39 protein-coding genes and 10 pseudogenes (1 of these 49 running past the window's edge) are annotated in these 57,671 nt (G+C 68.3%); 18 read left to right on the forward strand and 31 right to left on the reverse strand.

What is annotated here, in order from left to right; genetic code table 11:
* The 3 genes and pseudogenes from OHB49_RS00005 to OHB49_RS00015 form a co-directional block, all read right to left on the reverse strand.
* Nucleotides 1-505, reverse strand: a pseudogene (locus OHB49_RS00005) (sigma-70 family RNA polymerase sigma factor); the annotation flags it as partial.
* Nucleotides 502-747 (reverse strand): hypothetical protein, encoded by a 246-nt coding sequence (locus tag OHB49_RS00010; RefSeq protein WP_329156832.1) that lies wholly within the window; start codon nucleotides 745-747, stop codon nucleotides 502-504. The pseudogene OHB49_RS00005 and the gene OHB49_RS00010, both read right to left, overlap by 4 nt.
* A 600-nt stretch (nucleotides 748-1,347) precedes the next feature.
* Nucleotides 1,348-1,845 (reverse strand): hypothetical protein, encoded by a 498-nt coding sequence (locus tag OHB49_RS00015; RefSeq protein ID WP_329156834.1) that lies wholly within the window; start codon nucleotides 1,843-1,845, stop codon nucleotides 1,348-1,350.
* Nucleotides 1,846-1,947: 102 nt separating this feature from the next.
* Here OHB49_RS00015 and OHB49_RS00020 point away from each other — a divergent pair.
* Nucleotides 1,948-2,130 (forward strand): annotated as a pseudogene (locus OHB49_RS00020) (telomere-protecting terminal protein Tpg); the annotation flags it as partial.
* Nucleotides 2,131-2,300: 170 nt separating this feature from the next.
* Here OHB49_RS00020 and OHB49_RS00025 read toward each other — a convergent pair.
* The 6 genes from OHB49_RS00025 to OHB49_RS00050 all read right to left on the reverse strand — a co-directional run bounded on the left by OHB49_RS00025 (nucleotide 2,301) and on the right by OHB49_RS00050 (nucleotide 8,315).
* Nucleotides 2,301-2,813, reverse strand: coding sequence for a DoxX family protein (locus OHB49_RS00025; RefSeq protein WP_329156836.1), 513 nt, complete (start codon nucleotides 2,811-2,813; stop codon nucleotides 2,301-2,303).
* A 53-nt stretch (nucleotides 2,814-2,866) separates the two neighbouring features.
* Nucleotides 2,867-4,765 carry an amidohydrolase gene (locus tag OHB49_RS00030; RefSeq protein WP_329156838.1) on the reverse strand — a complete coding sequence of 633 codons (1,899 nt, stop codon included), beginning with the start codon at nucleotides 4,763-4,765 and terminating at the stop codon, nucleotides 2,867-2,869.
* A 39-nt stretch (nucleotides 4,766-4,804) separates the two neighbouring features.
* On the reverse strand, nucleotides 4,805-5,455 hold the full coding sequence (locus OHB49_RS00035) for a YoaK family protein (protein ID WP_329156840.1): 651 nt from the start codon (nucleotides 5,453-5,455) through the stop codon (nucleotides 4,805-4,807).
* Between the two features lie 698 nt (nucleotides 5,456-6,153).
* Nucleotides 6,154-6,825 carry a hydrolase gene (locus OHB49_RS00040; RefSeq protein ID WP_443079459.1) on the reverse strand — a complete coding sequence of 224 codons (672 nt, stop codon included), beginning with the start codon at nucleotides 6,823-6,825 and terminating at the stop codon, nucleotides 6,154-6,156.
* Between the two features lie 413 nt (nucleotides 6,826-7,238).
* On the reverse strand, nucleotides 7,239-7,739 hold the full coding sequence (locus tag OHB49_RS00045) for a transposase (RefSeq protein WP_329156842.1): 501 nt from the start codon (nucleotides 7,737-7,739) through the stop codon (nucleotides 7,239-7,241).
* A gap of 15 nt (nucleotides 7,740-7,754) precedes the next feature.
* Entirely contained in the window at nucleotides 7,755-8,315 is a 561-nt protein-coding gene (locus OHB49_RS00050; protein WP_329166278.1) for an IS110 family transposase, read from the reverse strand.
* 501 nt (nucleotides 8,316-8,816) lie between these two features.
* Between OHB49_RS00050 and OHB49_RS00055 the strand changes: the two genes are divergently transcribed.
* A complete protein-coding gene (locus OHB49_RS00055; protein ID WP_329156844.1) occupies nucleotides 8,817-10,019 on the forward strand; it encodes an IS110 family transposase in 1,203 nt (400 codons plus the stop codon).
* A gap of 39 nt (nucleotides 10,020-10,058) precedes the next feature.
* Here OHB49_RS00055 and OHB49_RS00060 read toward each other — a convergent pair.
* From OHB49_RS00060 to OHB49_RS00095, 8 genes and pseudogenes are all read right to left on the reverse strand, one after another.
* Nucleotides 10,059-10,424 (reverse strand): annotated as a pseudogene (locus OHB49_RS00060) (IS701 family transposase); the annotation flags it as partial.
* A gap of 322 nt (nucleotides 10,425-10,746) precedes the next feature.
* Nucleotides 10,747-11,127, reverse strand: a complete 381-nt coding sequence (locus OHB49_RS00065; protein ID WP_329156846.1) for an LLM class flavin-dependent oxidoreductase — start codon at nucleotides 11,125-11,127, stop codon at nucleotides 10,747-10,749.
* A 69-nt stretch (nucleotides 11,128-11,196) separates the two neighbouring features.
* Entirely contained in the window at nucleotides 11,197-11,514 is a 318-nt protein-coding gene (locus tag OHB49_RS00070; protein WP_329156848.1) for a pentapeptide repeat-containing protein, read from the reverse strand.
* A gap of 281 nt (nucleotides 11,515-11,795) precedes the next feature.
* Complete coding sequence (locus OHB49_RS00075) at nucleotides 11,796-12,251, reverse strand: hypothetical protein (RefSeq protein ID WP_329156850.1); 456 nt, start codon at nucleotides 12,249-12,251, stop codon at nucleotides 11,796-11,798.
* 176 nt (nucleotides 12,252-12,427) lie between these two features.
* A pseudogene (locus OHB49_RS00080) lies at nucleotides 12,428-12,586 on the reverse strand (ISAzo13-like element transposase-related protein); the annotation flags it as partial.
* Between the two features lie 612 nt (nucleotides 12,587-13,198).
* The gene (locus OHB49_RS00085) at nucleotides 13,199-14,359 is read right to left on the reverse strand and encodes an aromatic acid exporter family protein (RefSeq protein ID WP_329156852.1); all 1,161 of its coding nucleotides are present in this window, start codon (nucleotides 14,357-14,359) and stop codon (nucleotides 13,199-13,201) included.
* 176 nt (nucleotides 14,360-14,535) lie between these two features.
* Nucleotides 14,536-14,952, reverse strand: coding sequence for an SsgA family sporulation/cell division regulator (locus OHB49_RS00090; protein WP_329156854.1), 417 nt, complete (start codon nucleotides 14,950-14,952; stop codon nucleotides 14,536-14,538).
* Between the two features lie 84 nt (nucleotides 14,953-15,036).
* Nucleotides 15,037-15,465, reverse strand: a complete 429-nt coding sequence (locus tag OHB49_RS00095; protein ID WP_329156855.1) for a hypothetical protein — start codon at nucleotides 15,463-15,465, stop codon at nucleotides 15,037-15,039.
* A gap of 1,109 nt (nucleotides 15,466-16,574) precedes the next feature.
* Between OHB49_RS00095 and OHB49_RS00100 the strand changes: the two genes are divergently transcribed.
* A complete protein-coding gene (locus tag OHB49_RS00100) occupies nucleotides 16,575-18,824 on the forward strand; it encodes a DUF262 domain-containing protein (protein WP_329156856.1) in 2,250 nt (749 codons plus the stop codon).
* A gap of 100 nt (nucleotides 18,825-18,924) precedes the next feature.
* Here OHB49_RS00100 and OHB49_RS00105 read toward each other — a convergent pair.
* A pseudogene (locus tag OHB49_RS00105) lies at nucleotides 18,925-19,326 on the reverse strand (telomere-associated protein Tap); the annotation flags it as partial.
* Between the two features lie 516 nt (nucleotides 19,327-19,842).
* Here OHB49_RS00105 and OHB49_RS00110 point away from each other — a divergent pair.
* Nucleotides 19,843-20,823: a S1 family peptidase gene (locus tag OHB49_RS00110; RefSeq protein ID WP_329156858.1), complete on the forward strand. Its 981-nt coding sequence runs from the start codon at nucleotides 19,843-19,845 to the stop codon at nucleotides 20,821-20,823.
* Between the two features lie 1,161 nt (nucleotides 20,824-21,984).
* Here the strand turns inward: OHB49_RS00110 and OHB49_RS00115 are convergent.
* Both OHB49_RS00115 and OHB49_RS00120 read right to left on the reverse strand, forming a co-directional pair.
* A complete protein-coding gene (locus tag OHB49_RS00115) occupies nucleotides 21,985-22,353 on the reverse strand; it encodes a hypothetical protein (protein WP_329166279.1) in 369 nt (122 codons plus the stop codon).
* Nucleotides 22,354-22,361: 8 nt separating this feature from the next.
* A complete protein-coding gene (locus OHB49_RS00120) occupies nucleotides 22,362-22,619 on the reverse strand; it encodes a hypothetical protein (protein ID WP_329156860.1) in 258 nt (85 codons plus the stop codon).
* Between the two features lie 115 nt (nucleotides 22,620-22,734).
* On the opposite strand from OHB49_RS00120, the gene OHB49_RS00125 reads away from it, so the two are divergent.
* Together OHB49_RS00125 and OHB49_RS00130 are read left to right on the forward strand one after the other, a co-directional pair.
* Nucleotides 22,735-22,953 carry a hypothetical protein gene (locus OHB49_RS00125; RefSeq protein ID WP_329156861.1) on the forward strand — a complete coding sequence of 73 codons (219 nt, stop codon included), beginning with the start codon at nucleotides 22,735-22,737 and terminating at the stop codon, nucleotides 22,951-22,953.
* Between the two features lie 511 nt (nucleotides 22,954-23,464).
* Nucleotides 23,465-24,010: an SMI1/KNR4 family protein gene (locus OHB49_RS00130; RefSeq protein ID WP_329156862.1), complete on the forward strand. Its 546-nt coding sequence runs from the start codon at nucleotides 23,465-23,467 to the stop codon at nucleotides 24,008-24,010.
* Nucleotides 24,011-24,023: 13 nt separating this feature from the next.
* Here the strand turns inward: OHB49_RS00130 and OHB49_RS00135 are convergent, their stop codons facing one another.
* The 3 genes from OHB49_RS00135 to OHB49_RS00145 form a co-directional block, all read right to left on the reverse strand.
* Nucleotides 24,024-25,262, reverse strand: a complete 1,239-nt coding sequence (locus OHB49_RS00135) for an IS110 family transposase (RefSeq protein WP_329156864.1) — start codon at nucleotides 25,260-25,262, stop codon at nucleotides 24,024-24,026.
* Nucleotides 25,263-25,716: 454 nt separating this feature from the next.
* Nucleotides 25,717-26,646, reverse strand: coding sequence for a transposase family protein (locus OHB49_RS00140; protein ID WP_329156865.1), 930 nt, complete (start codon nucleotides 26,644-26,646; stop codon nucleotides 25,717-25,719).
* Between the two features lie 468 nt (nucleotides 26,647-27,114).
* The gene (locus OHB49_RS00145; RefSeq protein WP_329156868.1) at nucleotides 27,115-27,342 is read right to left on the reverse strand and encodes a hypothetical protein; all 228 of its coding nucleotides are present in this window, start codon (nucleotides 27,340-27,342) and stop codon (nucleotides 27,115-27,117) included.
* On the opposite strand from OHB49_RS00145, the pseudogene OHB49_RS00150 reads away from it, so the two are divergent.
* Nucleotides 27,343-27,705: pseudogene (locus tag OHB49_RS00150) on the forward strand (cyclase family protein); the annotation flags it as partial. It abuts the gene before it with no gap.
* A 211-nt stretch (nucleotides 27,706-27,916) separates the two neighbouring features.
* Here OHB49_RS00150 and OHB49_RS45640 read toward each other — a convergent pair.
* A pseudogene (locus tag OHB49_RS45640) lies at nucleotides 27,917-28,024 on the reverse strand (alpha/beta hydrolase); the annotation flags it as partial.
* 230 nt (nucleotides 28,025-28,254) lie between these two features.
* Here OHB49_RS45640 and OHB49_RS00160 point away from each other — a divergent pair.
* Entirely contained in the window at nucleotides 28,255-30,225 is a 1,971-nt protein-coding gene (locus OHB49_RS00160) for a discoidin domain-containing protein (RefSeq protein WP_329156870.1), read from the forward strand.
* A 392-nt stretch (nucleotides 30,226-30,617) separates the two neighbouring features.
* Here the strand turns inward: OHB49_RS00160 and OHB49_RS00165 are convergent.
* From OHB49_RS00165 to OHB49_RS00175, 3 genes and pseudogenes are all read right to left on the reverse strand, one after another.
* A pseudogene (locus OHB49_RS00165) lies at nucleotides 30,618-31,029 on the reverse strand (dimethylarginine dimethylaminohydrolase family protein); the annotation flags it as partial.
* A gap of 507 nt (nucleotides 31,030-31,536) precedes the next feature.
* On the reverse strand, nucleotides 31,537-34,521 hold the full coding sequence (locus OHB49_RS00170) for a CARDB domain-containing protein (protein ID WP_329156872.1): 2,985 nt from the start codon (nucleotides 34,519-34,521) through the stop codon (nucleotides 31,537-31,539).
* Nucleotides 34,522-35,598: 1,077 nt separating this feature from the next.
* Complete coding sequence (locus OHB49_RS00175; RefSeq protein WP_329156873.1) at nucleotides 35,599-36,051, reverse strand: SsgA family sporulation/cell division regulator; 453 nt, start codon at nucleotides 36,049-36,051, stop codon at nucleotides 35,599-35,601.
* 804 nt (nucleotides 36,052-36,855) lie between these two features.
* On the opposite strand from OHB49_RS00175, the gene OHB49_RS00180 reads away from it, so the two are divergent.
* The 7 genes from OHB49_RS00180 (at nucleotide 36,856) to OHB49_RS00210 (ending at nucleotide 46,184) form a co-directional block, all read left to right on the forward strand.
* Nucleotides 36,856-37,545: an alpha/beta hydrolase gene (locus OHB49_RS00180; protein WP_329156875.1), complete on the forward strand. Its 690-nt coding sequence runs from the start codon at nucleotides 36,856-36,858 to the stop codon at nucleotides 37,543-37,545.
* Nucleotides 37,546-37,812: 267 nt separating this feature from the next.
* A complete protein-coding gene (locus OHB49_RS00185) occupies nucleotides 37,813-38,658 on the forward strand; it encodes an alpha/beta fold hydrolase (RefSeq protein WP_329156877.1) in 846 nt (281 codons plus the stop codon).
* Nucleotides 38,659-39,510: 852 nt separating this feature from the next.
* Nucleotides 39,511-39,744 carry a hypothetical protein gene (locus tag OHB49_RS00190; protein ID WP_329156878.1) on the forward strand — a complete coding sequence of 78 codons (234 nt, stop codon included), beginning with the start codon at nucleotides 39,511-39,513 and terminating at the stop codon, nucleotides 39,742-39,744.
* A 345-nt stretch (nucleotides 39,745-40,089) separates the two neighbouring features.
* Complete coding sequence (locus tag OHB49_RS00195) at nucleotides 40,090-41,454, forward strand: cytochrome ubiquinol oxidase subunit I (RefSeq protein ID WP_329156880.1); 1,365 nt, start codon at nucleotides 40,090-40,092, stop codon at nucleotides 41,452-41,454.
* Nucleotides 41,447-42,748, forward strand: coding sequence for a cytochrome d ubiquinol oxidase subunit II (locus OHB49_RS00200; RefSeq protein ID WP_329156882.1), 1,302 nt, complete (start codon nucleotides 41,447-41,449; stop codon nucleotides 42,746-42,748). Before OHB49_RS00195 ends, OHB49_RS00200 begins: the two co-directional genes overlap by 8 nt.
* Nucleotides 42,745-44,523 (forward strand): ABC transporter ATP-binding protein/permease, encoded by a 1,779-nt coding sequence (locus OHB49_RS00205; RefSeq protein WP_329156883.1) that lies wholly within the window; start codon nucleotides 42,745-42,747, stop codon nucleotides 44,521-44,523. Before OHB49_RS00200 ends, OHB49_RS00205 begins: the two co-directional genes overlap by 4 nt.
* Complete coding sequence (locus tag OHB49_RS00210; RefSeq protein WP_329156884.1) at nucleotides 44,520-46,184, forward strand: ATP-binding cassette domain-containing protein; 1,665 nt, start codon at nucleotides 44,520-44,522, stop codon at nucleotides 46,182-46,184. The genes OHB49_RS00205 and OHB49_RS00210 overlap by 4 nt, the downstream gene beginning before the upstream one ends.
* 269 nt (nucleotides 46,185-46,453) lie before the next feature.
* Here OHB49_RS00210 and OHB49_RS00215 read toward each other — a convergent pair whose 3' ends face one another.
* The 3 genes and pseudogenes from OHB49_RS00215 to OHB49_RS00225 all read right to left on the reverse strand — a co-directional run.
* The gene (locus OHB49_RS00215) at nucleotides 46,454-50,164 is read right to left on the reverse strand and encodes a S8 family serine peptidase (RefSeq protein ID WP_329156886.1); all 3,711 of its coding nucleotides are present in this window, start codon (nucleotides 50,162-50,164) and stop codon (nucleotides 46,454-46,456) included.
* Between the two features lie 199 nt (nucleotides 50,165-50,363).
* Nucleotides 50,364-50,886 (reverse strand): annotated as a pseudogene (locus tag OHB49_RS00220) (IS5 family transposase); the annotation flags it as partial.
* A pseudogene (locus OHB49_RS00225) lies at nucleotides 50,886-51,266 on the reverse strand (transposase); the annotation flags it as partial. The pseudogenes OHB49_RS00220 and OHB49_RS00225, both read right to left, overlap by 1 nt.
* A gap of 165 nt (nucleotides 51,267-51,431) precedes the next feature.
* Between OHB49_RS00225 and istA the strand changes: the two are divergent.
* The 3 genes from istA (at nucleotide 51,432) to OHB49_RS00240 (ending at nucleotide 54,771) form a co-directional block, all read left to right on the forward strand.
* Nucleotides 51,432-53,075 carry an IS21 family transposase gene (istA, locus tag OHB49_RS00230; RefSeq protein WP_443079460.1) on the forward strand — a complete coding sequence of 548 codons (1,644 nt, stop codon included), beginning with the start codon at nucleotides 51,432-51,434 and terminating at the stop codon, nucleotides 53,073-53,075.
* Nucleotides 53,072-53,869: an IS21-like element helper ATPase IstB gene (gene istB, locus OHB49_RS00235; RefSeq protein ID WP_329156888.1), complete on the forward strand. Its 798-nt coding sequence runs from the start codon at nucleotides 53,072-53,074 to the stop codon at nucleotides 53,867-53,869. The genes istA and istB overlap by 4 nt, the downstream gene beginning before the upstream one ends.
* 155 nt (nucleotides 53,870-54,024) lie before the next feature.
* Nucleotides 54,025-54,771, forward strand: a complete 747-nt coding sequence (locus OHB49_RS00240) for a class I SAM-dependent methyltransferase (protein WP_329156890.1) — start codon at nucleotides 54,025-54,027, stop codon at nucleotides 54,769-54,771.
* Nucleotides 54,772-55,113: 342 nt separating this feature from the next.
* Here OHB49_RS00240 and OHB49_RS00245 read toward each other — a convergent pair whose 3' ends face one another.
* On the reverse strand, nucleotides 55,114-57,671 hold the 3' portion of the coding sequence (locus OHB49_RS00245) for a S8 family serine peptidase (RefSeq protein WP_329156892.1). 1,315 nt of this gene lie beyond the right edge of the window; 2,558 of the gene's 3,873 nt are visible here — the last part of the coding sequence; its start codon lies off the right edge, out of view; the stop codon is at nucleotides 55,114-55,116.

A 57,671-nucleotide genomic window follows, 5' to 3' on the forward strand; every position in this document is an offset into this window, starting at 1 on the left:
AGAGAATGTCGAAGGTGTTGGAGACGGCGGTGTCGCGCTGGTCGTCGTCGAGGAAGACCTGCGCGTAGAAGAGGTAGTCGTTGTCCACGATCTCGCGGAACGCACGGTGGTCCAGGGGTGGCACCTGAGACGTTGTCACCGAGGCCTTGTCGCTGCACCGTTCAATCCAGTCGCTCGACTTCTGGGCCTCGAACGCTGCCTGCCGCCACAGCCGGTACAGGGGCCATCCGGGCATCTGTAGCTGGAGGGCCAGGCTGAGGATGATCTCCCATCGCGGGTAGAGCCCGGTTCCTCGTAGCAGCTCGGAGAGCTTCGACTTGGCGAGCGGGACCCTGGTGCTGAGGTCGCTGAGGGTCAGTCCGCTCGTCAGGTAGCTGTAGCGCAGCTGCTCCAGCCAGGCGCGGTGGATGTTGCCCACGCCGTCGGCGATCGGTCCGAGTTTGCGCCCGGGCCGCAGGGGCGCCGGCTTGGCGGGAGGTGCCGGCGGCTCGATGGGGGTCGTCACGGGGCGCTGCCCTCCTTGTCGGGCACCGCGTCCACGCCGTTCTTCGAGGGCGGCCCGGCCTGGGCACGGGTGGCGCGAATGATCTGCTGCACGACGAGCCCGAGCACGGGGGCCAGGGCGGCGATCGCGGCGGCCTGGCCCATCGCCGTCATCACGAGGCTCCAGGCGAGAACCGTCGCCGTGATGATCACTATCTGCTTGAGTCCCATGCGCAACTCCTTGGTGTCGGCCTGGTGCTCCATGGCCCATCCGGAAGCCGTGGAGCTCCCCGGGTCGCGGGTGCCGAATCCGCTCCCCGGGGAAGGGCAACCAGCTTGAACCGAACGAGAGTTGTTACGCCACGTGATCACGGAATCACGGAACAATGACAGTCGCAGATCGCACCCTGGGCGCACGGAGATGACCGATCCGGTTCGGAGAAAGCGCAACCGCAGCGCCTACGGGTAGAAGTTCCGGGTTTTCCTTGCAATCCCCCGGCAGACCCCCGTCAATGGACGCATGACACCTTCGGTGTCGGCCTTCCCATCCGGAAGGGCTCGCTCCCGTGCCGAGAATGATGGGGAGCGAGCGTGACCGCTCTCGCCTGGCCGGTGTTGGAGGCCAGGCGAGAGCGGACCAGTCCCCACGCGAGGACGACACGACCGTAGCTGAGGGCACTGACACTCAGCCCCGCCCGGCACCGACCTGCCGGTCCAGCGCGTAGGCGGCCCGCTCCCCCGGCGGGTGCCCCTGACCACGAACGGCGCCGAGGCCAGCTCCTCCACCCCACGCGAAGGCCCAGGGCCCCGACCGCTGCCACAACTCATGGGGCGTGGCCGGAGCGTTGCGCCCCGACCACGCCCTCAGCTGGTGGTTGTCTTACGGGTGGCCCGCAGGCGTGCGGTAAGGATCGGATCCGCAGTATCGGGCGGATCAGCGTTGGTCGCCCTCACCTGCTCCGGCACTCCCCCGGCCGGGCCGTAGGGATCGTCACGTACCACGGCGGCGCGCAGGGCGGCCAGTACCGATGCGCGGGAGGGATGGCCCGGGGTGGCAGCGGTACCGGTGATGACCTTGGTGGCGGTGTCGATGAACCAGGTGATCCATGGGCGCACCAGGTCGCCGTCGGCGTCGACCAGCAGCGGGGCCTGGACGTGGTCGCTCTCCCAGGCGTAGTTACGCCATGACGCCGGCCGCTTGCCGAACACGTCGTGGGCGCGTGCTGCCTCTGGTCCGGTGGTGTGCCCGGCGCGCTCTCCTGCGGTCAGGTCCCGGCGCAGCGTGCGCAGGAACGTCGACAGAGACGGGACCGGATCCAGCAGCGGCACCTGCGACAGGGCTGCCCCACCTGGAACAGCCACGAGGTTCGGTGGGACAGGCTGGGCAGTGCCGGACGCTTGCGCGCGCATGCTCCCGGCTTCGGCCTCTGCGCGCTCCATGAGCTGGCGGTGGACTGCGGAGGCGTTGCCGTGCCGCCCACCTACGCCGCCCGCCTCTTCGAAGCCCGCGATCACGCGCCCGACCAGCAGCTGCAGGAGATCGCCGCCGAAGGACTCCAAGAGACGTACTTCAAGGACGGCGGCCGCCGTGCCGCCGGGCTCCTGGTTGAGTACACCGACCTGGAACACATCGAGTTCGACCTGTAAGGCCACGAGCTCCACTGCTGTGCGGGTTCGAGAGGAGTCGCCTGGTACCCCGCTTGGCCTTTCATGTTGCGCGCTTCGAACGATGCCCGGGACGACGGACGATGTTGGATCGTCGCGCCGTCCCGCTGACGGGCAAAGTTGCTCCGCTTTGTGACACTGGCCTCGCCGTGTCAGCGGCTAGCGGAAACCGGCCACTTGGTGGACGGTGATCCAAGGAGCGCCCGGGTGAGCAGGCCGCCACTCACTCCCAGGACGACGGCAGCGGCGGTCCACCAGGGGTGCCAGTCAGCAATCCCGAGGGCGTGGTCGACCGACCAGCGGCCAGGTCCGGTGAGGGACAGCACGGCGGGGATGACCACCAGGACGAGGGGGTACTCGTAGCCGTCGTTCTGCACCCACAGACCATTGCGCCGCTTGACGGTGATAGCCACGGTCATCACGCCGATGGCGGTGGCGGCCGCCATCGGCGTGAGCCCTCCAGCGGCCAGGAACAGACCCGATCCGATCTGCCCGAGTCCCGCGGCGGCCGCCGTGAGGCGGCCGCCGCGGAACCCATCCGCGCGGAATTCGGCAGCGCCACCCTCGATGCCGTGGCCTCCGAGACGGAAGCTCACCTTCTGGAGGCCGTGACCTGCGATGAGCAGCCCGATCACGAGTCGGAGAACGAGCAGTCCTGCATCCATTACGCGGTTCCTGACTTTTCCTGGTGGTGTGCCGAGTGGTTGATCTGATGCCGTCAGAGCACGAAGCAGGCGTCGAATATCTCCGGCGCCGTCTCGGGCACGTATCCGCGTGCGGCGCGCCACTGACGGTGCTGCTCGGATTCGGCGACGGCCTGGCCGAGCAGGTCGGCCTGGCGGGCGCCGGAGATGCTGGGCTTGACGGTGGCCTGGTAGCCGCCGAAGTGCGCGACCGGGCTCCACAGCGGGCTGACCGACCCGATGGGCTCATCCAGGCCCTCGTATGCGCCGGCGGCGTAGACGATCCGGCCACCGACGACGGTCAGCAGCGACTCGATGTGCGGGATGTCCTGCTCGGGAACGGAGAGGAAGTCGTCCGACAGGATCGCCAGGTCCCCGTAGTAGCCGGGGGCGAGGATGCCCTTGACGTCTTCCTCGCCGGTCAGACTGGCACCGGCCTGGGTATACATGGCCAGTGCGGTTTCGCGGCTGACCCGGTTCTCGGGCGGGTAGATCGCCAGATCGCCCACGGTGCGACCGGAAACAAGCCAGTGCAGGGCCACCCACGGGTTGTAGGAGGACACGCGGGTGGCGTCGGTGCCTGCCCCGACGGTCAGGCCACGGTCGAGCATCGCACGGATCGGCGGGGCCTCGGCCGCCGCGCCCGCACCGTAGCGGCGGACGAACGCCTCACCCTGGAAGGACATCCGGTTCTGCACGGACAGGGCGCCACCGAGGGCGGCGATTCGGTCCAGGCTGTCGCGGGAGACGGTCTCGGCATGGTCGAACAGCCACCGGTTGCCGGCCGGGAACAGGCCATCGGAGGCGAGCTTCTCGAAGACCGCCAGATCGCGGCGGATCGTCTCGTCGTAGGTGGCGTGCAGCCTAAAGCCCCAGCCGTTCTCCATGAGCAGGCGCACGGCCTGCTCGAACTCGTCCTCGTACTCGCCCAGTTGCGGGCGAGGCTCGGCGAAGTTCTCGAAGTCCGCAGCGGCCCAGGTGAGATTCTCGCCCGCGCCGTTCAGGCGCAGCCATTCGTCGCCGTCGCCGGGGCGGACCGTCTCGATCCAGCGCTTGAGGTCGGCGATCTCCTGGCCGCCCGTCTGCGGGAAGAGGTGGTACGCGATCCGCAGCGACAACTGGCCTTCCTTGGCCAGGTCGATGACGGTGCCGTAGTTGTCGGGGAAGTTCTGGAACCCGCCCGCCGCATCGATCGCCGAGGTCAGACCGAACCGGTTGAGCTCGCGCAGGTAGTGGCGCGTGGACGTCTTCAGGTCCTCGCCCTGCAGGGTGGGAGCCTTGGCCAGCGTCGAGTAGAGAATCAAGGCGCCGGGGGCAGCCAGCAGCATGCCGGTGGGCTCACCGTCGTTCCCGCGCACGATCTGCCCGCCGCGCGGGTCGGGAGTGTCCTTGGTGAAGCCGGCCGCCTGCACCGCGGCCCGGTTCATGATGGCCGACTGGTAAAGGTTCAGCACGAACACCGGAGTGTCCGGAGCGGCGGCATTGAGCTCCGAAACGGTGGGCAGCCGCTTCTCGGCGAACTGATCCGCCGAGAAACCGCCGACCACACGCACCCACTGGCCCTTGGGGGTACGGGCGGCCTGCTCACGCAGCATCGCCAGGCCCTGTCGCAGCGTCGGGACCCCGTCCCAGCGCAGCTCGAGCACGTAGTTCAGTCCGCCACGGATGACGTGCAGGTGGGAGTCGTTCAGACCCGGAATCACCCGGCGGCCCAGCGCGTCCACCACTCGGGTCTGCGCGCCGACCGTGGGCACGACATCGGTGTCGTCGCCGACCACCACGACCCGCCCGTCCTTGATGGCCACCGCGCTGGCCTGCGGGCGGCGCGGATCACCGGTGTAGAGCTTGGCGTTGCGCACCACCACGTCGGCGACGACATGGTTCGGGGCGTGTTCGGCGGCGGGAACAATCCCGCCGACAGGCATCGTAGGCATGTGGTCAAACTCCAAAGATTGTTGGGGTATGGCGTGCTGTCAGGCGCCGGCTACGGCCGACGGCCGCGCGAAGATCGCGGCTCCCGTCGCCCCGGCAGTGGCGGCGAGCAGCGGCCAGCCCAGCCCGTGGTGCAGCACCAGCCAGGCCCCGAGCAGGGCGCCGGCCAGCAGCGTGAGGACCGAGACAAGGCGGCGCCCGAAACCCGGGTTCGAGCCGCCGGCAAGGGAGGAGTCGGCGGCCAGACCTGTCAGCGTCAGGGTCAGCACCGTGGTGGTCATGTCCCGCACCGCGAGACTGCGCACCGTGCCGTTGCGCAGCCCCATCGCCAGCCCCGTGAGCGTGATCAGCACGTATATGGCGGTGCCGGGAGCGGCGAAAGCGACGGAGGTGGCCGCGGCGAGCAGCACCGCCTCCGTACCGAAAGCGGTACGCACCCACCGGCCGCGTCGACGGTTGCGGAAGAAGAGCGCGAGGCGTCCCGCGCCGACCGCTCCGGCCAGGAACGCGGCCAGGGCCACCAGGGAAGCGAGCACGGAGAACCCGGGCGTGCCGGCCGCGGCGAAGCCGAGGATGGCCACGTTGCCGGTCATGTTCGCGGTAAAGACATGTCCCATGCCCAGATAGCTGATCGCGTCCATGAGACCGGTGACGAAGGTCAGCATCGTGAGCGCCACCGGGAGCATGTCCATGCGTACCGGCGGACCTGCCGCCCTGCGGCTCCCGGGGTAACTGCCGATCACAACGCCTCCTGACGTAGTGCATTACGGATCAGGCGAAATTGGTGCTTTCGCCTGAGTGCCACGGATTGGTTACCGGGGCGGGCGGAGGTCCCTCTCCTCACCCGCCCCGGTGATCTGGGGGGCCAACAGCCCGACGACAAGGTCAGCCCGCATGTGGGCACCGATAGCCGATCGGTGCTGCGCCGGTTGCCTCATGTACCGGGGCGGGCAGGGGTCCCTCTCCTCACCCACCCCGGTGATCCGGGGGGCCAACAGACCGACGACAAGGTCAGCCCGCATGTGGGTCCGACAGCCGATTGGTGCTGCGCCGGTTGCCTCGTGCACCGGGGACAGTGAGGGTCCCTCTCCTCACCGCCCCCGGTGATCAGGGGGGCCAACAGTCCGACGACAAGGTCAGCCCGCCGCGTGGGCACCGACGGCCGACTGGTGCTGCGCCGGTTGCCTCGTGTACCGGGGACAGTGAGGCGTCCCTCCTCAACCGTCCCCGGTAGTCTGCGGGGCCCGATGTCCGGCGGCAGGGTCAGCCCGCCGCGTGGGCACCGACGGCCGACTGGTGCTGCGCCGGTTGCCTCGTGTACCGGGGACAGTGAGGCGTCCCTCCTCAACCGTCCCCGGTAGTCTGCGGGGCCCGATGTCCGGCAGCAGGGTCAGCCCGCCGCGTGGGCACCGATGATGGACTGGGCGTAGACAACACCGAGGCCGTAAGCGCCGCCGTGCTCCTTGACGAGTTCCGTCACGGGGACGTACGTCTCCCCGCGGGCCCAGTCACGCTGCAGCTCGAGCAGCACCTGGATCCAGGTGACCGGCACAGCGCCGGCCTGGACCATACGCAAAATGGCGTGCTCGTGAGCCTGAGGGCTGACACCGCCCGAAGCGTCCGTCACGACGTAGACCTCGTAGCCCTGGCCAAGCGCGGACAGCGCCGGCAGGACCAGGCAGACCTCGGTCCACAGACCGGAGAGGATGATCTTCTTCCGGCCGGTCGCCTTGATCGCATCGACCACAGCCTGGTCTTCCCAGGCATTCATCGTGGTCCGGTCAATGATCTCCTGCCCAGGGAAGACCTCCGCGAGCTGCGGCAGGATCGGACCGGAGAACGACTCCGCGGCAACCGTCGTCAGAACAGTCGGCACGTTGAAAACCCTGGCGGTCTTACCGAGACCCACAGTGGCATTGACGATCGACTGACGGTCACCACTCCCCACACCGAAAAACATCTGCGGCTGATGATCCACGAACAGCATCACCGCGTTCTCAGGAGTCAGCAGATCCGGACTCGGAGCAGCCTTGACATGGTTAAACATGGTTTTGCCTTTCATGGGTGCAGCAGAGATCTGCCCGAAATATCGGGTCGCTGCGAAGATTTGATGGACCGCACCGGACCCTGGGGCCGGGCCGATCCCTTACAGCCGGGTGCGTGACGAAGCTACGACCCCCGGACTGCCTCATGCTTCGATCAAGTGGCTTAATTCGTGTTCCGGAAGTCTTCCGGGTGCGTGACGAAGCTACGACCCCCGGACTGCCTCATGCTTCGATCAAGTGGCTTAATTCGTGGTGGCAGCGGCGGGCGCGTGCTTGGTGGCGGCGACGCCAGTGGGACCACGTCATCGCGTGGTCGCGCTCCGGAGCACCGTGGCGGGGTCCAACTGCCAGCAGACGTCGAATCTCGGCCGGTGTGAGGTCCAAGAGGTCGGGAGTGTCCCGCCCAGCGCCCCGAGGCTGCTATATCGCGTCAAGCCGCATGGACGAGGTTCTCGGAGTTCGTGCCGGTCTCTCGGTCGGAGTGTTCGAGGATCTTGAAGAGTTGACGGCAGATTGTTCGCTTGAGGCAGCGTTGCGCATCGCGGGAGGTCTTACCCTCGGCGACTCTGCGGGCGACGTACGCCTTCGTGGTCGGGTCGAGTCGCATTCGGATCAGCGAGATGGTGTGCAGAGCCCGGTTGAGCTGCCGGTCGCCGCTGCGGTTGAGTCGATGCCGGTTGATCAACCCTGACGAGGCGGGTATCGGCGAGACGCCAGCGAAGGAGGCGAAGGCGGCCTCTGATCGGAACCTGCCCGGGTGGGACCAGCTGACCAGGATCTGAGTAGCGGTAATCGACCCGACGCCGAGCAGGTCCAGAAGTTCGGGCGCCACCTCGCGGACCAGGAGGAGCATCTCGCCCTCGAGCTCTTTCGCTTCGGCCTGCAGGGCCTGGATGCGCTGGGCGGTAGATCGTAGGGCCCGCACGGTCATGCGACGCTCGATGTCCTATGCCGGGCGGTCTCGTAACTGAGCACAGCGTGCGATCAGGACCGGCCGCTTGAGTTTCCGCAGCTCCACGCGGAGATCGTCCGGTGCGGACACGATCAGCGATTTGAGCTGGTTGATCGCGGCGGTGGAAGCGAGTACAGCTCCGTGACGGGTGGCGAGCAGGACACGCAGGGCTTCGCGCTCGCCGCGGAGCCGAGGCTGGATCAGATGCTCGCTGACCAGAGCTTCCTTGGCCGCGCGGATCGCATCGATCATGTCGGTCTTGCGCCCGCCACGGACGGCTGGGCGCTTTGGCCGGCAGACTTCCACGACTCGCTCGCCGGCCTGGTTGAGGAAGGCGGCCAGGCCAGCGCCGTAGCTGCCGATGCCCTCCAGGGCCCAGCAGCGGCGGCCGGGAACGTGCTGGCGGGCGAAGTCCAGCAAGCGCCGGTAGCCGCGGGCGTTGGCGGGGGCGTCAGTGCTGGACACGACCGCGCCAATGGGGCTGACGGCTGCGGCAGCGAGGGTGTCGCGGTGGGTGTCGACGCCGATGACGCCGTCGACCTGTTCTGCGAGCATGGTCACGCGGTTGTTCTCCTTATGAGTGGGACGACCGTGTCGGGGTCGGCCTGGGTGGAGTCACCGCGTGGCAGAACTGTGATGAGTCACGTCGAAATGGCGGACAAGCTGCTGATCAAGCCAACGGGGTGGGCCAGGCCGACGTCGACGTCCGGCAGACATCTCGGGGGCACGACAAGCCCTGACGAGCCGTCAGTTACCTTGTGAGTCATGCCGGAACGTCGACGCCGATCCTGACAGCAGCCCAACCCGGGCCGCAGCTCTACTCTCACAGTTACCTTCTTCGTGGCCTCGCAGTGAGGCTCCCGGCCTCCGGCCCCGGTATGACTTGAGCCCCCAGTCGAGATGATCGAAAAGGTGGTGTCGCCGGGTGCCGGAGGCATTGGCAGACCGCTGATTAGAGGCACGAGCGCCCCTTGGGCAGTCTCTTCGTAACGTGGATGTCGGCACGCTGATGCCGCAGGTGAGGCCGGGGAGAACGCGAGCACGGGAGCGAAGGGCATGACGGACGAGACTGGCATCGATGTCTATCTGGGCCTGGACGTCGGCAAGGGCGATCACCACGCCACCGCCGTGAGCCGGGCGGGGAAGAAGGTATTCGACAAGCCGCTGCCCAACAGCGAACCGAAGCTGCGGGAACTGTTCGACAAGCTCCGGGCCAAGCACGGAACGGTACTGATGGTCGTCGACCAGCCGGCTTCCATCGGAGCCCTGCCGCTGGCGGTCGCCCGGGATGCGGGATGCCAGGTCGCCTACCTGCCCGGACTGACGATGCGGCGGATCGCCGATCTTTACCCCGGTGAGGCCAAAACCGATGCCCGCGACGCGTTCATCATCGCGGACGCTGCCAGAGCGATGCCCCACACCCTGAGGACGATCGATCCCGCTGACGAGACCGTTGCCGAGCTCGCGATGATCGCCGGGTTCGACGACGACCTTGCGGGTGAGTCCACCCGGATCGCTAACCGGCTCCGCGGCCTGCTCACCCAGATCCACCCGTCCCTGGACCGGGTCTTGGGCCCGCGCATCCAGCATCCGGCAGTGCTCAGACTGCTGGACCAGTTCGGCTCACCCGCCCAGATCCGCAAAGCCGGACACCGTCGCCTCGTGACCTTGATACGTCCCAAGGCGCCGCGGATGGCTGAGCGGCTGGTCCAGGACATCTTCACCACACTCGACGAACAGACCGTGACCGTGCCGGGCACCGATGCTGCCGCGCTGATCGTCCCCAGCCTCGCCAGCTCGCTCCAGTCCGTTCTTGACCAGCGCAAACTCCTCGCCACCCGGATCGAGCAACTCCTGGAGGCCCACCCTCTTTCCCAGGTCCTGATCTCGATGCCCGGCATCGGGATCAGGACCGCGGCCCGCATCCTCATCGACGTCGGAGACGGCAGCGGCTTCGCCACCGCAGGCCACCTCGCCGCCTACGCCGGCCTCGCACCCGTGACCCGGAACTCCGGCTCCTCCATCCGTGGCGAACACCCCTCCAGGCGCGGCAACAAACAACTCAAACGAGCCTTCTACCTCGCCGCGTTCGCCTCACTCTCACAACCCGAGTCACGCGCCTACTACGACCGCAAACGCCGCGAGGGAAAACACCACATCGCCGCCCTCATCGCACTCGCCCGACGCCGCATCGACGTCCTCTTCGCCATGCTCCGCGACAGCACCTTCTACCAACCGCCCACACCGGCTACGGCTTGACGAAAGCCATAGAGGCACCTTTTCCCGTTCCTGGCTGGCCAGGATGGCGAGGAAGGCATGCGCGAGCATCGCAAGTGTGATGTGCCGATACCAACCCACGTAACGGCGGACTTCGTACTGGTCCAGGCCGCATTCGTTCTTCGCGCTCTGGAAGCATTCCTCGACCTTCCAGCGGCAGCCGGCGATGCGCACGAGGTCGGCGACGGTGGCTTGCAGGGGTGCGCTGGCGAGGTAGTAGGCGATCTCGTCGGGCTTGGCGATGCTGCGGCGGGCCAGCATCCAGCGTTGCCGGGTGGGTTCGTCGCCGTCGAACTCTCACACGGCCGGCAGGCGGGCTGCGGCCCAGTCGTAGAAGCGCTCGCCCTTCGCGCCGCTTCCCGCGGACAGCCGCTGCCATGCTTCGGGCGGGGCCTGGCCACCGGGACTACGCCGTTCACGGCCTGAAGCGTCTGGAGGATCAGCTCCGCCCGGGCCGTGGTCTTCGACGGCGCGATCAGGCTGCTGGACACCGCGACGACATTCAGGGGCGCGGTCATGCCGTCGCTTCCTCTCCGCTGAGGGAGGCGGTCTCCTTATGCGGTCATGCCGGAAGAGTTCGTACTGCGCCAGGATCTTGTCGATGATTTCCTGGGTACTCCCCGGGGAAGAACACGCCGGCCGCCGTAGACCTGCGCCTCGTACGTCATCTTCGGCATGGGGACGCACTGGCCCCTGTCATGGTGGTTGGCTATCTAGATCGCCTGGAAGTAGGGGTACGAGACCCCGGCGGCTTCCTGGTGGGTGGCGGAAGCCCGGCCCCGACAGCCAGCTCGAACCGGCCGCCGGACATCACATCCAGGCTCGCTGCCATCTTCGCCATCACCGCTGGAGGAGGCAGGGGCAGACTCGACACATCAGGGCACATCCGCACACGCTCGGTACGGGCCAGCACGGTCGCCATCAGCGCCCAGGCGTCACGAAACTTCGCGTGATACGGGCGGTCTTGGACGCCGAGGGGACCCAGGCCCGCTGTATCGGTCACCTTCGTGATCTCCGGGAGCGCGGGAATCCTGCAGGCCTCGGCCGTCGGGGAAAATCCGAACTGCAGAGGGCGCCCGTAGCCAGTCACAGCTCACGGTCGCTGCAGTTCTGCGAGCAGTCCGGAACCCACCGCCTTGCGGCGGGCCCCGCGCGCCGCTCAGCTCCGCCCCCGGAGGTCGGCTCCGGTCAGATCGCAGCCCGCCAGGTAGACCCCTCGCAGGGAGGCGCCGCTCGGGGTGCCCTGCGAAATGTGCACCGCGTGAACCACAACTGTTGCAGGCGCACTGATGCGAGATGGCCACCGTCGAGGGATTCCCGTTGGAGCGCCGCATATCGACGGCGGGACGCGAGGTCTTCCTTGGCCGTCACCACTTTGTCCATGGCGGACATCGTGTCTGCCATGGCAGATGGCTGGCGTCGGCAATTGCGGGCGTCGGCGCCAGCCGGCCCGGGAAGGATGTGCAGGAGCGGGCACGTGGGCCTGGCGGGGTCAGTCCGTGTTGTGGGCCCCGTTTGGCGAGCTCGGGGCCAGCGACACGTGCCGCGGCATGCGGGTGCCGGTGGGTCGGAAGGCGCCGTGGCAGCCCCTTGGCCGGCGTGAACGGCCGAGGGAGTCTCTGCGGGTGCGTGAAGCAAAGGGAATTGCAGGGATGAAGGGGGGGCTCGGCGGTATGAACGCCCCTTGTACTCGTCCCGGACCCGGTGGTGAGGTCCATCGTGGCACCGGATTGACTCGGTCTGGTCAGTGCCCCGGTGTCAACGGTCGTTGCCGTCGTTCGTCTGCTGGGTGGCCGGGTTGTGGTGCAGGGTCCATTCGATTTGGTCGTTGACCCAGCGCCGGCGGGCGTCTTCGTTCGTCCTGTGGGTGGCCGGGTTGTGGTGCAGGGTCCATTCGATTTGGTCGTTGACCCAGCGCCGGCGGGCGTCTTCGTTCGTCCTGTGGGTGGCCGGGTTGTGGTGCAGGGTCCATTCGATTTGGTCGTTGACCCAGCGCCGGCGGGCGTCTTCGTCGTTGTTGGCCCGTCCTGCGTCCCGGCTGCGGCTGTCGTCATGGGTGTCGAGGAGCTGCACGTGGTGGGAAACGATGGCTGTCCGGCCGTCGGTGGGGTGGGCCGCTGCTGAGGCGGGGCCCCCCGTTGTGAGGAGTCCAGTTGCTGCGATGGTCACAGAGGCGGCCGCGAGAGCGGCGCGTCGCGCAATCCTGAAAGCCATGATCTTTCTCCTTGCTTGCCGCGTGACCTGCAGAACAGGCCGCGAGGGCTTGCCTTTGATGAGGCACTGACGACAGTACTCCGAAGTGGTTGAACGGTGAACTACTTGGAGGGTGAGGTGCGCCATGTCCCGGAGAGTCGTTGCGTCGGAATGTTTCCGGTAGCTCCATCGGTTGCCTGCCGCTCGGGGCCGGGCAGTTGGCGGAGCGGCTCCTTCTTCTGTGCGTCGGCGCTGACGACCGGCTCGCGGTCGGCTCGGCGCTGTGTGACCTGCTCGTCGATGGAGCGGAGCTCGGCGTTGCGGTCCGGGTGCTGCTGGCCTTCCAGGGTCCTAGCCGGGCCTGAGGCTGAAGCCTTTAACCCCTTCACCGGCTGACCGTCGGGACGCGCGGCTCCGGCGGATCGGTTCCTCGGCGGGCTTGCGGCCCCCGCCCCGCTCACCGCGGCGGCATGAGCAGCGGTTTGTGCGTCGCCGCGCCCCAGCAGCCGCTCCCCGGCCTCGCCGGCGCCGGCCGATGCTGCCGCTCGTTGCGAGGGCGGCAGCACAACGCCGCCAAGCGCGGGGCCGGTTGACCGCACATTCCTCCGGGTCGCCATGCTGGATCGACGACGGCCGCGACCGGAGGCGATGCCTTGTTTCCCTGCGGCTGCGGTGGAGGGTGCAGGTCTGCATGACCGGCTGCGGCCGGGCGTCGTTCACGGACCCACCCGCCCGGCCGGGCACGTCACAGTGCGACCCGGGAGCCCTTGGCCGTCAGGGCGTGCCGGTCGCCCCGGTCCATGACTCCTGGGGCCCCTGCGCGGGTCAAGGGGTCGGCGTGAGGGCGCCGGTGGGGCGGGATACGGGGTGGCTGACCTACTCCGACGCCAGGTGCTTCTGCGGCCCTGATCTGGAAGTCCGGCGTGGCCGAAGGCCGCGCGGACCGGTGAAACCACAGTCGGCGCGTGTCAGCGCGTGTCTGTGCGGTCGAGGTCGGCCAGCAGTCTTTCCGCGTCGGTCATGAGTGAGCCGTAGACGTGCCAGGCGCCCGGTTTGGTGAGGGTGCCCCGGGCGATCATGTCGGTCATGGTGTCGTGCCAGACCAGTGTGCCGTCGATCGCTCCGCGCAGGCGTTCGCGAGGGGATGTGTCCGGTGAGCTGGTTGCCGGGGTGGGTTCGGCGAATGTCCGGACGGCTGCTCCTGCCAGCTGGAGGGTCTCGGCGTACTGGTCGAGGAACTGGTGCCCCAGGTGGTGATCGGCGTGGTTGTCGTGCGCGTTGTCGGCGAGGGTCCGTGCGATTCCGCGCACCTGGAGCGACACGCCGCGCAGGGCCCTGAACGTGTCGTCGTCGTTGAAGGCCGTCTCCTTGCGCCGCGTGTGCGCGACACAGCGTGTGTTCCACCGCAGGCTCTCGTTGGCCTGCCGCACCTGTTCCTCTGCACGGGTGAGGCGGTCGTCCAGGCTGCGCGCCTGGTGCAGCCAGGTGTGGGCCTTCGAGGTGAGCTGTCGCCGGGAGAGGCCGGTGCCCATGTCGTGCAGCAGTGTGCCCATGGAGCGGGCGAGGTCGCGTACGGCGGAATCGGACTCGTTCAGGTAGAGCGGTGGCAGTACGAGGGCGTTCACCGCGATGCCCACGGCCGCGCCGGTGAGTGTCTGGAGTGCGGGGGATATGAGACTGCCCATGGGATCGGCTGTGGTGGCGGCCAGTGCGATGACTGCGGTGGAGGCGATCTGGAGTCGGTCCTCAGCGGTGCGGCGGGGGCCTGCCAGGACCGCGATGACCGCGATGACCGCGACGGCACCCGCGGTCGGTCCCAGCAGTCGGGCTGCCGCGAGGGCGAGGACCAGCCCGGCGACCCTGGCCACTACATTTTGTGCTGCTTTGGTCACGGACTGGTAGACCGTGGACGCGTTGACCATGAGCAGAGCCGTGGCGACTGCCATGTAGGGCCGGCCCCCGGTGGACCAAGGGGCCACGATGCCCCAGGTGAGCAGTGCCGCGATGAGGGTTTTGGCGCCATGCACCACATGGTCCGCCTGCTTGGTGCGGAGCCGGCCGACGAGGCGGGGTATCGGCCCTGGCATCGTCACGGGCGCGCGTTCCGGGTGAATGGTTGAATCTTGCACGATATTGATGATGGCATCGTTTGTCCGTTTTGACCTGGTGACGTCGGCCACGGAAGCCCGCGGTGCCCGGTGCACCGTCTTCACTGCTGTCGCGTCGGCCTGTCACCGTCGGCGTCGGGAGGGCAAGGGGCTCGGGTGTGTGCCGAAGAAGGAGCCTCCAGGGATCCCGAAATGGTTCAGGTTGCTCCATCCAGGAACTGGGCGAGGTGGGTTTCGAGGTCCAGTGCCTCGGTTTCCCTGGCGGCGGACACGAGCTGGTACGTGCAGTGCAGCCACCGCTCGATCGCCGGGAGCGGGGCCGTGAGGTGGGCGGATCCGTGGGGGGAGGACAGCAGGAGGTGCAGGAGCGCCTCGGGGCCGAACCCGTCGGGCCAGACCTGCACGTCGCCGTCCCCGCTGAGGGTCCGGGTCCCTGCGGCGAGAAGGTCGCGCGCGAAGACCCACGGGACCAGGCCCTGGAGGCCGTCCTGGAAGAGGAGCTGAACGGCGAGCGGGTCCTGTGACCTGTAGAGCAGGTGGGTCGGCACGAGGATCCGCTCACCCAGAGGGGACGCGAGCTCCATGTCGAGCATGTGATCTACGCAACTGGTCATGGTTCGGAGTGCGTTGGGGCCGGGGACGCCGGGCCCGGGCGGTAGAGCGGTGCCCGGACCCGGCGCTCGCCATGGTCCGTGCAGTCAGCGGAAGATGCCGTAGTCGAAGCCGTGCGCGTTGCCGATCACGACGACCCATATGCCGCGCTCCCACCGGTAGAAGCGGTGGTTGTCGAAGCGGTAACGGTGACCGTGGTCGTTGCTGTACCAGTACCGGCCCTGCCGCTCCCAGCGGCGGTGGCCGTCCCAGCGCCAGTCGCCGCGGCGGTCGTCCCGGTCGCTCCAGCGGTGGCCGTCTCCGTCTCGGCCGCCCCAGCTGTCGCGGTGGTCGTTCCGGTCGCCACGGTGATCGCCGTACGTCGATGCGCCCTGGGTGTGGGAGGCGACCGCGGCATGGCCGGCCGCAGGATTCGGAGCTGCCGAGGCAGCGCCGCCTGCTGCCAGCAGGGTGCCGGCTATGGCGGCGAAAGCGACGGCCGCGGTGGCGGCGCGACGCCCGAAGGTGTGATTCATGATCTTTCTCCTTGCTCGGTGCCGGAGCCCTGTGGGTGGGGCCCTGGCGGCGCCCCGGGGTGGCGGGGCAGGAGCGACGCTACTCCCAAACAAGTTGAACGTTAAACGTTACGTCTGTGACATATTTCATCACCTTCAAGATCTGGTTTTCCGGCTCCGGGGACGTCGTGGCGAAGCCGGCTGCCGTCGCCCGCGGCGCTCTTGCTTCCGCATCGCCCGCGCTCACAAGCCGGCCGCGGAACAGCCGGCAAGCGGCGTCGTCCGCCCTGTCATCTGGTTCGGCCGTTCCGGGCGCCGCTCGTCGGCGACAAACGCATCGATGCCGATCTGTCGGCCAGGACAGTCAGGTCATCTGCGAAGAAAACTCCCGAAGTTGTGGACCCTGGCCGCACTGCCCTTGACGACTTTCAGGGCGCGGAATTCTTCCACCGGACCGCTATTTCGCTTCGGGGCCCCGGTGTTCCGCTGCGCGGTCCCGGAGTGGAGGGTCTGACGCAACGTCGATATCCCGGCTCACGAACCCGGCGCATTAGCTGTGCCCGTCGCGCAGGCGTTCCACTCGGTGGACGATGGTTCGACGGGTGTAGGCAGCCCTGAGGAAGTAGCCGCGGGGCGAATGACGGTAGTGCGGTGGTCCGGGCGGGGTGTCATGGGGTTGGTGGTGGCGCGAGGTGCTCCCTAGGTGGAGCGTGCGGGGTTGAGGTGTCGCGGAGTCGGCTCAGGTGTTCAGCCGCGGGTTGCGGACGTACGGATGCGACGAGCGTCGTGGATGACCTCGAACATTGGGACCACGTCCTCCATTCTGGCCGCGCCGCCCGCCGTTGCGCAGGAGCTGCTGAACTCGGCCAGGGCACTCGACGTCGTCCCCCACCCCCCGGTGCAGGCCCGGCGCCGCAGCTGCCCGCAGCCCGATGACGTGGCTGGCCACGTAGGGGCCTCCTACGCAGCGGTCGACGGTCGTGCGGTGATCAGCGGTTGCCGTCGGGAGTGGCAGTGCCAAGACCCGCCGGAGACCGGCCCGCAGTCGGCACATTCGCTTGCCCCGGCGTTGTGCGCGCCGCCCATCCGACTCCCGCGCCGTCTGTACGGCACGGCGCCGAGTTGGGAGCATGACGGGATATGCCCGGCAGGTGAGGGGTGGTTGCGTGGGGGCGGACGAGATCAGGTCTCAGGGCTTCAACCTGAATGAGCTGTTCCGTGATGTGACCTATGAGATCGACTACTACCAGCGTGACTACACCTGGGGCGAGGAAGAAGTCCGCACCCTGTTGAGGGACTTGTGCGACTCGTTCCGGAACTGGTCGGGCGACTCCGCGTACCGGCGCCGCCCGCACACTGCGCCGCAGTACTTCCTCGGCCCCTTCGTCTACCACGAGCCGTCGAGGAACTGCCGCTACCTCGTCGACGGCCAGCAGCGGTTCGTCACCCTGCACGTGCTCTCCCTGCAGCTGAGGCTGTGGGCCCAGGAAGCCGGAGATCCGCAAACGGTCGACCAGCTCAACCGTGTGATCACGACCGACGGGAAGCACTTCTGCGTCGGCATCACCGACCACGACCCCGTCCTGCGGGCCATCAGCGAGGGTCGCAAATACGAGACTGGGGCAGGGGACTCCCTCTCCCGCCGCAACCTGTGGGCACGCAGCCAGCAGATCGAATCCCAGCTCGCGGAAGAACTCGACGCGGAGGAACTCCACCACTTCACCGAGTGGCTCCTGAAACGGGTGGTCCTGGTCGGCATCCGCGCGGCCGGCCCCGACCACGGATACCGCATGTTCGAGACGATGAACGACCGCGGCGCCCGCCTCACCGCCGTCGACCTTCTCAAGAGCCACTTGCTGTCCAACGTCGGCGCGGGGGAGGAACAGCTCAACACCCAGTGGCAGGAGATGCTGCGGGAACTGTCCACCGACCGCGACGACCCCCAGGCAGCGTCGCGCTTCATCAAGGCCTACCTCCTCGCCCGCTGCGCACGCGAGGGCCACGCTGAGGACCGCCGCCAGATCACCACCAACCTCAACGTGTGGGTGCGCCACAACGCCACGCACCTTGGTCTGACCGCGGGACGCCCCGACCCCTTCCTCAAGTTCGTGCAGGACCTGCTGAAGTCGGCCCGCCTGTACCGACCCATCCTTGCTGCCACCCGCACGCTGAAGAAGGACGGCGACCGCCTGGAGACGGTGCTCTTCAACGAACGCAACGGACTCGGCATCCAATCCGTCGCCGTCCTCGCGGCCATCGACCCCGATGACCAGCCCACCGACGCCAAGGACAAAGCCCGTCTCGTCGCCTCCTACATCGACCGCTGGTACGCCCTGCGGATCCTGCAGGACCTGCCCGTCCAGTCCGCCGACGCCGACGCCCTGGTCCACACCGAGCTCGTCCCCCTCCTGCGCGGATGCCGCACCGTCGCCGACGTCGCCTCCATGCTGGGGGACCTCGTCCGCCGCGACGGGAACCCGGTGCGCGAAGCGGTCACCCTGGGACTGCGCGGCAACAACGCCCACCAGATCCGCTATCTTCTCGCCCGCGCCACCGCCTACACCGACGAGGCCTGTAAGAGACCCTCCGACATCCTCGCCTACCTCGACCGCGACCAGTTCCACATCGAACACCTGTGGGCCAACCACCACCACCGGGTGGCCGGAGACATCCCCGACCCGGTCGTCTTCCGCAGCCGCCGCAACCAGCTCGGCGGCCTCGGCCTGCTGAGGGGCCGCGAGAACTCCAGCATCAACGACCTGCCCTTCCACGACAAAACCCGCCTCTACGCCCGCGGCAACGTCCTGCTGGGCGTCATGGCCCCCGAGTACGACCGCCGCCACCCCGAGCTGCGCGACTTCATCAAGACACACCAGCTCGACAAACACCTGCGGGCCTTTGGGGCGAGAGAGACCATGACCACGGTCATCGCAACCCGGCAGGAGCTGTATCTGCGTCTGTTCGAACACATCTGGAACCCCGAACGCCTGGGCCTGCCCGGCGCCGTAGCCGCACCTCCAGCAGGCGGCTCCGGCCGGCCGCCCGCCCGCCCCCGCCAGGCCGCCTCGCGGCGCAAACCGGCTTCGGGCCGACGCACGGACGTGGCCAAGATGATCGACGCCCAGATCCTGAAAGCCGGCACCCGGATCGTGCTCACCTACCGCGCCACCGAGCACTGGGCCACCATCGACGCGAACGGCGGCATCATCCTCACCGCGACCGGAGGCACCCCCTACGGCCGGGTCGACGAGGCCGGAGCCGTCGCCCGCGGCACCAAGACCTGCCAGGGCATGAACGAATGGCACGTCGAAGACGAGAGCGGAGTTCGTGTCAGCCTGCGCACTGTCCGTGACCGTGCAGCGGCGGCTGGCGCCCTGTAGCCGGTCAGGCGGCTCTGTCGGAGGCCGCCCCCGGCCCTGGCGGTAGGACAACACTGTAAGGGGAGGCGGAATGGCGCACGACGCCGTCCACGAACTGCGGGTCGGTGGACAGCCTGTACCAGCCGTCCAGGAAACGGCCGCTCTCCGGCCGCAGGTGCGCCTCGATCGGCGCCACGGTGTGGCCGAGCCCCACCGCGCACGCCATGGTCGGCGTCACGTGCCAGGCCGGTCCCTGCGACCGGTTGCCCTTCGGCGTGAACGGCGACGGCAGCCGCTCGTCCGTCTCCACGTGCGAGAAGTCCACCAGCCACGAGCCGTGCACCTTCGGGTCGAACACCGGGCTCTCGACGTAGACCGGTACACCGAGGCCGACGATCGTGCCGTTCGCGGCCGCGGCGAAGGCCATGTTCACGTCGATGCTCACCAGGTAGCGCTTGAGGCACTCGTCATCGGTGAGCGTGCGAGCCCAGTCGTACGCTTCCTCCACCAGGACCTCGTCCGGGGCCTCGATGGACAGGTACGACGCGACGTCGCCCGCTCGGACCACACGGGCCCGGGTGCGCTGATAGCCGGTTGTCTTCATACCGCCCCCTTGATCGTCGTGCCTGCTCACCTACTGTCGCCCACGGCCGCGCGTCAATGAGGATGAGATCGTGGGCCCGTCGGCCGAGGTCCGGATGCGGGTCCCGAGCGCCGAGCCAGCCCAGAACGCACAAAAGCGGGCCCACGCTCCCCCACGGACCGTGGGCCCGCGCCAACAGGTGCCCTCGGATCAGCGCAAGACCGGATCGGAGCGGCTCCCAACCATCAACGGCTCCGTACGGGACAGTGAGGCGAGGTCTCTCCATCCCTCCTTGGAGAAGCTGAGTCGAAGCCCTCGGAGACGGCCGTCACATCCCTCCGAGGGCTTCGTGGTGCCCCGTTCTAGCCGACTCGTCAAGGGCCGTCCCCGAGCGATCGAATGCCTGGACCGTCCCCGCTCCTCCTGCAGGCATGTAACGGCAGGGCTGGCGTACCGGTGGAGCAGCGGACCGTCGAAGTCATCAATCCGCGTGTCTCGATGTTCGGGTCGGGCTGCCTGGTCGCGCCCGGAGCCGTGCTGACCGCGCACCATGTCGCCTGCCCGGGTGGGGACATGCAGCCCGTCACCGTCCGGGACAAGGCCGGCCGGATAGCGGAGGCCGAGGTCGTCTGGGCGGATGCGGCATTGGACGTCGTCCTGCTGGTGACGGACCGGTCCGTGGTCGGCACGGGCCTCGCTGTCGCCCGCTGGGGAGAGCTGACCTGCAATTACCCGGCCGCGCGTCCGATGTGCACGATGGCCGGCTTCCCGCGGGCCATGCGCCGGAAGCTGCCCGATGCCCCTCAGACGTTCGTCCCCGATGTGAAAACCGTTGATGGGCACATGAAGCCCGCCACGGGATCCCGCGGAGGGCACTACGGCTTCGAACTGAGCGATGCGTCCACCGGCTCAGCCGAACTGTGGCGGGGCATGTCCGGGGCCGGAGCGTTCTGCCACGACATGCTCGTGGGAGTCGCGACCTTCGCCTCGGACCACTGGCAGGGCGGCCTGCTGTACGTGATGCCGGCCGCCCGGCTGTTCGCCTCACCCGGCTTCACCGACGCGATCACCTCCGTGACGGGAATGGCGCCACAACTACAGCCCGCCGAGCTGAGTGTGCTGTTCACCGACGTGCCCGACCCGCAACTCTCCTCCCCCTACCTGCTCCACGCACGCTCGGCCGTCGTCCCCTTGTCTGGCATGACCGGACAGCTCGACACGCTCGACGCATGGTGCCGCACCAGCCGCTCCACGGACATCACCGCTATCACCGGCATGGGCGGCATCGGCAAGACCCGCCTGATGACCGAGTTGCTCCACTCCTGGCCCAGACCCGACCGGAGCGGCAGGGGCATGACCACCGCCTTCTTCGCAATGTGGATGTGGCGATCGGTACCGTGGGACGGCCGGGTGACAACGACCGGAGGACGCACATGATCGACACCAGCAGACGAGTCGGCTGCGGGCCAACCAGGTGACGCACACGCCGCCCGCTCGCGCGTCGCAGCCCAGGCACCCCACCCGGCAAGGAGAGTGAGTCCGCAGCGCCCAGGCCGACCCTGTATGGCGCCAGCTCCCTGAAGCTCCCGGAACGGCGCCGTGTCACCGCCCGCCGGAGAGCCACGGTACCCACGACCGGCAGGCGGGCGACCTTCGCCAGCCGCACCGCCGACCGGCCGTGGTGACTCCTTGAGAAACCCACCACGGTTCGGGTCCATGCCTCGACAGCGAGTCCCACTCACCACGCCCATCCGCAGATGACCGGCGTGGAGTTCCTGGCGGTGGCAACGGCGGCGCGTTCTCGTTGATCGGACTCGTCCCAGGGGGCTTCACCGGGGCGTTGCGTTCTGGCGCAGCATAAGGGCCGGCAAGCGCTCTGTGACGGTCCCAGGGCCCACGTAGAACGGCTGGAAGAAGGGACGGAGGTGAAGCCCGGCGTGCGGGCAGCGCCTCAAGAACTCGGAGGCAGAGCGAGCGTGACCTCGCCCAGCAGTGGTCTTGGGAGTGAGGACGCCCTCTCCGCGGCCGATAGCACGATCGATTTTTTTGATCTCTGCCCATGTAAAGCCGAGCCGGCGGTACTTGTTCCGCTGCTTCGGCCGCATGTGCTGGATGTCCTCCTTCGAGGCTGTAGTCATACCCGGATGCCACGAACGGGCCGAACCGCTAGTCATCTTGGGCATCAGGTCCATCCTTCACCCAGACCGGCTGTGCGTTGTCCGCGTGGTGTTCCCGATCCCGCGATCGAAGCGGGGCATCCGTCGGGGGGATCAGCGCCGTGGCAGGCTGCTCGGGTGGTGGAACCTGAACTACCCTGTGCCGCAACTTGAGCAACGCAGGCTCGTGGCCGGCCACGCTCTGCAACCGAATGTAGGCGGGGACCTCACCAGCCCAGCCTTCCTTGCCCGCTTGGTCTCGCGAGACTCCTTCGGCATCTGCGTAGCGTAGGCCGATCCAGCCGCTCGCGAAACGGTCTTATGGCGTCGGGCGGAACTTTGGGGGCCGCCCTCCGAGCGCCCCCAACCGAGCAGTGCACGCCCAAAGGTGACACCGCCCGCAGAACTCGCTTTGGGGCGCCGTTCACACGGCGGCGCTGGATCAGGCGTTGAGGTCCAATACGCGGACGAGCTCGCCCTGCCACCGCTTCGGGGCGGTGGTGGCGATGATCGCTCCGTCGGGGCGGTCGGGTGTGGGCTGCGCTGCGTACTGGCTGTGGGCCGCAGCCCATGTTTCCTGCCGGGCGAGGGCCAGTGCCGCGGCCAGATCCAGGTCCAGGACGGTGATACCCGGCAGTGCGGCAAGGTGCTCGGCTGTGCCTGGTCGTGCGCGGTCGGCTTCGACGAGCGCACACGCCGGGGCGTACAGGAACCAGCCAGATTCGGCGTGGGCCCGGTGGATGAGACGGGACGCGAGGACGTTGCCCTGACCGGCCGCAGCCATCGCCGTTTCGTCCAGGACAATATGCATGGCGTCGGTCACCGGCTCGTCACCTGGGCCAGGCGCCGGTCCAGCTCGCTGTCCAGGTCGTCCTGCTCGGCCGGGGTGGGGGCGTAGCCGTTCCACTCTTTCAGTGCGGCGAGGGCCTTGTCGGCACGCTCGGCACGCTCGGCCGGGGTGAGCATCGTCTCGGCCAGACGAGCCAGATAGGCGCGCAGCGACAGCCCCTCAGCGGCTGCGATCGCGGCGAGCCGGTGCTTGGCCTCTTCGGGGATACGGACATTGGCATCGGACATGGTCGTGCTCCTTCCCATTCCTCCAGCGTACGGGTACGTACCCGTACCCGTCACGCCGGTGTGGGTGACCGCTACCTGCCGAACGGGTGAAGATGCGGCCGGCACCGCCCAGCCTGTGGCGGACGATGAAGCAACGGCTGACGAAACGCTGCTCGTCGGTCCGCGTCATCCGCGACCTACTGCCTTCGGACTCACCATCGAGAGCCTGCGCAACTGCGTCGACCGCACCGTGAGCACCCTGGACAGCGAGCTCGCCGACCTCCACCACGAGCACACCAGCATCCGCCTGGCGCTGCTGAGCCGCTTCGACGGCCTGGACCACAACCACATCTGACCCCCAGCGAAACGGCCTCGGTGCTCGCTCGGCAGAGGCGAACAAGAAAGCAGCCTCGCCGACGGGGGCGGCGAGGCTGCAGCCAGTGCGGCAGGAGCAGCCCATCGTTGTGCCCGATTCGCCGCGCAGAGTGGAGCGGCGGCGAAGCGCGCCAGCAGCGGCCGGACGTCGCCAGGGACGCGTCCGGTCGAGAAGCTGGCGGAGGCCGATCGACAGTCACGCCGGGGTTGGAGCTCGAAGGAGAGGACCGAGCAGCGAGGAAGGGACGGCAGCTCGAGCAGGCCGCGCCGGGCCGTCAGACAACAAAGCCTCTTCCTCCGTCTAACGCGGAGAAAGACACCTCATGCAGTTAAGCCGTCAAGCCGAGGGCGGCGACCGCGCCCGTTCCGTACCCGGAATCGAGGCCGGATCGGGGCTTACGTAAGCTCTCGATCACAGAGACGGGGGGTGCCAGATGCGGTGGAAGCGACGCCACGACAAGAGCCCAGCAACGGAGCGGGAGCCGGAGCCATTGAATGAGCCCGGCCTGCTGACGCCGAAGCAGCGGGTCCGGGCCGTAGTCGATGCAATCACCGACGGCACCACAGCCCGCCCCGACCAGCTTCAAAGCCTGCCAGCCGAGGTCGTCCTGGCTGTCGAGCGTGATCAACAAGCGCCGATGGCAGACGCCTACCGAGAGTTCCTTTCCCTGATCGGCGGTGGCGCCGGGCGCTTCATGCAGGGGGAGGACGTCTACCACCCCCGCGTCCTTGGCCTGGGGACGGCTGCCCGCGAGCTGCTCGAAGAGAACGAATCACCCTTCCTCTTCGAGCCCACCGACCGCGTCTTCTCCATGCACCAGGGCTATCAGTTCGACTTCATGCGAGGCACCGGACCTGATCCCGAGGTCTGGTCATACTCCGAAGGCGAGCACGCAGACGTTCCCGTCCGCAGTTACGCGTCCTTCACCGACTGGCTCCGTGCGACCGCCGAAGCAGAGATACCGGCCTGGAAGCACCACGTCGAGACAGTGCGCGAGGAGATCAACGCCGACGGCAGTGTCACGTTGCACTGGTAGGCAATCCCAGGGGTCAGCTGCTCGTCATTTCCTTGCCCAGGATGACGGGAAAGGCGATGGATTCGTCGAAGGAGACACGGGCCTGGAGGCAGTGGTGAAGCTGGCCGAGCATCCGGTTGAACAAGTGCCGCAGAGCCTGCATGTGCCAGTCTCCTCCCGCCCGGCGGCGCCGGTAGTGTGAGTCCGCACCGGATGAACCGCTGAGAGAAGCGAAGGCCCACAGGTGGCCGACGTGGTTGAGCCGGTTGTTCTTGACGAACCGGCGCCCAACGTAGCGGCGTTTGCCGGAGGCTCGCGTGATCGGAGCCGATCCGGCGTAAGCCTTCAGCCCTCCAGCCGTGGCGAACCGGCTCCTGTCGTCGCCGATCTCGCCCAGGATGCGGGCACCGACCTGGGGGCCGATCCCCGGGAAGCTCAGCATGATCTCCGCGTCCGGGTGTGTTCGGAAGGCTTCCTCTGTGGCCTGCGCCAGGTCATCGACCGCCTGGCAGGCGGCGTCCAGCTGCAGCAGCAGGGCCAGTGCCTGCTTGCCCATGGCGTCCTCGACGAGGGGCAGCTGCCGTGGGGCTTCCTGGCGGAAGAGCTGCTGGATTCGTTCGGCGTCCGTTTCGATGCCTCGGCGGCGGCCGGCTCGCCGGAGCATGGCGGTCAGCTTCCACATCTGCAGCTTGGCCGCCAGGGCAGGCGTGGGCGCGACGGCGAGGATGCGGCGGGCATCGGGGCGGGTCAGTGTTCCAGGCTTGTCCCGGAACGCCTCGATCATCGCCGGGAAGTACTCCCTGAGCAGGGACCGGAGCTGGTTGGCGACCTGCTGGCGGTTCCAGACCGCGTCCTGCTGTGCGCGTGCCAGGACCGCGACGGCTTGGGCCAGGTCGGTGTCGGCGGGCAGCGGGCGGTGCACCGGCGCGTCGGTGCGGATGATGTTCGCGAGCACCAGGGCGTCGCCCGGGTCGGACTTCTTGCGGCTGACTCCGTGCCGGTCGCGGTAGCGGGAGGCGGCCATCGGGTTGACCGCGTAGATCTGGCGGGGGCCCTGCCTCAGCGTGGCAACCAGCAGGCCGCGGCTGGTCTCGATGGCCACCGGGATCGGCGTCTCCGCGGTGTCGCCGTGTTCCGCCAGCAGGTCGAGCAGCAGCCGGTAGCCGTCCAGGTCGTCGTTGATGCGGCACTTGGCCAGCAGCTTGCCGGTGTCGTCGACGAGCGCGACGTCGTGGTGTCCCTCCGCCCAGTCGATCCCGCAGAACACGTCCATGGATCCCGCCCCTTCTCCGGTGCCGTTCTCGAAGACGAGCACGCGGGGCCGCACGGCGCACTAATTCCAGGGCTCCAAGGCCCGCCACCTCATCAGCCGTGCGCGGCGCCGCAAGGCCGCACGGGCGCACGCCGTGTCCAGAGCTCGAAGCTCGTGAGGAGAAACGCGTCACCGTGCGGCAGCTCATCCAACGAGGATCCCGAACCTGACGGGTCCGCGGGGGCAGAACGTGCGAGGACCGGCCGGCACCCAGCGCCACCAGTCTTTACAAAGACCTCGCACGGTCGGAGGTGTCGTAGGGGTCACCACGGCACCGACCGGACCACACACGTCCTGCCCTGGGCTGGACAACGCCGCCCCGGGCCCCTCAGAGATCCAGAACCTCTAATTACTAACGGTGTCGTGCGCGACTGAGGTTGGGGCGTGTTGGTCTGGCGGGTTGGCTGGTGGGTGATTACCGCTCTGCGGTGCGGTCGGAGACGAGGCCGGCGATGGCCAGATGGGTCTCGGTGTAGTACTCGCGGCGGCCGAGGTACCGCTGGAGGGGCCTCCACTGCTTGTGCTCTGCGTTGGCGTGCTCGACGCATATCCGCTCCGAGGATTGCTTCTTGCGGGCCTCCTGCCAGGCGGTGATCTCCTGGGCCGAGGCGTCCTTGGCGGGCTTCTTCGGCGGCGCCTGGACCTGGTCGGGAAACCGTTTGGCCAGGCCCCGGTATCCGGCATCCACCTTGGCCTTGACCTGCGGGTATTGCTCGAAGAGGGCCTCGATTCCCTCGGTCTTGACCGCCGTCTGATCATGCATACGGCCCGGCCGGACCGCGCCGGTCCACAGAGTGCGGCCCTGTCCGTCGGTGATGACGGTGGCCTTCTTGGTGTTCTGCCGCATCTTGCCGGACACGAACGCACGCCGGCCGGGGCGGTGTGCCTTCGGACGCCGCACCCGTACCTCGGTGCCGTCCAGGCGCAGCTCGACACCCTTCGCGGTGGCGTAGGCGAAGACATCGGCCAGCGTGTGCAGACGCAGTCCCGTCTCGCCGGGGACCGCGAAGCCCCGTGCTGCCAGGAGCGGACGGATCTCATGGACGGCCCGCGTGACGGTGGAGCGGTCCACGCCGTAGAAGACGGCGAGGGCGGCGTGCGGAAGCTGGAACCGCAGGATCACCAGGGTCGCGATCACCCGGTCGGTGAAGACCAGTTGATGGCTGGGCCCGCCGCCCTCGGCGCGCAGCCGCTCATGGCCTCGGCGTTCGCTCAGCCGGGACTCTTCCCGCGCCATCCACGGGCTGGCCAACTCGGCGATGAGCGCCCCGAGTCGACGCCTCGAGATGCCCGTGCAGATACGATGCGAGAGAGCCGTACGGGCCAAGGATCGCTTCACAACCATCCCAACCCGTACGGCTCTCCTCACGTTCCCGACCAGCCGAAACCGCTGTCGTACACAACACCGTAACGAATTAGAGGTGTCGGCGTACAAAAAGGGCTTGCCCACGAGGGCTGACCAGGCAAAACGCTCGAGATCACAAATGAGGGGCTCACACCTCCGGCAGTACCTCCGGTGCACCTTTGGATCCCCCTGTGCAGACAACGATTCAGCCAACTGTGGGTACAACCCCCATCCGGGGTACGCCGCAGCAGGCTTACCCAGACGCTGGGAGCCAGCCGAACCGCCGATGCGGCCGAGGCACTCGGCCAGGCGCCGACGTCGGCACCGCTCCTCAGCGAGCTGCCGGGCGAGCCGCGCGCGGTCGATGTAAACGACACCAGTCGCTGGAGCTCGGCCGACTCGAGGGCTGTGAACCGCTCCGCGCCTGCGTGCAAACCCAACCCCCTGTACGCCGTGGCGGGCCGCGTACTACGCCGCGGCGACCGGGCGGGTGGTCAACAGAGCGAGCCACTGGCTGGGGAGCGCCTGCCGCTTGCTGAGGATGTCCGCGACGACGGGCCGGGCGTCAGCGGGCGCCAGCCTGCTGGTCTCGGCCCGGATCGCGTCCCATGCGGCCAGCAGCCGCGCCACCTGCTGGAGCGGCTCGGGCGCCACCAGGAACAACGGGCAGCCCGTGGCGACGCCCTCATCCAGCAAGGCAGCACCGTGAAGTCCGGCGACGCGCTGCTGGTGCGGACCGGGCAGATGAGCGTGCGGCGCGGCCAGTGGGGCGACTACGCCGGCGGCCCCGCTCCCGGCCTGTCCCTGCACACCGCCCCCTGGCTGCATCAGCGGGAGATCGCCGCGATCATCACCGACACCTGGGGAGTGGAGGTCCGGCCCAACGAGATCGACGCCTTCCAGCCGCTGCACCTCATCGCCCAAGTCCACATGGGTCTGGCGTTCGGCGAGATGTTCGACCTCGACGCCCTCGCCACCGCCTGCGCGCAGGACGGACGGTATGAGTTCATGCTCGCCGCCTCACCCCTCCCCATCACCGCAGCGGTCGGCTCCCCCGTCCCCAGCAGTCTCGAGCTCTACCGCCCCTGCACCCGGTCTCCCCGCAGGACTGAGACCGAAGGACAACGAAGGCCTCCCACACCACCGTCTCGGTTTTCCCAGCTCCACCAGCCGAGACCAAGGTCGGTGCAGCCTCCCGAGTCGCCTGCACCTGATGCGGTCACGCGGTGAGGGGCTCTTCGAGGAACTCTAGGATCGCCGCCCGCGCGGGCGTCGTCCCGGCTGCTCGCAGTCGTTCGGCGTAGCGGCGGCCGTGATCGGCCACCGGGCCGTGGGTGGGTGCCACCACGAGTGGGGCCTGCCCGCTCAGGTTGTCGGCGCCGCTATGGCCGCTGCCCCGGTTACGGAAACAACCCCATGCCGTTGGACTTCCCAGGACCCCCGTAGGTCGCGTCTTGCGCATTTCCCGTCAATTATTTCGTTCGATGCACGATGTATTGCGGAACCATAACCGTGTCGTTACGCTCCCCGGCACCAGGCTTCCAGTCGCTACGGATGGCCAATCAGCCGCGGAGCGGCGGTAGTTGACAGCCGACCGGAGGAGTCCAGATGGGTGTCACGCGCAGGGTCTTCCTGCAGGCCGCGATCGCGGCCACCGCCGCGGGCGGGATCGGGGCCGCAGAGACCGCGCTGGCGGCGCCGGCCGGCGCCGCCAGTCCACCCGGCGACGTGGTCGGCAAGGTCACCGTCGGCTACCAGGGCTGGTTCGCGTGTATCGGCGACAGCGCCCCGATCGACGGCTGGTGGCACTGGAGCCAGAATTGGGGCCAGCCGCCGTCCCGGTCCAACACCGGCATCACGTGCTGGCCGGACATGCGCGAGTACACCCACGGTTACCCGACGGCGTACGCGAACCTGGGCAACGGCCAGCCGGCCACGCTGTTCTCCTCGTACGACCAGCAGACCGTGGACCTGCACTTCTCCTGGATGCAGCAGAACGCCATCGACACCGCGGCACTGCAGCGGTTCGACCCCAGCGGCCAGGAGGGGCCCACGCGCGACGGGATGGCGGCGAAGGTCCGCAGCTCCGCCGAGTCGCACGGCGTGAAGTTCTACATCATGTACGACGTCTCCAACTGGTGGAACATGCAGTCCGAGATCAAGACGGACTGGACCACCAAGATGTCGGCGCACACCTCCTCGTCGGCATACGCGCGGCAGAACGGCAAGCCGGTGGTGTGCATCTGGGGCTTCGGCTTCAACGACGACAACCACCCGTTCTCGGTCGATGCCTGCCTGGACGTGATCAACTGGTTCAAGGGGCAGGGCTGTTACGTCATCGGCGGAGTGCCGCGCGAGTGGCGGACCGGCGGCGCGGGCACCAAGACCGGGTACATGGACGTGTACCACGCCTTCAACATGATCTCGCCGTGGATGGTGGGCGCGATCGGCAGTGCCGCGGAGTCCGACAACGCCTACAACACCTACACCGTCGGCGACGAGGCGGACTGCGTCGCGCACGGCATGGACTACCAGCCGTGCGTGCTGCCCGGCGACGTCTCGGGCCGACAGCGGGCGCACGGCGACTTCATGTGGCGGCAGTTCTACAACATGTGCCGGGCCGGGGTGCAGGGCATCTACATCTCGATGTTCGACGAGTACAACGAGGGCAACCAGATCGCCAAGACCGCCGAGACACAGGCCTCGGTGCCCACCGACTCCGGGTTCCTCGCCCTCGACGAGGACGGCACCTTCTGCTCCTCCGACTACTACCTGCGGCTGACCGGCGACGGCGGCCGGATGCTCAAGGGCCAGATCGCCCTGACCGCGATCCGGCCCACCCCGCCGGTGGCCGGCGGCGGCGACATCACCCCGCCCTCCGCGCCCGGGTCGCTGCAGGTCACCGGCCACAGCGACACCACGGTCGCGCTGGCCTGGAACGCCGCCGGCGACAACGTCGGGGTCACCGGATACCGGATCATGCGGGTCAGCGGCTCCACCAGCAGCCAGGCCGGGACCACCACCGGGACCTCCTTCACCGTCACGGACCTGAGCCCGTCCACCGCCTACACCTTCGAGGTGGTGACGACCGACGCGGCCGGGAACCTCTCCCAGCCCTCGAACCAGGTCTCCGTCACCACCGACGCCGGCTCAGGCACCACCGATCTGGCGCTGCACAAGCCCACGTCGGAGAGCAGCCACACCCAGGTCCACGGGTCGGGAAACGCCACCGACGGCGACCCCAACAGCTACTGGGAGAGCGCGAACAACGCCTTCCCGCAGTGGCTCCAGGTGGACCTCCAGGCCCCCACCGGCATCCGCCGGCTGGTCCTGAACCTGCCGCCGTCCACAGCCTGGGGCACCCGCACCCAGACCCTGACGGTGCTGGGCGGCACCGAAGTCGGCACCTTCACCACCCTGCTGCCCTCGGCCAACTGCACCTTCGACCCGGCGACGGGCAACACCGCGACCCTCACCCTGCCCACCTCGGTCACCACCCGCTACGTGCGGCTGAACTTCACCGCCAACACCGGCTGGCCCGCCGGCCAGTGCTCGGGGATGCAGATCTTCAGCACCTGACCGGCCCCACGGCCCGCGGAGCCCGGCGCCACCGCGCCGAGCCCTCCGCTCCGCCGTACGCTCTCCCCGGCCACGCGGTCCCGGCACACGCCGGGGCCGCCCCGCCCGCGACCCCGGGGACATGCCCCCAGGGGTCCGCGCCGTGCACCGCTCAGCGCCGTGGGCAGATCACCTGCCTCGCGAAGCGGCGTCGACTCGGCCCTGCTGGATGCGGTGCGCGAAGTCGGACGGGCCGCCGGCTTCCGACGCCTGGCGACCGAGGGGACTTCACCGAGGGGGCCCGTGCCTTCTACCAGGCCTCCGGCTTGAGGCCCGTGAGCAAGATGCTTGATCAGGAGCTCTGAGATCCACAGAACGGGAGACCGGGGAGTAGCACCGGCCGTCGTAGATGATCATGACGCGGCGTCCGCGGCCCGGAGTTCGAGCGTGCAGCACTTGGCGCTGCCGCCGGACTTCAGGAGTTCGGAGAGCTCCACGCCGACGGGCACGTACCCCCCTCTCCCGCAGCTGGGCGGCGAGTCCGGTGGCCTGCTCGGCCATGACCACGTTCCCGCCGTCGGAGACCGCGTTGAGGCCGAACACCTCGGCGTCGTGGTCCGTGGCGAGCACCGCGTCGGGGTAGAGCTCCGCGAGACGGGCCCGGCTGCCGGCGGAGAAGGCCGCCGGGTAGTACATGATCTCGTCGTCGTCGAGGACGGCGAGCGCGGTGTCCACGTGGTAGAAGCGGGGATTGACCAGAGTCAGCCCGACCACCTCGTGCCCGAACAGCTCACCGGCCTCCTCGTGCGACCGCCGAACAGCGCGACGGCATCAGCCCGAAACTCAGGTGAGTACTTCGACGTCCCCAACAGGAACTCCTGTCCTATGGATCTTCACGATGATCAGCGTGTCCACGATCGCGGGGAAAGGCCCCCATTGCCGGCCCAGACGTTGGCGGGCCAGGTCGAAGGCCGCGATTGGTCGCGACATCCCAGGTCGGCCTCCGCATCCAATAGGTCCTCGGGTCGGTCCAGGAAACCCTCGTAGAACGACCTAAGGTCGCGGAGACGTCCTCGCGCGTCGCGTCCGGCCTGTGTGCGGCAGCGCTGGCGTCGGCAGGTTCCCTCTTCCGGCCGCAGTGGGAGTCGGGGCTGCTGTGCCATTCGGGCAGCCCCGAGGACCCCGGAATGACAGGGCCCTCGGGCCGGCCCAACCCGTCACCGAACACGTCGTCGTTTCAGTCCGTTGTGCGTCGATGCTTCTCTGCGGCGCGTTGCCGCCCGGACCCGCGGAGAGGGGACCGGGCGGCGTGCCGGTGGAACCCAGGGGCCGTCAGTCGCCGCCCCGTCGGGTGGTGGAAGACTGCGTTGTCGCCCCGTCGTTGATCACGAACTGTGAGCCGGGCTCGACTAGGATGCTGCCGTCGGTCGAGTCGGTGATCGTCACGTTCGAGAGCGTCGCGCTGCCGCGGGCTCCGCCGTGGGCGCGGATGCCCGCGCCGTTGTTGGACTTGGAGATCCTCACATCATTGATCTTCACGTCCGGTGTGGCACCCCCGCCCGACTTGAACTGGATGCCGTCGTACGTCGAGTCGTGGATGTCGGTGTCGCGGATTGTGACGCCGGGGATGTTCAGGCCCGACGCGAACAGGGTGATGGCGCCGAACTCTTGTGCCTCTCCCCAGAACGCCCCACCCGTGCGGTACAGGCCGTTGTTCGCGATCAGCGTCTGTCCGGAGAAGGGCAGCGGGTCGTGGTCCGTGGCGAGCATGATGCCGGGATAGTTCATGGTGTCGTAGACCAGGTTGTTCTCGATCTTGTTGCCGTATCCGCCGTACACCGCGATGCCGTTGGCGCGCCACGGCAGCTGGACCGTGTTGTTGCGGAAGACGTTGTCGTGACCGATGTCCACCGACTGGTCCCTCACGTACTTGTTCGCCCAGACCGCAAGCGCATCGTCACCGGTGTTGCGGAACGACGAGTTGAACACCACGGAATTGCGAGTCCCGTTGGTGAAGTTCACGCCGTCCGCGTAGGTGTTGCGGATCCGCATGCCGCTGAACTCCACGCCGTCGCCCGGGCCCCACAGGGCCGGGATGTTGTCGTAGTCGCGGCCGACCCACGCGGCCACGTTGGCGTGCTCGATCCACACATTCGTGATCTTGGTGTCCTTTCCGAACCGGCCGTTGAGACCGACCCCGCCCTCCTGGTTGCCGTCGCCGCCGCGGATGGTGCCCGAGCCGAAGATGGCGATGTCGGAGATCTTGGTGTTGTGGTCGATATCGAAGCCGAAGTTGCCCTCGTGCGGGTGGTTGATGCCGCCCGCCTCGTGCGGTGGGGTCAGCGTGTACAGCTGGGAGTGCCACATGCCCGCGCCGCGGATCGTGACGTCCCTGATGCCCACCTGGTTGAACTGACCCCGGTCCTCCGGGTCGTCGGTGAGGATCTTCTGCTCCTGCCGCCACTGTCCGGCTGGGATCCACACGCACTCGATGGTGCCGTTCTGGTCGGCGGTCACGGCCCGCTGGATGGCACCGGCGTCGTCGATCCCGTCGTTCGGGATCGCGCCGTACTCGGTGATCGAGGTGCACGCGGCCGGTTTACTCGCCGCCGGTGCCACCTGCTCCAGATCGATCAGATCGACGATGTAGTACGCGGCGTCGTCACCGGCGTCGCGCTGGAGCCGGAACTTGGTGCCCTCCGGGTACGTCTGCGCAAGGAGCGCGTGCGACTCGTCGAAGAGCCGCCGTGCGTCGCCGCCGGGGGTGTTGGTCAGCCCCTCCGGAGCGTCGGTGTTGCCGTACAACCAGCTGTGCTTGGAGGACAGGGTCACTTTCTGTACGAAGGTGCCATTCGCGTAGAGACTGAGGGTGGCCTCCCTGCCGCCGCCGCCCGCCGCGTCCGGGATAGAGTTGCGTACGACGATCGAGTTGGACGCGCTGGTCGAGATGACCTCCACGTACTGGCCCGTGGAGTTGAGCCGTACTGACTTGCGGCCCGAGGACTCCGTGGAGAAGTTGGTGTGCCCGAAGGTGCGCTCGGGGTCGGCTTCGAGAAGCGTGCCCTCGTACTTGGCGTCCTCCGCCTCGTACTCGACATACGGCACGGCCGCCCCGCGCCCGACCACGATGGAGCGTGCGAACACGTTGTTGTCCTCGTTCGTCTCGTCCACGACGTCGGCGGCGTCGGCGGTCGCGGTGAGCGTCGCCCCGCCGCTGGTCGCGGTCCAGCTGCCGCTGATGTCGACGGTGGCTGTCTCGGTGGCGGGGACCGCGGGAGCGGTGCCGCTCAAGGTGGTGCTGCCTACCGTCAGGCGTGTGACCGAACCGGCGCCCACCGTGCTGGTGCCGCGGTTGTGGACCCTCACCGTGAACGTGACGTTCGACCCGACGGCAGGGTTGGCCGGGTTGGAGGTGATACCGGTGACTTCCAGGTCGGGGCCCGGGCTCTGGCCGACGGTCAGCTCCGCGTCTGCGGTGCGACTGTTGTTGCTGTTGTCCTGCTCGGAGATCGTGTCCGTCGGGTCGACCACCGCAGAGACGGTGTACCTGCCCTGCGCCCGCTTGCCGATGGTGACCGGCACGGTCGCCGACTCGCTGGCGCCGAGCGCGGGCACCGGGGCGCTGCCCGCGACCGTTCCGTCCAGGCTGACGTTCACGGTCGTCGCGGCCGCGGCCGCCGAACCGATGTTGCTGACGATGGCGTTCATCCTGATCTCGTCGCTCTCGGTGGGCTGTGGGGGATCCCAGGAGAGGTCGGCGAGGGTCAGGTCAGGGTTGGGTGCCGCGGTGCCCATGACCTGGAACTCCGCGACCTGGCCGCCGTACCCGGAGCTGTTGCTGAAGATCTTCAGCTGTACGTCGGCGTAGCGGCCGGTGACCGGGATCGTCACGGTGTTCTGGTTACCCGAGGGGTTGAACGTGTAGTCCGCCCGAGCCTTCAGCGAAGTGAAGTTGTCGGCGGACTGCTCACGCCCGAGCACTTCGATGCTCTGCGTGCGCGTCGACCAGATCGCGTCGGGATTGAGCTTGACCACGATCGACTCCAGATCGGCATTGGCGCCGAGTTTCACCGTCAGCGTCGACGGATGGCCGCTCGACTCCCAATAGGTGCTCGTGCTGTTGTCGTTGGCGTTCGTGGCGAAGTAGTTCTGCGTCGACGAGGACGCCTCGATCGGCTTACTTAGCGCGAGGTTAGCCGCCTCGGCCAAGGGCTGTGCGGTGGCTGCGCCGGCAGTGACGGGCAGGAGCCCGACCGCTATCAGTCCGGCGCTGAGTGCGGCGGTGATCAGCTGTCGGCCGTGTTGCTTCCATCTCATGGCGTCCTCTGTTCCACGGGGGCTGGGGGTTGCCGACGGTGCGCCATGTCGGCACACCGCTGCGGGAGGAGCGGGAGAGCGTCGCGCGGGCGACTCAATTCAGTCGCCGGGAGAGATCGCGTGAGCGTGCGACGTATTTTGAGAGATTCAGTTGATGTTTTGCGCATGCAGCATCACAGACTTACCAGAGGTCATGAGATTGTCAACGCTCCTCACACGGCGGCCAACCGTCCCTGCACAACGCGGCAGTTCAGCGCCCTGGGGCCTCCATCGTGCGCGGGTGGCTGGTCACCCAGGCTTGAGCCGCGCTGATGCCTGCGGGACACTGGCCTGCCGCCGAACAGGTGGCCACACCCTCCTGCGGTCCCTGACCGGGGGTACGAACGCCGTCTCCCGGGCACGGTACGACCGCGGCCACGGCGCGGGCGGCGCGATCACGCCGTGGTCCGCGGCGACACCCGGACGTTCTACGGTTCGACGAACGCCCGGGGCAGATGGGCGGGTGCCAGCAGGGCCTCGCGGGAGGCGCGGGCGGTGTCTGGGTCGCGCTCGTGGGCGTAGTTTTCGACGGCCGGATTGCCAACTGGATGTCGTGCACCAGTGCGTCGCCGGTGACAACGACGTCCCGGCCGCCGGGCTGTTCGACAAGAACGGACTGGTGGCCGGATGTGTGTCCGGCGTGGGAGGCAGGCCCCCGGCATCAGCCGATGCTCCCCGTGCACCTCGTCGAGCTGTCCCGGGTTCGACGACCCATTGCCACACCTGGTCCGACCGATCAAGGGCAGCTGTCTCTGCGTGCTGGACGAGGTAGCGGCCCTGGGGGAACAAGGGCGGCTGTCGTCCTGACCCACCTGCACGAGGACCATGTGGGCTGGTCAACGACAGCTGCCGGGCGCAATGCACAGTCGTTGGTGGGGTTACGGTGGGCACATCAGTCACTGACTGTGGTCACTGTGTCAGGTCGGGTGCCATCGTCGGAGGTGACCCGCGTGGCACACGGTCACATGACTGATGTGCGCCAGGCCCGGTGGTCGCGCTTGGTTACCTACTTGGCCGCCGATGTTCCTTGGATGCTTCTCACGAGCCACCGAGCAGGTACGAGGTCGCGGCATCCCAATCCAGGCTGTTCAGTTCCTCACCCATGGGGACAGCCGCGTCGGTGTCGTGTAGCCAATCCTCCAGACATTGGCGGTCCGCCTCAAAGAGGGCCGACATTCCGCGGGCCTGCAAGCGTATGCGCACCACCCACCGCTGCCTGATGCGCACTGGCCACACTTGCACATCGCCGATCCCGCTGTTCTCTACAAGGCCCGAGTAGAGAAGTTGGCGGCAGACACGCCACATGACGGGTGGCTCGTCCTTCGGCAAAAAGGCGACAGTCACAACGAGGGGGTCGTCGGGATCGAAGCGAAAGTCTGCCTGTATCGGTCTCCGGAACGAACTCCAGAGCTGGTAGATGTCCAACGACAGCGGCGCCACGCCCTGGCGCCCAAACTGCCGAGCCCGCGGGTCGTGCTGATTTTCGGTCATAAGAGACGTGCCCTTCCGTGAGGTCTCCTCTTAGGCCCACGGTCGTCCACCGGACACCTCAGGCACATCGGTCACCTGACTGAGCTTGTTCCGCTTTGACGTTTGCCGATGCCCCGGCAGCCGGCCAAGCCGCAGGACGTCCGGCCGGGACCGCAGCGACGGAATCGACGTAGGCGCGGGCGACGAGTCCGGACCGGTGTCGCGCCTGGTTTGCCCGTTTATAGTCAAATTTGCGTGATAAGACGTCAAAAGACGTTGACGGAGAGCGCCGTCAGGTGGGCAGCGACGAACAAGGCTCGCGAACGCCCGAGAGCCGGGCCTGGAGAGGCCGGGCGTTGCACCGGCGGAAGGTGGACGGGTGTGCGGCACTACGACCTGGTGGTTCTGGGGGCGGGCAGCGGGAACATGGGAAGGGTGCGCCGCCAGCGCTGCGCTTGAGTGTCGCGGCCGCAGGACAGCCCACGCACAGACCGGGCGGTGGCGACGGTACTGACGAAGCGTCACTACGTAATTACAGGACGGTTTGCAAGGCCATGCGCTGGACAGTACGAGACGGGCAGGACAGGTCCAATGACCAGGGCCGCGGCTGCGCTCGGGCCTTGCCGCCAGCGTGCGTCACCTGCGTGCTTGTACAGGCGGGACAGCCGAGTCCAGGGCGTCGTCAGCGCCAGCCGGTCATAGCGACGCTGCTGGGCACCTCATCTCATGCAGTAGTTAGGTCATTTGGTCGATGCTTGTGACGGTCAGCGCTGCTTACCGTGAGTCGTACTCGGAAGGCGTCCGAGACACAACAGGAGCGATCACATGAGCACAGTGAAGAACATCGTTCTCGTGCATGGAGGGTTCGTTGATGGTTCCGGCTGGCAGCCGGTCTACCACATCCTTACCCGTGACGGCTTCAACGTCAGCGTTGTACAGAACCCGACTCACACCCTCGAGGGTGACGTCACAGCCACTCACCAGGTCCTCGATGTCCAGGACGGGCCGGTTGTGCTGGTTGGCCACTCCTACGGCGGGGCCGTGATCACCGAGGCCGGCCGTCACGAGAGTGTTGCGGCGCTCGTCTACATCGCCGCCTTCGCGCCGGACAAGGGCGAGTCGGTCAACACTCTCCTCGCCGACCCGCTGCCCGGGGCCCCCGTTCCCCCGATCCTGCCGCCCCGTGACGGTTTCCTCTTCCTGGACCGTGAGAAGTTCGCTGCCACGTTCGCGGGGGATGTAGCACCCGAGGAGGCCCAGTTCATGGCCGACTCCCAGGTGCCCTGGGGCGTGGATGCGCTCGGCGGCGTGGTCACCGAGGCTGCCTGGCGCGCCAAGCCGAGCTGGTACCTCGTGCCGGGTGACGACAGGATGATTCCTCCGCCTGCGCAGCGGGCGATGGCCGAGCGGGCCGGAGCCACCGTGCAAGAGGTCCCCGGAAGCCACGCCATCTACGTCTCCCAGCCGGAGGCTGTGGCGGATCTGATCAAGCGGGCTGCCACCCACCAGGCGTAGTCCGTCACAGTCTGGCGCTGCCCAGCAAAGGCATCGTCCGAAGCGTCCCCTACCTCTTGTTCCGAGATCACTCAGCAGGCGGTAGGAGCATCAATCCTGCTTCACAGCAGGAATCGTGCCACGCAATTCTGAATGCGCGTGAAGCGCTCGCGAATCCTCATGGAATTCGCGTTATGGCTGCATGTCATACGTCCACGCCGCGCAGTGCTGGTCGCTGCGTGAGCTGGGCGGAGCCACCACCACCACAAGAGAAGAAGGTCCTGGTACATGCATAAGAAGAAGAAGACCCTGCGCCGCGGGATAATTGCCGCTGGTGCCGCCGCCACCGCGGCGGCTGCCGTTCTGGTGTCGACGGCTTCCGCTGCTCCGGCGCCCCTGCAGCTCCACACGGATGCCGCCAAGCCGACCGTTGTGCTCGTGCACGGCGCCTGGGCGGACGCCTCTGGCTGGAACGGTGTCAGTGAGCGTCTGCAGGACGATGGGTATCGGGTCGTAGCCCCGGCCAACCCGCTGCGCGGCGTGGCCAACGACTCGTCCTACATCGCCAGCGTCCTGAAGTCGATCGAGGGCCCGATCGTCCTGGTCGGACACTCCTACGGTGGCACCGTCATCACCAACGCCGCGGCGGGCAACCCGAACGTCAAGGCGCTCGTCTACGTCGCCGCGTTCGTCCCCGACAAGGGAGAACTCCAGGGCGACCTGCTGGGCAAGTTCCCCGGCAGCGAGATCCCGGACGCGATCAACCCGGTGCCGTACTCCACCGCCGACGGAACGACCGGAACCGATCTGTACCTGAAGGCCGACAAGTTCCGCAGTGCGTTCGCCGGCGACCTGCCGGTCTCCACCACCCGTTTGATGGAGGCCTCGCAGCGCCCGTTCACCGCTGCCGGGTTCGAGGAGTCGACAACGGCCGCCGCCTGGCACGACATCCCGTCCTTCGGGCTCGTCGCCGGGGCGGACAAGGCGATCCCGCCGGCCCTCGAGCGCTTCGAGTACGAGCGGGCCGGCGCCAAGAAGGTCGTGGAGGTCCCCGGGGCTTCCCACGTCGTCTTCATCAGCCACCCGGGCATCACCACCAAGCTCATCGAGCAGGCGGACGCTGCCACCCGCTGACCACCCCTGAGCGGCATGACCCTGACGGGTGCAACTGGCAGGGCCATCCGATTCACCGGGTGTCAGCAGCCAGGCGTGGGGCCGGAAACCCGGCCCCACGCCTGTACGCGCTGCTGCCCCCCTGCACAGCCGCTTGACGCCTCGGTGTCACAGGACATGCACCACACCCTTGGCGCTGATCGATGCCGGCGACGGAGCCTGTACGGTCCTCGGCTCTGTTCTCTTACTCGTGGTAACGGTGCGTGGTGGTCACTGACGGAGGATGCGGTGGCGGAGGAGGCCAGACCCCGGCCACCGCTGCGGTGACCGACCCCGTTGCCACTACCACGGTCCACGGTCCGGATGTGTTGTTCCCGGTCCGCAGACTGTTCGGCCGCCGTGAGCAGGTCATTCCCCATGGTGCTTTCAACGTCTACAGACCCTGTGCCCGTCGTCAGACATCGGCTGCCACGAGCAGCGGATGCCTTTAGAGGAGCAGCAATTGCCTCACTGGTTCGCACACCTACAGCACACTGCCCGGAGTGGGATTTCAACGCTCGGTCCAGGCACCGGACGACATCGGTACCGAGGCGCCGAAGACGAACGAGATCCGCATGAGGGCGATGCGAGCGCCGAGTTCCGCGGCCACCGCTGGGTCAGTGAAGCGTCCCTCACCGCACGCAGCATGGATCCCTACAGCTGGACCGACCAGCCTGCGCCCCGGACCGGCAACGAAGAAGACCGTTTTCCTGGGAGCGGCCAGGGGGCTCGCGGCACTTCGCCAACGACCTAGATGGGTGCTTCGAGCGGGACGTGCTGACCCTCCTAGACCCGATGTATCGCGCCGCGGTGTGCATGACGGGAAGCCCGGCCGTGGCAGAAGAGCTGGAACTGGAGACTTTCGGGCGGGCCTACATCGGTTTTCGGGAGATGCTTCCCGGGGCAGACCGAAAGCTCTGGCTCTACCGCATCCTCGCCGGCACCTACATCGACATCCGCCGCGAGCAGTACAGCCATCCGAGCGGCAACAGGTGGCAGAAGACTGACCCTTATCACCACGCCACCTGGGGCGAGGGGGACTGTCCAATCAACGGGTCTGGCCCGTAGTCGGTGGTGACGCTGGGTGTCCGTCAGGGCAGGAGCTCTGATGCCCTTTGCGTCCATTGGTGGCCCGGTAAATTGACTCACCGCGTTGATAGGCAAAAACGAAATGCCTAAACGGCTGTTGCGAAAACTCCCTAAATCACCGGCATTGCAGGTCAGATGCACTCCTCACAGGTCGCCACGTGAAAGCGCGAGGCTAGGGTCACCTCATGAGACGGCCGATTCCGGTCGCTTCCCCTCATGCACGGCGGCGTCCCAGCCGTTGCCCCGGGCTACACAACGGGCGGGTCCGTTTCGATCCTTACCGCCAGGGCTACCTACCCCCGAAATCGACGGAAAGGAGACTCCGTGGCCACGCCCGCAGTGGTGGAGATCTCTCGATGGCAATTCGCCATCACCGCAGTGTTTCATATGAGCTTTCCCGCACTGACTGTCGGACTCTCCCTCTTCCTGGCGGTGATGTACACGGTCTACGTCAGGACCGAAAATCCGCTGTACCTTCAGATATTTCGTTTCTGGAAGAAGATATTCGCGGTCGGATTCGGCCTCGGTGTGGTCGCCGGAACCGTCATGACCTTCGAATTCGGTCTCAACTGGGGAAGTTACGCCCATGCTGTCGGGCCGATCCTCGGTGTCACGATCGGCATGGAGGTCATCACGGCCTTCTTTCTGGAGGCCGGGTTCATCGGCATCATGCTGTACGGCGACGGAAGGGTGCGCCCCCGTACCATGGCGTTCGCCTGCTGGATGATCGTCGTCGGCACCCTGCTGTCCACGACATGGATCCTGTCGGCCAACAGCTGGATGCAGGATCCCGTGGGCTTCACCGAGGTCAAGGGCCAGTTCTGGGCAAGCGACTGGTGGCACGTGCTGTTCAACCCGGCGTTCTCCTACAGGTACCCGCACATCCTGCTTGCCGTGCTGATCAGCGCCTGCTGGTTCATCGGCGGGATCGCCGCCTGGTACCTGGTCAAGCAGCGGGCGCTGCCTTTCGCACGCCGCACCCTCTCCATCGCCCTCGGAGTGCTGGCCATCCTGATGCCCGTACAGCTGTACGTGGGAGACGCGACCGCTGCGTTCATGGGCGCGCACCAGCCAGCGAAGCTCCAGGCCTTCGAGGGCAACTGGAAGACCGACAACAACGGCTACAACCTGCTCGTGGTGCCGAACACTGACAAGGGCGAGAACGAGCTCCATGTCGAGATACCTCACCTGGGCGCCGTCATCGGCAAGGATCTGACCGGCCAGGCGAACGTCCCCGGGCTACTGCAGACGCCGAAGGCCGATCGCCCCAACATGTGGTCGGCTTTTTACGGCTTCCGGGCGATGTACTTCACCGCTCTGGCGATGTTCGCCATGGCCTTCGCCGGAGTGGTGCTGCGGCTGCGCGGCAGGCTGTACACCGCCCGGCGGTTCCACCGGCTGATGGTCTGGATGGCCCCCGCCGGTGTCATAGCGATCAGCGGCGGCTGGATCACGGCGGAGACCGGCCGGCAGCCTTGGGTCGTCTATGGCCTGATCCGCACCAGTGACGCCGTCTCCCATCTCTCACTCGGCGCGGCGATCGCCAGCCTCATCGGCTTCGTCGGCGTCTACGCGCTGCTGCTTGGGCTGTGGATCCGCTACATCGTCCGCACAGTGCGGACCGGCCCCGAACACCTGGTGGCGGACGTTGGTCCCACCATCAACCCGACCGAGGTGGGCCATGCTTGAGTACACGTCATACGCCTTGGTCCTGTTCGCGCTCGGTGCCTATCTGCTGCTCGACGGATACGACCTGGGCATCGGCATCCTGAGCCTGCTCGACCGCAGCGACCGGCGGCGCAAGGAGTACAACGAGCTGATCGCCACCGCCTGGGACGCCAACGAGAGTTGGATCATTCTGGCCGCAGTGGCGTTGTGGGCGGGCCTGCCCGGTGTCTACGCCACCGTGCTGCCCGGCGTCTACCTGCCGCTCGTGGTCATGCTGCTGGCCTTCGTGCTGCGCGGCGCGGCCATCGAGCTGCAGAGCGTCGCCCCCGGCTACCGGCGCGGCTGGGGGCTCGTCTTCGGGCTCTCCTCCCTGGTCACCTCGCTGTGCCAAGGGCTCGTGATCGGAGCCGTCCTGTCCGGGCTGCCCCATCGCGGTGGGGTGTTCACCGGGGGCACCTTCGACTGGTTCACGCCGTACAGCGTGCTTTGTGCCCTGGGGCTGGCGGCCGTGCATCTGCTGGCCGGCGCCGCATGGCTGCAGGACAAGACTGTGGGGACCGCCCACCACCGGGCGGGCCGGCTGGGTCGGCCGCTGCTTCTGACGGTCGCGGCGGCCGGCGTGGTCCTGGCGCTCGGGCTCTCGCTCGCCGACCCGCAGCGCTTCCGTTTTGACGAGCCGCTCCGCACAACCCTGTTCGGCCTGGCCGTGGCCGCCGCCGTGGTCTGCGGGGCCATCGCGTGGTACGGATTCGGCCGCCGACCCGACTGGCGTCCGTTCGCCGCCGTGGCCGGTTTGGAGGCGTCGGGTCTGCTCGCGCTCGTGGCCGCCACCGCGCCCGTCGTCGTCCCTCCCGACCTGACCGTGCACGCCGCGGCCAGCCCTCACGGGTCGCAGCTGTTCCTGCTCATCGGGGTGGGCGGGTGCATGCCGGTCGTGCTGGCGTACAACATCTACGCGTGGTGGGTCTTCCGCGGGAAGTTGACCCAGTCGGCGGGCCTCACCGACCAGTCACCGGCCCTCACCGACTCCGTCGGCCCGTCCGACACCACCGGCGAGGAACACACCGCTGACGCGCCGGTGTCGCGTGTGCCCGGCGACGGTCCGCGTGCGGCCGTCGTCGTCCGGCGTGTGCTGTTGACGCTCCTCGCCGTTGCGGTGGCGGCCGTCTCGCAGGACATCTTCGGTGGCGTGGCCACGTGGATCGATCCGACCGGGATCGCGGTGTTCTCTGTCACCGCACTCGCCGTATGGATTCGAGCCGACCGCCGCTCCGCATCCGCCGGCGAATTCGATCTCCGGGCAGCCGAACGATGAACGACATTTCCGACCAACTCGCCAGGCTGGGCCGCGACGACGACGGTCAGCAACAGACTGCCCGGCTACTCACCGCATGGGCTTCCGTCGGCGAACCGGCGTTCCGGCGAGCCGGCACCCTGCGCGGGCTCGCGGCCACGGGCCATGTCCTGTGGGCCGCGGGCCTGGGCTGGGCGGCCCAGGCCGCACTGCGCTCCCAGCACCAAGGCGTGGCGCTGGCTCCGGTGCTCAGCAGTGTGGCCATGGTCGCCGCCGGGCTGATGCTGCGCGGGCTCCTGCTCGTGGTGGCCGACCGGGTGGCCGACGACGGAGCGGCCGCGGTCCAAGACCATCTGCGCGCCCGACTGCTCCGGGCCGCGCTGCCCACGACGGGCGCGCCGTCCGAGGAGGTGTCAGACGCCGCTCTCGGCGAGGCACTCGACAGCGAGGTGAACCGGCTGACCGGTTGGCTGACGACCTACGTCCCCGCCCGGCGGTCGATGCTGCTGGGAAGCGGCATCGTGCTGGCCTCCATCGCGGCCGGCAGTTGGACCGTCGCACTGGTGCTGGTGCTGGCTACCCCGCTGCTGCCCGTCAACCTCAAGGTCATCGGCATGGGCACCCGCGTCGCCGTGCACGCCCAGCTCACCGCCACACGGACACTGAGCACCCGTCTGCTGGACCGGCTGCGCGGACTGCCCACGCTCGTCGGCCTGGGAGCCGGCGAGGAGGCGGTGCGCGCCACCGAGGCCGACGACCGGGAACTGGCCGCGCGTACCCGCACCGTCCTGCGGGTGGCCTTCCTCTCGACCGCCTGGATCGAGCTCCTCATCACCGTGGCCATGGCCGTCGTCGCCACGTACTGCGGCCTCGCCCTGCTCGGTTACCTGGACCTGCCGGTGGTGCCATCCACCATGAGCCTGGACACCGCACTGTTCGTGCTCGTCCTGACCCCGGTGTACTTCGCCCCCGCCCGGGAGCTCGCCCGCGGCTACCATGCCCGCGCCGAGGCTGCCGCGGCGGCCGAACTGATCGCGGAGATCATCGACGCGGCCCCGGACGCATCGGCTGGTGGTCCCGTGACCGACGTGCCCGTCGTTCGTCATCCGAGTCGACCCAGCCCGGCCGGTGTCATCCTGGAGGCAGTAGAGGTGCGGTACCCGGGCAGGGACGAGGCCGCCCTGGACGACGTCACCCTGACGGTGCGCCCAGGTTCGGTCCTGGCCATCAGCGGGCCCAGCGGCGCGGGCAAGACCACCCTGCTCTCCGTGGCTGCGGGCCTACGCGCCCCGGACCGCGGGCGGTGCCTGCACATCGTGAGTTCCGGCACCCGGCTGGCCTCCCCGGCCGCCACGGCATGGGCCGGCCAGCCCTCCTACCTCCTGCCGGGCACGCTGCGGGACAACCTGCTGCTGGCCCGGCCCGACGCCGGCGCCGATGCCGATGAGCAACTGACCGCGGCATTCGCCTTTTTGGGCTTCGAGGACCTGCTGGCCACACTCCCCCAAGGCCTGGCGACCCAGATCGGGGAGCGCGGCTGGGGGCTGTCCTCGGGGCAGATGCAGCAACTGGTGCTGGTCCGCGTACTGCTGCACAAATCTCCGCTGCTGTGCCTGGACGAACCCACCGCGCATCTGGACCCGGACGGCGAGGCCCGCGTCATCGCGGCCATACGGACGCTCGCGCGCAGCCGCACCGTGGTCGTCACCACCCACAGTCCCGCGCTGCTCGACGTCGCGGACGACGTCGTGCAGTTGAGCCGGGGACGGCTGACCGGGACCGGGAGAACGCTGTGAACGCATTCAAACTGCTGTGGACGGCGGCAGACCGCCGCACACGACGCGACCTGCTGCGCGCGGTCGCGCTCGCCGGGACGGCCGAACTGTGCGCCGCCGGTCTGCTGGGTGTGTCCGGCTGGTTCCTGACCGCCTGCGCGGTGGTTACCGCACAGGCGAACACCACCTGGTCGTGGATGTACCCCTCGGGTGCCGTCCGCGCTCTTGCTCTGAGCCGCACCGGTCTGCGGTACGCGGAACGCCTGGTCAGCCATGGAGCCCTGCTGGGCGCGACTGTCTCGCTTCGCTCCCGGCTGGTCCACGCCGCGACGACCGTGCCGGCGCGCGAACTGCGGAACGGACGCGACGGCAACCTGATGGCCCGGCTCACCGGCGACGTGGAAGCGGTGGGCGGGATACCGGCCCAGGTTGTTCCGCCGCTGGCCGGGATCGGCCTGACGGCCACCGTCGTCGTCGCTCTGCTGCTGGTGGCCAGTCCTTTGGCGGGCACCGCCGAACTGGTGCTGCTCGCGGTCTCGGCGGCCACGGCAGTGGCCGCCGACCGGCGAACCCGCGAGCACCAGCGGGCAGCCGCCGCCGCCCGCGCCACCGCCCGCACCGCGCTGCTCAGCGCGCGCTCCGCGCTCCCCGAACTGCGCTGCCTGGGCGCGGTCGACGTGGTACGCGACCAGGTCACGCGATCGGTTGACCAGTCCCGGCGTGCGGAGGCAGCGGTCGCCGTGGTGATGCGCCGGGCCCGGCTGCTGCTGCGGCTGCTGGCCATAGCGGGCCAGGCAGCGGTTCTGCTCCTGGCGCTGTCCGGTCCCGTGTTCACCCAGCCCGCCGCCGACGCCATCGGCGAGGTGCTACTGGTGGCGGCCGCGTACGAACTGATGGAGACCCTTCCCCAAGTGCTCCGCGACCACGGCCTGGCCGCCGATGCCACGCTGCGGCTGGGGGACCTGGTAAACCGCGCGTTCCCGACTGGCCAACGCCCCGCGCTCCCGACGACAGCCGCAGGGCCGACACGAACCCTGGTAGCCCGCCGGGTTCCCGTGGGTCTCGCCGACGACCGCACCAGCTGGTCGGGGGTGATCGGACCCCGTGACGTCATCGTCGTCACCGGGCCCAACGGCAGCGGGAAGAGCACCCTGCTGGAGACTCTCGCCGGACGGATCGCCCCCGCAGCTCCCGGGTCGGTGCTGCTCGCCGGCGCGCCCGTCGACTCCCTGCCCGCCAGTGTGATCGCAGATACGCTCACCCTTGTCGAGGCGGAAGACTGGATCGCCGACGCGACCGTCGCCGAGAACCTCCGGCAGGCCGCCCCCGGCGCGGACAACGACACCCTCCGGGCCGCGCTCGCGGCCGCCGCCCTGCAACAGCTCCCCCTCCACACCCCGACGGGCCCGCTGGGCAGCGCGCTGTCGCAGGGCCAGCGACGCCGCCTGGTGATCGCCAGGGCAGTGCTGCGGGCACCGGCGGTCCTGCTGCTCGACGAACCAACGACCGGCCTCGACGAGCGCACGGCGGTGCGGATGCTCACGTGTGTCCGCCGCGCCCTGCCGGACAGCGCCCTGGTAATCGCCCTACCGGACCGGCACCACGAACTGATTCCTTTCACCGCCACCCACACGTTGCGGCTGCAGCCAAACTCCCGGCAACCGCTGAGCGCCCAGAGCTAGGGAGACGCACAGCCCCCATTCACGACGCACCGCAGCCGGTACGCCACCCGCAAGAACAAGGTCAGCCACCGAAACCACCGCTCCGCGACGGGTAGCCGTCGTCGTCGACCGCACCACCGACCAGGACTACCGGAATCGAGATCCGGACCGGGAAGAAAGAGGTGGTTCAGCGGCCGGTGCACCGCGTGTTTGCTGGTCTCCGCTCCTGCGGCGAATGGGCGGGGTCGCCGGCTGCGGCCCCGCCCATTCGCTTGCTGTGTAGCGTGACGTCAGCGCAGGCCGAAGGCCCGGGTGATCGTCTGGGAGACGGTGTTGCCGGCGCGGTCCCGGGCGGTGACCCGGAGTGTGGCGAAGCCGACGGACTTCGGCGCGTGGAGGCCTGTCCGCCACCCGGTGCCACTGCGGCTCAGGTCGGCCCGCTGCCAGGTCTTGCCGTCATCGTAGGAGACCTCGAGCGAGGGCTTCCCGATGGCGGCCGTCGTGCCCGGCAGGTGCGAGGCGGTCACCGTCAGCTTGGCGTGCCGGTCCGCCCGGCCGGCCTTGTCGGTGTCGACCCCGTAGTCGAGCTGGATCAGCGGCAGGGCCTCGACCGCGTCGGCTCCGGTGGCGGCAGAGGTGAAGTTCCACTCGGTCAGCGTGTGCTTCGAGTACGGGTTGGTCCAGGCCGCCCGGTCGTTGTCAACCACCAGCCGGTAGGGCAGCCGCTCGGGGGCGAGCCCGGTAACCGGCAAGTACTCGGAGTTGCCCCAGTCGAGTTGCCGGTCACCTTGGTAGAGCGACATCCAGTCCTTGACCTTGAAGTTGGCGCGGGCCTCGCCGACGTGGCCGGAGCCGGAGTCGCCCCAGCCGGGTGCGGGGATGTAGACCCCGTCGAGGTAGCGCACCGGCTGGTAGCCGATGGGGCCCATCCGGGGGCGCTGGATCGGCCCGAACCAGGAGACCTTGGCAGTCTTCCCGGCCGGGTAGCGCAGCACGTCCATCGCGTGCTGCCCGGTCTCGCTCAGGATGAAGGCGTCGTCCAGCCAGCTGGCATCTGCGGTGACCCAGTCGGTCCGGTCGCCCTGGGCGGGAGCGGTGAGCTGGTTGCCGACCGCCCAGCCCCGCCAGATGTCGGGGCGGAACTCCATCGCCTTGCCCTGGCGGTGGTTGCGGAACGAGACGTTCACCTTGCCCAGCTCGCGCTGCGTGACGCGCCAGGTCGGGTCGGCCGGTACCGCGCCGGACCAGTGGTGCACCACGTCGTAGAGGTAGTCGGTGGTGGGGTGCGAAGTGACCTTCAGCTTGTCCTCGCCCCGCTGGAGCGCGGCGATCAGGTCGGCGCCCTGGTCGGCATTGAGCGTCGCCACCGTCAGCGGGGCCGGGCTTTCCGGGCTCCAGGGATTCTCGTCCCAGGGCTGCATGCGGCCGATGCCGTCGTTGACGACCAGCAGCATCTGCGCGCCCGCCGCCGCGGCGGCCTCCGCCTGAGCCTGGATTGCGGCCGGGTCGCCGCCGCGCACCACCACGGCCTTGCCGCGCGCGTTGTGCCGGGCCAGCTCCTGGGCCGTACCCTCACCGGCGTAGACCGCCGTCAGCGTCCGGGTACCGGCCGGCAGCGGCTTGGCCCCGCGCTTGACCAGCGGGTCGGCGTAGCTCTTCGACTTCGTGCCCACGGTCAGCGCCGGCTGCTCCATGCGGAAACGGGCGCCGAACTCGAACTCGCCCTCGGTGACCTTCTTGCCCGTCGGCAGCGCCCAGATGCTGTCGTAGGATGGATCGGGCGTCCTGGAGGACTCGAACAGGCTGTCGCTGAACGACCGGTGGACGTCCAGGCGCGGCGCGACCGGGGTGGTCTGCTGCGGCACGCGGGCCGAGACCTGACGGGTCTTGCGGCCGTCCAGGGTGACGGCCCGGTCCCGGTCCAGCAGGACGTCGTTGAAGGCGAGCAGCGCCACACCGCGCGAGTGCGGGCCGTTGGCGCCCTGCACGTCGGCGATGAGCCAGCCGCTGTAGCTGCCGACGGGCAGCCGAGCGGTGCCGGTGCCGGATGCGTCGAGCTCCATCACCGTGAAGAGGTGCTCGGCGGTCAGGAGGACCCGGCCCTCCAGCGGCTTGCCCGATCGGTCCTTGGCGGTGATGGTCAGGGTCTGCCGCTGGCCCTCGTTGGCGGCGCCGATCAGGGTCCGGGCCCGGACCGTTCCGCTGCTGTCCGTACCGGTGATCATACCGCTGACCGACTCGTCGGACGGCAGCTTGTCCAGGTTCGCGGTCAGGGAGACGGAGGTGTTGCCGTGCGCGGGAACGGTGACCCGGTTCTCGGAGAGGGTGAACAGCCCCGCCGGGGCCGCCGAGTCGACCGCCAGGTCCAGGCTGACCGGGGCGTCGCCGACGTTGGTGTACGTCACCTTCTGAACGTCGGTCTCCCCCGGCTTGCGCGGCCAGGCGTGGAGACCGGAGTAGGCGCTGGCGGTCGCGAAGACCGAGGTGTGCACCGCGGCAAGCGCGTCCAGCCGCCCGGCGCCCGCCTCGTACGCGGTGTACGACGGGGTGGCCTTGGCGCTGCTGACCAGCGCCTCCTTCAACTGCGCGCCGGTCCAGTCCGGGTGGGCGGCGGCCAGCAGCGCGGCCGCGCCCGCGACGTGCGGCGTGGCCATCGACGTGCCGCTCATCGTGGTGTAGTAGCCGGTGCCACGCACGAAGTGGGAACGGGCCGCGAGGATGTCGACGCCGGGGGCGGTGATCTCGGGCTTCAGCCCCAAGTCGCCCCCACGCGGGCCCGTGCTGGAGAATTCGGCGAGCTGGTCCGCGGAGTTCACGGCGCCGACGGTCAGCGCGGAGTCCGCGGCGCCCGGGCTGCCGATGGAGTGCGGGCCGCCGTTGCCCGCCGCGATCACGAACAGCGCGCCGGTCTCACGGCTGAGTCGGTCAACCGCCTGGCTCATCGGGTCGGTGTGGTCACCGCCGCCGCCCAGGCTCATGCTGATGATCCGGGCCTGGGCGTCGCGGGCGGCCCATTCCATGCCCGCGATGATCCAGGAATCCTGCCCCGAACCCTCGTTGTTGAGGACCTTGCCGATGTCCAGGCGGACGCCGGGGGCGACGCCCTTCTCTTTCCCGTCGGAGGCGTTGCCGGTGCCGGCGATCGTCGAGGCGACGTGGGTGCCATGGCCCACGTAGTCGGCGACATCCTCGTTCGGGACGAAGCTGGCGCTGGCATCGACCTGCCCGGCAAGGTCGGGGTGTTCGGCGTCGATACCAGTGTCGAGCACCGCGACCTTGACGCCCGTGCCGGTGTTGCCCTCCGCCCAGACCTTCTGCGCGCCGATCTGCGCGGTGGAATCGGACAGGTCGGCCTTCACCTTGCCGTCCAGCCACACCTTGGCGACACCGCCAGCGAAGGCAGGGTGCGCCGACCGGGCGGCCGCGCCGGAACCGCCGGTGAGCGCGGACCAGAACGCCGGTGCCTGCTTACGGTTCTGCACGACGGCCGCGCCCTGAATGCTCTCCAGCGGGCGCACGACGGTCGAGCCGGCCACCTTCGGCTGGGTCCGCGACTTCGCGGCCTCTTCGGTGTACTTGAAGATGAGCGGCAGCCGGGCGGCGTGCGCGTCGTCGTAGCCGTCGGCAATCAGCCGGGTCACGTTGAACAGCCGCCTGTCCAGCGTCCCGGCGCTGACGTACGGCAGCACGGAGTCGGGGTAGACGTACGTCGATCCGTCGATGACGGCGCGATGGAAACCTGTGCTGGTTCCGTCGGCGCCTTCGAAGGACCGGATCTCGGTTCCGTCGACGGCGGTGCCAAGCGTCACCTTGTCACCGGTGATCAGGGTGACGGTGTGTTTGCTGCCGTTTCCGGGTGACCGTTGTGCGGCGTCTGCAGGCGGCCCCGAGGTCGCCTGGTCCGCCGATACGGCGGCGGTTGCAGGTATGACCCCGAGTGCCAGGGCGGCGATCACGGCGAGCGCGACCGGTCTGGGCCTGGGGATATGAACCTTGGGCAACGGGACTCCTCAAGCGCTGTGAAGAGGGAAAGATGCTTGATCGTCCGGCCCCCTTCAACCGTGCTCAAGAGGCTTACGCTGTCCAACTTGTGCCATGTCTCACTTGTGTCACCACTGGATAGCTAGCCTGGGTGAAATCCCTGCTCAACAACGCCCGAGAGGTCGCTTTTCTCCCCGGTGCTCTGTCCTGAAATCGGCTTTCGTTCGTTGGTGTCGGGTCGCGCCAGGAGTTGGTTGCTTCGCGTATGCGGCGACGAGCCATGAGTTCGGTCATGGCAAGGTGGATCACGGCTTCGGAGCGGACTCGAAGGGTTTCGTAGGCGCGAGCAGACCGGCGGTGAAACACCAGCCAGCCCAGGGTGCGCTCGACCGCCCAGCGCTTCGGAAGTGAGGTGAAACACTTGGTCGCGGGCGGTCGCTGAACGCTTTCAATGTCGGCCGAGGGCGGCGGCGTGCTCGACGAGGTGCTGGCGATAGCCGCCGTACCCCCAGGCCTTGCAGATCGTGGGATGGGACGCGGCGACCTGCTCGACCAGGCGGGTTCCGGCAATCGAGTCCGGGACACTTGCTGCAGTTACCAGCATGGCCAACTTCTTACCGGCGTCGATGCACTGGCGGGCGGCGGGAACACTGGTGGAAGTCTTGATGTTCTGCGCGTCGATCACGCAGGCCGACGGTTCGGCGCCATGTCCTTCGCGCTGCCGTAGAAGCGTTCGCACCAGGCGGGTACGGCCACGCTCTTGCCCGAGGCCCTCATGATCGGGGTCGAGCCGGCGTAGGCCTTCAGGCCCCTGGTGCCAGCGAAGCGGGATCGGTCGTCGCCGCTCTCAGCGAGCACCCGGGCGCCGAGAGCGCGGAGCCCGGGGAAGCTGGTGATGATCTCGGCGTCCGGGTGCTTCTCAAAAGACTCCGCTGCGGCCTCGGCGAGGTCGTCGGTGTTGGTGCAGGCGGCCTCCAGTTGCCGCAGCGCGAGCATCTGACTTCCCATGGCCTGCTCGACCAGTGGGAGTTGCCGCATCAGCACGGCGCGGTCGGCCTCGGCCTCGGCCTCGAGGGTGTTCTTGCAGCCAGCCTTCTCCGGCAGGGCCCGCAGCTGGGGGCGGTGGAAAAAGCCTCCTCGAATGGCTTTATCGAGCAGTAGTGACGTCGCTTGTCGATGAGTTTGGGAGGTGCCCATTTCCACAGATGGGTGATGTCGACGAGTTCGGGAGGCACCAGGGTTCTTGCCAGGGCAGCATCGAGGTGCTCCTGGTGAAAGGCCCTGGTCATGCCGCAGATGTCGAAGGTCGAGCTCTACGCGGCGATCCGGCGCGACCATCGCGGCGGCATGTCGATGCGGGAGCTTGAGCGCAAGCACGGCGTGACGTGGCGGACGGTCCGGAAGGCGTTGGACTCGTCCTGGCCGGAGCCCCGCAAGAAGCTGCCTCCCCGAGCCACCACGCTGGATCCGTACAAGCCGGTGATCGACGAGATCCTGCGGGCGGATCTGGACGCGCCGCGCAAGCAGCGGCACACGGTCACCCGGATCTTTCACCGGCTGGTCGAGGAGCACGGGGCGGACGTCTCCTACGGTGTGGTGCGCTACTACGTTGCCGGCCGGAAGCCGGAGATCCTGGTCGAGTCCGGCAAGGCGCCGCTGGAGGCGTTCGTCCCGCAGACTCACCTGCCCGGTCACGAGGCGGAGGTCGACTTCGGTGACGTGACCGTGCGTCTGGCCGGCGAGCTTGTGACCTGCTACCTGTTCTCCTTCCGGCTGTCGTACTCGGGCAAGGCCGTCCACCGCGTGTTCGCCTCCTGCGGCCAGGAAGCCTTCTTCGAAGGCCACGTCCACGCGCTACGGACCCTGGGCGGGGTCCCGCGCACCAAGGTCCGCTACGACAACCTGAAAGCCGCCGTCGCCAGGGTGCTGGGACAGAGCCGGGGAAGAGTTGAGGCCGACCGCTGGATCGCCTTCCGCTCACACTTCGGCATTGAAAGCTTCTACTGCCGGCCCGGCATCGAAGGCGCGCACGAGAAGGGCGGAGTCGAAGGGATGATCGGCTACTTCCGCCGCAATCACTTCGTTCCCGTCCCCGAGGTCGCATCGCTCGCTGAGCTGAACGAGATGGTCGAACAGTGGGACCGGCAGCACGACGCCCGGCGCATCGGCTCCAGGCCCAAGACGGTCGCGGAGTACTTCGCCGTCGAGCAGCCGCTGCTCATGGCGCTGCCCGAGGAACCGTTCGAGACGGGCCGGCTGTTCACGCCGCGGGTCGATCGCTACGGACAGATCCCGGTCCGCACCAACCGCTACTCGGTCCCGATCCGGCTGATCGGCAAGCGCGTGCGGGTCGTGCTGCACGCCTCTCATCTGGTGGTTTACGACCAGAACGTGGAAGTGGCCCGGCATGAACGGCTGATCGCGAAGGGCGCCGTCCGCCTGGACCTGGACCACTACCTGGAGGTCCTGGTCCGCAAGCCCGGCGCCTTCCCCGGCTCCACAGCACTCGAACAGGCCCGCTCGGCAGGCAGGTTCACCCCGGTCCACGACGCCTGGTGGGACCAGGCCCGCAAAATCCATGGCGAGCGGGACGGAACCCGGGCCCTGATCGAGGTTCTCCTGCTGGGGCGTCATCTGCCGCACGAGCACGTCGTCGCCGGCCTGGCTGCGGCCCTGCGGGCCGGGGCGATGACCGCGGACGCGGTCGCTCTGGAAGCCCGCAAAGCCGCCCAGGCGGAGACCGAGCCCACCCCCGCAGCGGACCGGCTTGTGTCCGGCGAGCCGTCGGCGACGGTGACGTCGCTGCACGAGTGGCGGCTCGCGCATCTTCCTGCGGACACCAGGCCGCTGCCCTCGGTGGCCCCCTATGACCAACTGCTCCGACGCCGCCGCACCAGTGGCAGCGACCACCGTGAGGGAGAAGCACAGTGACCCTGCCCCGCCAGCGAGGCTTGACCGAACAGGCCGCCGACGCCGCCATCGACAGCGCCTGTCGGCTTCTGCGGCTGCCGTCGATTCGCAACGAGTTCTCCGAAATCGCTGACCGGGCGATGAAGGACCAGATGACCTACCGGGGCTTCCTCGCTGAGCTGCTGATGACTGAGTGCGACGATCGGTCCCGTCGCCGCTCTGAGCGGCGGATCAAGGCGGCCGGTTTCCCGCGGGAGAAGTCGCTGCGGGCCTTCGACTTCGACGCGAACCCGAACATCGACGCGGCTACCATCCACACGCTGGCCAGCTGTGAGTGGATCAAGAAGAGCCAGCCGCTCTGCCTGATCGGCGACTCCGGCACGGGCAAGTCCCACATGCTCATCGCCCTGGGCACCGAAGCGGCCATGAAGGGCTACCGCGTCCGCTACACACTCGCCACGAAGCTGGTGAACGAGCTGGTCGAAGCGGCCGACGAGAAGCAGTTGAACAAGACCATCGCCCGCTACGGCCGCGTCGACCTGCTCTGCATCGACGAGCTCGGCTACATGGAACTCGACCGCCGCGGCGCTGAACTCCTCTTCCAGGTCCTGACCGAACGCGAGGAAAAGAACAGCGTCGCTATCGCCTCCAACGAGTCCTTCGGCGGCTGGACCAAGACCTTCACGGACCCCCGCCTCTGCGCGGCCATCGTCGACCGCCTCACCTTCAACGGCACCATCATCGAAACCGGCACCGACTCCTACCGCCTCGCCACCACCCGAGCACGAGCCGAAGAGCAAGCCAACGTCAGCTGACGTCCGACGACTCTGTCTCAACGTTCGCCGCCCTCCCTGGGCGGCGAGCCGTCCGCCACGCTGGTGCATTCACCGACGTCCCCGGCGACTACCTGCTGTCGCAGGAAAGGGTTGAAGTCCGGCGCCAAGCACCTGCAGCCGTCAACAATGTTCGTATGACCATCACCTCGCAGGCCCGCTCGTTCGACACGGCTGCCGCCAGCTACGCTGCGAACCGTCCTTCATACCCGTCCGAATTGCTCGACGCGGTCGAGGAACTCACCGGCCGCCCATTGGAGGGCGCTCGCGTCGCCGACGTCGGGGCCGGCACCGGACTGGCGACGATGCTTCTCCGGGCCCGCGGTGCGAACGTCATCGCGGTCGAGCCCGGCCCCGGGATGGCCTCACAGTTCCGTCTCAGCCTGCCCGATGTCCCTCTTGTGATCGGGGACGGCAACAACCTGCCGCTGGCCTCCGCCTCCGTCGACGTCCTCACATATGCCCAAGCCTGGCACTGGACCGATCAGCGCAAATCCGTTCCGGAAGCTCTCCGAGTCCTACGCACCGGTGGTGCACTCGCCCTCTGGTGGAACGACTCAGACAGCACCATTCCTTGGATTGCCAACCAGGATGCGCGCTTGCGCCGACTTTTCGGTGCCGACGACAGCCCTCACGACCCCATGGCACGGTTCCGCGGACTGCCGTCCGAGGTCAGCTTCGTCCATCGGCACGTGCCGTGGACCCGGAGTGTTCCGCTTGACATGCACCTCGCCAACCTCGCCAGCTACTCCGACTTCCTCGTCCTCGGCAAGGAAGCAACGAACACTTTTATTGCCAAGGAGCTCGACCTCCTGACTGAGGTCTTCCCGAACAGGATGGTCGAGGAGCACTACGTCGTCAGCTTGGCTGTCACCACCTGCTGACACAGCGCTGCAACACGTTGGCGACCGCCAGCGGACAGAGGTGCCGTCAATTCTCGTGAACAGACATGGCGGGGCTGGGCACTCACTGCTGCTCAAACAGATCGACAAACGCTGTCGCTGGAAGTGAACGAAGCCACTCGAAGGACTCGTCCGCGAACAGCGGGCCGAGCGCTTCACGGACGCGGACAGCCAGCGTCCCCTTCGGACCAGCGAAGCCGATTTGCGGATTTCCCGACGGAGTCCTCAAGGCCGAGGCATCCCCCGGGTATCAGGTGAAATGGAGCGGCGGGTGCCGGGGTTCACATCCCCTGGCACCCGCCGCGGTAACGTCAGACCGTCGCGCTAGCGATCCCTGGCTCCGCGGTGCAGGTAGGCGCGGACCACGGTCTGCTGGACGCTGTTGCCGGCGGCGTCCGTCGCGGTCACCCGCAGTGACACATACGCGTCGCCGTGTATGTACGACGGCCGCTCCACGGTGGCGGTGAACTGACCGTCACTGCCGTCCTTCACTGTGCGTGCCGTGGTCCAGCTCTTCCCGTCTTCGTACGACGCCTCGACCTTCAGCTTCACCCCGCGTGGGACGGCCATGCCGTCCTGCATACGGGCGGTCAGGCCGACAGTGTGCGTACGCGCCGAGCCCACCGCGTTCTGCGCGTCGACCGGTACGTCGTAGTCGAGCTGGAGCAGCGGCAGCAGGGTCGCGCTGGCCGCGGTGTCCGAGTGGAACGTCCACGACGTGCGCGTCTGCGTGGCGAACTGCCAGTCGTCCGAGTCGCGAGCGGTCGCCAAGTCCAGCCGGTATGCGGCGTTGCCCGCGGGCACCTCGAAGTTGCCCCACGCGCCGTTGTCGGACTCGGCGATCTGCTCCCCGTTGCGGTACAGCACCGCTGCGGTCGTGTCGTGCGCCATGTCGCTCACCGTGGCCGCCCCGGCGCCGCGGAAGTCGCCACCCAAGTCGGGGGCAAGCTCCGCGAATGACCAGTGGCCCGTGCCGGAGTCGTTAAACTCCGGCACGTACACCGACAGGGTGTCGCCGTGGCGCTGCGACTTCAGGGACCAACCACGCGGGATCGACGGGCGGACCACCGCTCCGAACCACCGCTCCGTGGCGCGCTGGCCGGGCTGATAGGTGTGCGGGGCGTCCTGCGACCCGGCCGTCAACGGCATGTCGGCGGCCCAGACGACATTGTGGTGCACGACGTGCTTCCACAACGTGTCCTCGTCGCTGCTCACGTACTCGACGCGCTCCCGACCCACCGGAACGTAGCGGCTGTACTGGTTCAACGCGGTGTCCTCGTGCGGCCGCCAAGCGAAACGCTGCTCGCTCGTCCACTCCGAGGCTCCGGTGCGGGTGTACGTGGCTCGGACCTGCGCGCTGTTCTGTTCTGAGACGGTGTAGACCATCTGCTGGGGGATGGAGCCCTTCGAGACCGGCATCACGTCGTACAGATACGGGCTGCGCACTGTGCCGGAGAACTCCACCGTCGTGGTGCCCTTCTTGATGCGCTCCAGCAGGGGCGCCCCGTTCGTCCAGTTGGTCCGCATGGAGGGCAGGTCCAGCCGGTCACCGTCCGGCTGCCACCGGGTCCAGGCGGAGCCCCCAACCGGTTCCCACGCGAACAGCACCGCCTTGGCCCCTGCGGCCGCCGCGAGTCGCGAGAATCCGATGTAGCCGCCCTGCGGATACGTGTACCGTACGACGGCCAGTTTGCCGCGCACATTGCTGAGGTCGGGCACCGTCACCGACCCGGCGTCCACGGCGGTCAGCCGCGCGCCCTGGTCCCCGAAGACCGGGGAGAACGGCTCATAGCGGGGGGTGAATCCCAGTGAGCTGCCGGAGACCTTCGCCTGCAGTTGCGGGGCCACCATCTGCCAGCGCGAGTGGTACTCGAAGGTGCCGTCGGTGACCGGAGCGGTGGGGCTGACGTAGAGGTGATTGACGACGTCGAAGTACATGGCGCCGAATTGCAGGCTGTGACCGTCGATCTGGCGGTAGAACATGGTGCTGATGGTGCCGTGCTGCTCGGCGGGGCGGGGCGTGCGGATCTTCACCTCGGTGACCTTGGTCGCGTCCAGCGTCACCGTTGTGTCCTTGGTGACCTTCACCTCGGGGACGACGATCTCGCCCACCTCGTCGCCGTCTATGGTGTCGTCGGTGAAACGGGCATTGAGGTAGTACGTGCCCTCTTCCACGACGGCGACAGCCGCGTCCCGGTCCGTGTAGCCCACGAACCCGTCGGAACCCCAGATGTTTGGCAGCGCGCCGGGCACGACCTTGCCCTGGCGGTCGCGGTAGACCACGGTCAGCCGGTGCTGCGGGGCGTGCACCACGAGGGAGACGGTGGTGTGCGCGAGGACGGCACCGTCGGCGGACTTCGCGGTGACGTATCCGTAGAAGCCGCCGCGGACGGCGTGCGTCGCGTCGGTGCGCAGCGGCACCTCGGCCGTGGCGCCGGGGGCCAGCTGGACCGTGTCGGAGCCGAGGCTGACGACCCCGTCGGGGAGCGCTTTCCCGTTCTCGGTGGTCAGGTTGACGGCCAGGGAGAGGGTGAGCGGGTGGTCGCCGGTGTTGGTGTAGTGGACGGTGGCCGCCTGCCGGGCTCCCTGTGTGTCGCCGATGTGGAGCGGGGCCAGGGTGACGGAGCCGGTGGCGGTGACCGGGCCCATGGCGGTGGCCAGGTCGATGCGGCCGCCGCCTTGCTCGGTAACCTTGGTGCCGGGCACGGTGTGCGCGGTGCTGGTCAGCGCGTCCTTGAGCTGCTGCGCGTTCCAGTCCGGGTGCTGCTGGGCCAGCAGTGCCGCGGCGCCGGCGACGTGCGGGGTGGCCATGGAGGTCCCGGACAGCGAGACGTAGTTGGCGTCGACCGGGTCGCCCAGGGTGGTGCCGGCCGCGCGGGCGG

Origin of the sequence: Streptomyces sp. NBC_01717 (genome assembly GCF_036248255.1) — a bacterium.
GTDB lineage: Bacteria > Actinomycetota > Actinomycetes > Streptomycetales > Streptomycetaceae > Streptomyces.

What these genes read in the sequence shown, in the direction of transcription:
- OHB49_RS00010 (WP_329156832.1), bottom strand. Translation starts at nt 747, where the DNA reads ATGGAGCACCAGGCCGACACCAAGGAGTTGCGCATGGGACTCAAGCAG.
- OHB49_RS00025 (WP_329156836.1), bottom strand. Translation starts at nt 2,813, where the DNA reads ATGGATGCAGGACTGCTCGTTCTCCGACTCGTGATCGGGCTGCTCATC.
- OHB49_RS00030 (WP_329156838.1), bottom strand. Translation starts at nt 4,765, where the DNA reads ATGCCTACGATGCCTGTCGGCGGGATTGTTCCCGCCGCCGAACACGCC.
- OHB49_RS00035 (WP_329156840.1), bottom strand. Translation starts at nt 5,455, where the DNA reads ATGGACATGCTCCCGGTGGCGCTCACGATGCTGACCTTCGTCACCGGT.
- OHB49_RS00040 (WP_443079459.1), bottom strand. Translation starts at nt 6,825, where the DNA reads ATGAAAGGCAAAACCATGTTTAACCATGTCAAGGCTGCTCCGAGTCCG.
- OHB49_RS00045 (WP_329156842.1), bottom strand. Translation starts at nt 7,739, where the DNA reads ATGACCGTGCGGGCCCTACGATCTACCGCCCAGCGCATCCAGGCCCTG.
- OHB49_RS00050 (WP_329166278.1), bottom strand. Translation starts at nt 8,315, where the DNA reads ATGCTCGCAGAACAGGTCGACGGCGTCATCGGCGTCGACACCCACCGC.
- OHB49_RS00055 (WP_329156844.1), top strand. Translation starts at nt 8,817, where the DNA reads ATGACGGACGAGACTGGCATCGATGTCTATCTGGGCCTGGACGTCGGC.
- OHB49_RS00075 (WP_329156850.1), bottom strand. Translation starts at nt 12,251, where the DNA reads ATGGCTTTCAGGATTGCGCGACGCGCCGCTCTCGCGGCCGCCTCTGTG.
- OHB49_RS00090 (WP_329156854.1), bottom strand. Translation starts at nt 14,952, where the DNA reads ATGACCAGTTGCGTAGATCACATGCTCGACATGGAGCTCGCGTCCCCT.
- OHB49_RS00095 (WP_329156855.1), bottom strand. Translation starts at nt 15,465, where the DNA reads ATGAATCACACCTTCGGGCGTCGCGCCGCCACCGCGGCCGTCGCTTTC.
- OHB49_RS00100 (WP_329156856.1), top strand. Translation starts at nt 16,575, where the DNA reads ATGACGGGATATGCCCGGCAGGTGAGGGGTGGTTGCGTGGGGGCGGAC.
- OHB49_RS00115 (WP_329166279.1), bottom strand. Translation starts at nt 22,353, where the DNA reads ATGCATATTGTCCTGGACGAAACGGCGATGGCTGCGGCCGGTCAGGGC.
- OHB49_RS00120 (WP_329156860.1), bottom strand. Translation starts at nt 22,619, where the DNA reads ATGTCCGATGCCAATGTCCGTATCCCCGAAGAGGCCAAGCACCGGCTC.
- OHB49_RS00135 (WP_329156864.1), bottom strand. Translation starts at nt 25,262, where the DNA reads ATGGACGTGTTCTGCGGGATCGACTGGGCGGAGGGACACCACGACGTC.
- OHB49_RS00140 (WP_329156865.1), bottom strand. Translation starts at nt 26,646, where the DNA reads ATGGTTGTGAAGCGATCCTTGGCCCGTACGGCTCTCTCGCATCGTATC.
- OHB49_RS00160 (WP_329156870.1), top strand. Translation starts at nt 28,255, where the DNA reads ATGGGTGTCACGCGCAGGGTCTTCCTGCAGGCCGCGATCGCGGCCACC.
- OHB49_RS00170 (WP_329156872.1), bottom strand. Translation starts at nt 34,521, where the DNA reads ATGAGATGGAAGCAACACGGCCGACAGCTGATCACCGCCGCACTCAGC.
- OHB49_RS00175 (WP_329156873.1), bottom strand. Translation starts at nt 36,051, where the DNA reads ATGACCGAAAATCAGCACGACCCGCGGGCTCGGCAGTTTGGGCGCCAG.
- OHB49_RS00180 (WP_329156875.1), top strand. Translation starts at nt 36,856, where the DNA reads ATGAGCACAGTGAAGAACATCGTTCTCGTGCATGGAGGGTTCGTTGAT.
- OHB49_RS00185 (WP_329156877.1), top strand. Translation starts at nt 37,813, where the DNA reads ATGCATAAGAAGAAGAAGACCCTGCGCCGCGGGATAATTGCCGCTGGT.
- OHB49_RS00200 (WP_329156882.1), top strand. Translation starts at nt 41,447, where the DNA reads ATGCTTGAGTACACGTCATACGCCTTGGTCCTGTTCGCGCTCGGTGCC.
- OHB49_RS00205 (WP_329156883.1), top strand. Translation starts at nt 42,745, where the DNA reads ATGAACGACATTTCCGACCAACTCGCCAGGCTGGGCCGCGACGACGAC.
- istA (WP_443079460.1), top strand. Translation starts at nt 51,432, where the DNA reads ATGCCGCAGATGTCGAAGGTCGAGCTCTACGCGGCGATCCGGCGCGAC.
- OHB49_RS00240 (WP_329156890.1), top strand. Translation starts at nt 54,025, where the DNA reads ATGACCATCACCTCGCAGGCCCGCTCGTTCGACACGGCTGCCGCCAGC.